Below are 55,991 nucleotides of genomic sequence, written 5' to 3'. Positions count from 1 at the left end.
AACCAGATCAGCAACTTCACATTTATCTCGCAAATGCAGCCATCGTTGATGTTTGTTTCGAAAGCATTCGAAAAAAAGAAAATACACGCCCGATTTTCGGCGGCATTGTGCACACTTGGTGATATGGTGGGCGCATGCTTTTTGACCTTCCAGATCACGACACACTCTATCAGGCTTTATTAGACCGGAATGCGGCCTATGACGGGCAGGCTTATGTGGGCGTGTCGACAACAGGTGTGTTTTGCCGACTGACCTGCCCTGCACGAAAACCAAAATCGGAAAATTGCACGTTCTATGCTTCCGTGGGCGAATGTATTGAAGCGGGGTATCGCGCCTGCAAACGATGCCACCCACTAACCCCGATGGCGTCATCTGATCCTGCGATTGCTGCTCTTCTTGCAGCACTTGATGAAAAGCCGGAATATCGGTGGTCGGAGTTGGACATTGAGCGGATGGGCTTCGACCCTTCCACAATTCGTCGAAGCTTTAAGCGTCAGTTCGGAATGACGTTTCTTGAAATGGCGCGGCAGCGAAGATTGCGTGATGGATTTGAAACGATTTCGCAGGGCGGCAAAGTCATTGATGCGCAGATCCAGGCTAATTTTGAATCAGCCAGCGCTTTTCGGGCATCATTTGCAAAACTTTTGGGCCGGGCACCGGGCAGTCTGGATAGCAACCCCACCCTGTTTGCTGATTGGGTCACCACCCCTTTGGGAGATATGATCGCAGTCAGCAGTCAATTGCATCTGCACCTTCTGGAATTTGTCGATCGCAAAGCTTTGAAAACCGAACTTGGCAAGCTCGATAAGCAGGCAAAAGGAAAACTCGGGGTTGGGAAAACAGACGCAGGTGAGCAAATCAGGCTGGAACTGGAGGCGTTTTTCGCAGGAAAATCTGCCAGTTTCTCCACGCCCCTCGCCTTTGCCGGATCGCCTTTCCAGCAGGCCGTTTGGGATGAGTTGTTGCGCATACCTGCGGGCGAAACGCGCAGTTATTCCGACATTGCAAAAGGGATTGGCCGACCATCTGCAACCCGTGCAGTTGCGCGGGCAAATGGTGCCAATCAAATCTCGCTTGTTGTACCATGTCACCGCGTTATTGGCGCTGATGGCTCATTAACCGGATATGGCGGCGGGCTATGGCGCAAGCAGAAACTTCTTGAAATCGAACGGCACTACAAGATGTGCCCCCATGAGAGCAAAGCAATATGAACCAGTCTGACAAAGCCACCCATTTCAAATCTCTTCACAAGAAGAGTGAACCACTCGTCCTCTACAATATCTGGGATGCTGGCAGCGCCAAAGCGCTTGAAGATGCAGGTGCCAAAGCATGCGCAACCGGAAGCTGGTCAGTTGCCGCCGCACAAGGGTTTGGTGATGGCGAAGCTATTCCGCTTGAATTTGTCCTGCAAATCGTGGAGCGCATTGCAAAATCAGTTGATCTGCCGCTCAGTGTAGATTTCGAAGGTGGTTACGCGATTGATGCGGCAGATGTGACCTCCAATGTGCGCAAAATCATCAAGGCTGGTGCTATCGGCATTAATTTTGAAGATCAGGTGGTGGGCGGCGAAGGTCTTCATGCAATCCCTACACAGATCGAGCGGATACAGGCAGCGCGTGAAGCCGCCGAGCAGGAAGATGTTCCGTTGTTTATCAATGCGCGCACTGATTTATTCCTCAAAGCAGAACCGTCTGAACATGCGGCGCTGATTGATCAGGCTCTTGAACGCCAGGTTGCCTATTCAAACGCCGGAGCGGATGGCTTTTTCATTCCCGGCCTTACCCAACACGATCTGATTAAACGGATTACTGATGCTGCAAACCTTCCTGTAAACGTTATGATGAGAGGCGAATTGAACTCTTTTGGTGATATTACCAAAGTTGGAGCATCTCGCGCCAGCTATGGGCCGGCGCCTTATCGCGATGCAATTTCTGACCTGACAGAGCGCTATAATGCTCTCCACTAGGCTCGTCTCTCGGCGTTGCAAAAGTTTTTCAACCAGAAAATCAATAAACACCTAGCCTGTGGCGTGATTTTGTGAGATGCCGCTCCCATAATCACATTTAAAATGGGCGCAACCCGCCCTCCACAGAAGGAGCAGATCGACCATGATTGAACGACAAGAAACTGCAACACGCATGAGCAAAATTGTTAAGCACAACGGCACTGTGTATCTTTGTGGTCAGGTGGGCAATGTCAAAGCGGGCGAAGAAGTGTCTGCGGGCGATCAAACAGCGCAGATGCTAGCAAAGGTTGACGCGCTTTTGGTTCAGGCCGGATCATCAAAAGAGCAAATTCTTCAAGCCATTATCTGGGTTTCTGATATGAAGCATTTTCAGGAAATGAACGCTGTGTGGGATGCGTGGGTGCCAGAAGGTCATGCCCCTGCACGTGCTTGCGGCGAAGCTAAACTTGCCCGACCTGAGCTTTATGTCGAAATCATAGTTACCGCTGCATACGACTAGTCATTTAGGATTAGTGGTACACTCTACTTGATCAAGTTCGTTTATGGTGCGACAATTGCCTGTATACGACGGGAGGTGAAGGAATGTTCAAAGCAGTGCAAACGGACAGCGATATCGACCGTGTTGTCAGCCTAGCCAACCTTATCTGGCATGACCATTATGACCCGATTGTTGGGTCCGATCAGGTTACTTATATGTTGGAGCATTTTCACTCTCCACAGGTGATTAAAAACCAAATTGAAAATGAGGGTTACCGTTATTTTCTCATTGGTCACAATGGCCGCATTGTGGGGTATATGGGTGTGCAGCCAAACGATAATGAACTATTCCTCAGTAAACTCTACATCCTGTCAACAGAGCGCTCAAAAGGCTTGGGCCGCACATCGATGAGCCATATTGTTGACCTTGCATTTGAACTCAAATTGGACAAAGTTCGCCTGACCGTGAACAAAAACAATATCGGCTCAATCAAAGCTTATGAGAAAATGGGCTTCAAAAAAACAGACACCGTCGTTGAGGATATTGGCGGCGGTTATGTCATGGATGACTATGAGATGGAGCTTACGCTAACGTGAGCCCTTCCTCTTTGCAATCAGGTTAACAAACACGATTGTCAGATGAACAGATCGCCATTTTTGCCAAAATTGATCTTACTAAAATCGAGTTAGTTAAAATCGGGATATTCGAACTCGATATAGGAAAAGAAGTGATCTGAACCCTGTTTTTTAGGTGAGTTCAAAACATCAACCTTATCAGTTCTTAACTTCCACAATGCTTTAGAACACAGAATATAGTCGATTTGCGCCCACTCATCTTCTCTTGTTCCATCCGCCTTTGGTCGCTGCCAAACATGGGTATCGCGAGGGCGTCGAACGGGAGAATTTTCTGCCGTATCAGCCTGCTCGATGACAGAAACGGCATTGGTAACGCCAAGCGCGTTATCATCTGCCAATAGCGGCGCTAAGGCCTCGCTGGCAGGCGTATCATTTAGATCACCCAGGACAACAAACCGATCATTTTCGATATCCATCGCAGACGATACAATATCAACGACCTTTCGTGCCTCTGCCTCACGCTTGAGCGTATTGTTGCGTTGTGCTTTTGCGTATTTTCCCGGGTCCTTAAATGGATCAACGCCCGTATATTTGGACTTAAAGTGACATATAAAGGCCGTTAGCACGAGGTTCTCGCGATCTTTATCGACGATCTCAACCTGCAAACAATCGCGGCCAAACTGGTAAAGCTTGCCATCAGAGCGGCGGAATTTATCAAACCGATGACTAACGATGCGGCCAATGCGAAAGAGCTTTGTGCAGATCAGGCCTAAATCGATACCGCGCGGATCATTGGAGGGAAGGCTGACCACACCAGTTTTTGGTCCATAATCAGGGCCGACACTGGCCTGCACGAAATCCAGCAAAGCGCCAAAGTTTTCGAGTTCCTGCAGGGCAACGATATCAACTGAATTTTTGCCAATGCCGTTGTCACGAATGCGCTGCGCTACATCAAAAGCATGGGACCGCGATTTGGGCTGCGTATTAAAACGCCCATAAGTATCATCACCGACTGAATAAGGATCATCAAAACGATCAAACAAATTTTCTACATTGTAGGTACCAATTCTAAAATTACGAGGCATAAGATTTTCCACCTATGAGTTATTTATGAAATCATACATACCATAAAGTTGTTTATTCACCAATTCTAGGCGGGCCAGATGTCGTTTTTATGAAAGGGAGGTTTGTACTATTTCCCCCTTACCCCCGCACCAATTCCTCGGCCAGAAAATCGAACACGGTGCGCACGCGGGTGCTTAGATGTACTTCTCTATGTGTCGTCAGCCATATGGGATAGGTCAGATTTGTTTGCTCGGGCAAAATGCGGACTACTTTTGGCTCCAGATCACCTAAACGGGCGGGCATGGCGCCAATGCCGACACCCAGCTTGGTCAATTCCCAGTGCACATGGTGCGTGCCGGCAAGTACGGGGAAATTTTTCTCCGTCACGGGTATGCCGACGCTATTGAGATATCGGATCATCTCATGGGAATGGTCAAAACCGATAAATTCAGCCTGCGCAAGATCTTCGAACTTTGTAATTGGCGGCAAACTATCAAGGTAATCTGGTGTGGCATAAAAATACCCGCGCTCATCATGGATTTTTTTGGCAATCAGGTCATTATCCTCTGGGCGGAAATTTCGGATCGCAATATCCGCCTCACGCTTGCGCAGATTTTTTGGCTCATTGGATGGCAATATCTCAATTTCGACTTTCGGGTGGATGCGGCGCAGTTTGGCAATGATCGGCGGCAGAACGCTAACCGATGTCATTTCGCTGGCGGTGATACAAACCGACCCTTCCAGCGTTGTGGTATGACCCAAGGCTGATAGTGAGAGCGAACCAGCCGCTTCGCCCATTTTGCGCACATGCTCCAAAAGCTGCTCGCCAACAGGGGTCAGCAATAATCCACGCCCTACCCGCTCGAACAGAACAACGCCCAGCTCTTCTTCAAGCGCATCCACCTGACGCCCAAGGGTTGGCTGGGTCATATGGAGTGCACGAGCTGCGGCTGAGAGCGAACCTTCTTCTGCGGTAGCTAAAAAGGCCCGTGCCCGGTTCCAATCAAAATTGGTGTTTTTCCAATCCATAATGCCCTTTCATCCAACCAATCCATGCAAATATGCATATTAAACTAACATATTTAAGCAATTTACTTTCATATTCGTATTGATAGGATCACGGCACAGCTTAGAAAGCAACCCCAATGCATTGCACTCAACACCCTATGTTTTGCACTCAAATCGTAAGTAGAACCGACCATGTCAGAATTAACCGAACAGATGCCCAAAAATATGAATGTCAGCGCGCCAAAAACCAATCCGAAATTCTGGGATAAAGCATCGGCAAAATATTCCAAAAGCCCGGTTAGTGATCCCGCCGCCTATGCGCATACGCTCGACCGCACACGTTTTTATCTTAAGCCAGATGACCATATGCTGGAGCTTGGTTGCGGCACTGGCACAACAGCGCTGACACTATCTGACCAGGTGCGCCACATCACGGCGACAGACATTTCGCAGAATATGCTGGACATTGCCGATCGCAAAAAGCATGAACAGGGCATAAATAACGTCGATTTTGTACAAAAAAGTGTTGAAGACCTGCCCTTTGGCGAGACATATGATGTGCTGTTTGCCTCATCGCTTTTGCACCTTTTGACCGACCTTGAAGATGGTCTTGCCCGTATTCGCCAATCAATTGAACCGGATGGATTGTTTATATCCAAGACGGTTTGCCTTAAAAAGCAAAATCCGATTTTCCCCATTCTTATTCCCATTATGCGCTTCTTTGGTCTGGCACCTTACGTCAATTTCATAACCGGAGATGAATTGGAAATTGCGGTTAAACAAGCCGGATTTGAGATTATTGAATCCGGTGATCACAACACCAAACCCGCCTGCCGGTTTATTGTTGCCAGAGCAATCTAGCGAACCACAAAACCAAGATTAAATAACAATCAAAATTCAGGTCAACGATAAGCCCACCTGCCAGAACCATCTGGCGGGAATGGTTTTCTTGTCCTGCGATTAAACATGAGAGTCAGAACCATGCAAGCAATCACATACTCAAAATATGGCGGACCGGACGTTGTGCAAATCAGCGAAGTGCCAACCCCGATAATCAAGGATGATCAGGTACTTATAAAGGTGCACGCAGCAAGTGTTTCGTCCGGTGACTGGCGCGCGCGAAGCCTTATCCTACCCAAAGGCTTTGGCCTGTTGGGGCGGCTGATGTTTGGCATATTTGGCCCACGAAAACCTATATTGGGCACTGAATTATCCGGAACAATAGAGGCCATCGGCGCATCCGTTAAAAAATTTAAAATTGGCGATGCCGTCGTCGCATTTCCCGACATTTCAATGGGTGCCCATGCGCAATATTGTGCGATGAAAGAAGATGGTCTGATTGTGAAGAAACCTCACAATCTCAACTTTGCGGAAGCTGCGTCCCTATGCTTTGGCGGCACAACTGCACTTAGCTTTTTGCGCGATAAATGCGGCATACAGCCAAATGAGAAAGTGTTGATCATTGGCGCCTCCGGTTCAACGGGATCTGCTGCGGTCCAAATTGCCAAAAGCTTTGATGCCGAAGTAACGGGCATATGCGGGCCAAACAACGTCGCGCTTGTTCAATCCATTGGTGCAGATCATGTGATTGACTACACGAAAGAAGATTTTACCAAAAACGGTGAAACGTACGACATTATTCTAAATTGCAATGGCGAGATAGGTTTCTCAGATGTGGAACACTCACTCGCACCAAGAGGCCGCCTAGGCCTTATTCTTGGGAATTTTAAACAACTATTGGGGCTTGAACGTGCGCCCAAAAAATCGGGCAAGAAAGTAATCCCCGGCGTGGCGATGACAAAGCTTGAAGACTTAGAATTATTGGCTAAACTTGCCGAGAACGGTAAGTATAAACCGTTAATCGGCCATACATTTGATTTCGAAGCGGCACAAGAAGCACATGCAATGGTCGATACAGGCCATAAGCGCGGCAATGTTGTTCTGATTATGCAAGAACAACCCTCAGATAATCTAAATATGGCTGCAAATAACGCAGGAGCCAATTGGCACCCGTTTACATAAAACACTTTACAGGTCAATCCTTAAATTTAGGGGGTTCCACTGAGTATAGTTTTCGAAATACTGTTGTAAAAACAATTAGCTAGCTGCAATACTAAATACGATCTTGGGTATAAATCACTATAATAGGTGAGTAATTTTGACCATTTTCGAACATATAATTTTGTGTATCTTTTTGGACTTTGGCAAGTTTGGACTGATTGAAAGGCAGTATCACGCAAAGACCGTATCACAGAAAGGCAAGTTTCAAACATCGTGATCAAAGATATTCAAAATTTGAACATCAACATAACGTATAAAATTGGGAGAACGATTATGACAGTGAAACAACTTACAACATTTGCCACAGCTGCTTCTATTATTGCAATTTCGACTGTGTCTGCAATATCTGGGAATGCGTCACACAGCGCATCAGATGAAGTGATTGCCAAACAACGAGCAAACCTTGCAAGAAACACTGAAGGCCTTGGCTTTGGCCCACAATCACCTCGTGATCTTGATACAGCGACAGGTAAAAATACACGTTCGTTTGCAGCCGCGCCGACTTACGCGGAGATGAACTTGTGCAACATTCACTTCCACGAAAATGCTGAACATAAGGGTGGCGAGTTCACCACATATGCCGGCAATGGTGATGGCAAAGGCTATGGCACAGGTTTTAAGTATGATGGCGTGCTAACAGAGGCTGAACTTATGCCTGCCAAAATGGAGTATGGAGATAAAGGTCATGGCGGCCTTATTCCCGGCGATACAATTGAAACACATTTTGTGCACACAACCGCACTGGTAAAGCCTGGACCTACACTTGGCTCCTGTTTGAGCCCTTCCATTGGCAATCCGCAATTGCGTGTTGAAACTGTTGTTATGGTGCTTGTGAACGATGAAAGTGCTGCGAACTTCATAGAAATTGCCGAAGTTGGCAATATCGACGGGTACGCGCAGGCCGTAAATCTTCCAAATTATCTCGGAGATGCTATTCAATATGATGGTTCAACAACAGGCCCCGGCTACAATGAAAAAGGCTCGCCATTCCAAGTATCATGGAGTGTTCGTCCAAAGGTTTTAAAAGTGAATATCGAAACAGTTGGCGCTTGGTTGGAAGACAATATCTTTGATGAAGATCACGCCCATGGCGTTCGCAATCTTATTGTGAACCCCGACTTGATCTCTACAATTGGAAAATAGCTAGCGCCCGAAAGCTTGCCTGTTACATTCTTGTAGGTGACCCCCCCGACAAATACTCAGTCGGGGGGTATTTATTTGGAAACAACAACCCATTGCTTGAGCGCAGGATCAAGATCATCACAATCATTAAGCTGCAAGTCACGTGACATAAATGGCCCTGCGCTGCGGCTGGTTTGGCCTGCTGCCAAACAGAGCGCATAATCATCTGTCAGGTGCAACTCGGAACTCTCCGTATCAAAGGTGAAGTTCTGCAATGGTTTATTTTCGCAGGCGCTGAGGTGAAATTCGACTTCGACATCACTTGTGGGCACAATTTCCAGACATAGATTATCATAGGCTGCTGACATGATGTGGCCCGTTTCCGGATCATAAATAAATTGCACATCGCTGCGCTCTGTAGAGCCATTTAAAGGCTTGCAAGAATGTACATGTGCCCTGTCTGACGGCCCTCGCCCTACAGTATCAATGCAAAAGCCAAGATTATCCTTCTCATCCAGATTATCTTTCAGATGGATGATAGGCGCAGGCGTTTGTATATTGGGAGGATTGGAATTTGCGGCAACCAAATTTGCGCTGACGCCGATAGATGCGATTGCTATGCAGCCCGCCAATAAAACTTTTATCCAGCTCACGTCCGCCACAGCTTTGCCTCCCAACAATGCTATTCTTCAATAGGCTATTTTCTACAATATCTTATTGCAAGGCAAATTAGGGCGGATTATAAAATTTGGCAAGTCTCAGCAGATTTGATGCTTTCACCGCGATAAACAACAGCCACGAACAAAAAGTTTCCAAACATGAACCGGATATTTGCCAAGCAAAAAAATGATGACCCAGAACATCCGGGCCTTATTTTGCAGCGTGCGATGAAAGATCACAACATGACCCCGCTTGCGTTTGCCAAGGCAATTGGTATTTCTAAAATGGAGTTGGAGAAGTTGTTTGATGGCAAAACCAGCATTACCCGTGCCACGGCAGGAAAATTTGGACGCTACTTTGGAAATGGTTCTGGTGCATGGATAAATATGCAGGCACTGTGGGATGAGCGCAAAACATAAGTGCCACTCCAAACACCCTAAACCGCTTTCAAAAAAAAATGGGTTTATCGAGTTCCAGTTTTAAAGATCATTGCAATTGGCCCCCACACCTTTTGCAAAACCCTTTAGCGGTAAAGCTAAAATAAACCAAACATCAGATAAACCCAAAGTTACCCATAATTTAACATGTATAACTTAACTATCAATACTAATGAAACAGGGTTAACGAGGCGTTAAGTTTTGACTACAACTTTAGGCATCTGCTGGGTAGCGCAGTGAATGCCACCGCCGACTTCACCCAATGCATCAACATTCAGCGTGATGATCTCACGGTTCGGATAATGCCGCGCAAGCGCATCAGCGGCGATCTTATCTGTTTCATCATCGCCAAATTGGGCGGCAATGACGGCACCATTGCAGGCATAATAATTGGCATAAGATGCCACAAAATCCACACTATCAACGCGGCGAACTTCTGGCTCGGGGATCACCTCAACATCAAGATTAGCCGCTTCTAATGCCTCATATGTCTCCAACGCGGCCATATGGAACGGATCATCTTCATCCAGCTCATCCGGCAAATTGATCAACACACGACCAGCGCCTGTAAACCGTGCCAAGCTATCGATATGATAATCGGTAATATCCTCACCTTTAACGCCCTGCGCCCAAATCATACGCGTCGCACCATAGGCGGCGAGCAATCTCGCCTCAACCTCATCGCGGGAGAGACCCCTATTACGGTTATCATTCACCCACGAGCTTTCATGTGCCATTAAAAGCCCATGCCCGTCATGCTCCACACCGCCCACCTCGCCTTGCAGACCGCTGGAAACAAGCGGCACGCCAAGGCGGTGCGCTATCTGAGCTGCAATCTCGCCATCGCGCATATGCACCTGATTGTTGCCCCAACCATTGAACTGAATGTGACTGATAACAAGCTCATCATTTTGTATGGCGAATAAAGGCCCAGAATCCCGCGCCCACAAATCCTCCGTCGGAATATCCCAAAGCTCAACATTGGATGACAACAGAGTTTTGGCGCGGCGCTGATCCTCTTTGGCTGCGCACAGAATTACAGGCTCAAACTCCGATATAGAATTGGCAGTATCAGCAATTGTGCCTTGCAGAATATCGAGAAACTCCTGATCTGGATGCACTTGGCGATTCACCGGCCATTGCATGAAAGTAAGTTCATGCGGAGCCTCTTCGGGCGGAACATGAAGGTGCGAAGCCGCACTGGCTTTATTGATCATATTGCCTCTCACCCAGTCACCACCCAAGGAAGCAAACGCTGCCAATGCCGCAGAAGATCTAACAAATTCCCGTCTTTTCATGTGAGTACCATGCCCCCTAAGGTCGAAAATTTCCACCAATAAATTGCGACAGAAAATAAATAATCTCCTGCCAGAAATCGGTGACAATCGAACAACATGATCGGTGAAACCCAGACAGGTTCGCCAAACGCATCTCTAATTAACCTTCGGTCCGGAAAACTGAAACAGATGCGCTTAATCCTGCGTCGATAGATGGAACTGAATTTTTGTTTTTTGAATGTCTATCGACGAATGACTACTGTGGAGACTAATGCACCATTACTGCAACTGTCAAAATACATTCGAAAGCGGACATGCGAAAGAAATTAATTACATTCTAATTTGGCCTAAAGAGACAAAACACCTGCGAATATTGGTTTTACGGAATTTAACTCTAATCTTCTCGAAAAAGAGCACTGTATCGTGGTGCGAAGAACTTGATGAATGCTTTGACCTCGTTTCGACGATAAGCTGACGGACCGGCTAGCAGCCATCCCGTGTTTATTGTCTCCGGCGGAAGCTCAAAACAGGAAATAACTTTGTCGCTCGAATACACATAGCGTGATGGTACGGGACCTATTCCCGCGCCCATCTCCAAAGCTGATTCAAGAGTTTCTATATCTTCGCAGGTCATCGCGATTTGTTCGGTAGCGATCCGATCAAGCAGCCAGTTGTTGATAAGTTGAGGTATGTTTTTACCCTTGTAGACCACAAATTTGTGACCACCAAGTTCATCCTCAGAAGTTGGAACACCATGCTTTGCCGCGTAATTTTTTGATGCTGCTAATACACCTTTGATATCGGTGATTTTGCGGCAAATCAGCGATTGATCCTCGATAACATTGCAGAAGCGAAGAGCAACATCTGCTTCCCCCGCTGCCAGATCAATCACATGGTAGGACTTTATGAACTCAAACTGGACATCACCATAGCTGTTGATGAAATCTTCTAGGATTGCAGAAAATTGGCTTGTAAATACTGAATCTGGAGCTGTAATGCGAATGATGCGTGATGAGGCGGCATTCTGTTTTCTAGCAGTTTCAGAGAGATTATGAGCAACAGTCTCCAACGCTTCAGCAGCATCAACAAGCGCACGTGCATCTTCTGTTGGCTGGAAGCCACGCGTGTCTCGCTCAAATAACGTTAGCTCAAGAGAGTGTTCAAGTGCATCGATCCGTCGAGCGACTGTCGGCTGAGCCATACCTAATTCCTTTGAGGCCGCAAGGGTTGAACCAGAGCGCAACACAGCAAGAAAAACTCGTATGTCAGACCAATTGTGAAAATGGTTATTCATTTTTGTAGAGCATCACAATGTTAAAGCGGATACAAGTGAAAACTTTTGTGCTGTAAGTTTATGAGGAGGACACAGCAGCGGGGCTTTTATATGATTTACACATTTTCAATCTTTGATCTTTTAATCATCAAACTTCCAAAGTTAGCAAAAATCACTGAGCCAGCGGAGAAATCAAAAGAGCAATCTCAATCGTCAACTGCTGAAGAAGCTACTAGGCAGATGCTCTTGGAAGATATTGTGCTCAGCAATCCGGTGTCATTACAAAGCGATTATGATTTGATGTCCATGATGCCATCGCACCGTCCGACGCACCACAGAGGATTTAAATCTTAGGCAGAGCAAATTTAATAATGAGCTTTCAACTTTCCAGCCAAAAAATTGACGAACAGATGCGTAATGCCGCCCTCAGGCACATTTTGCGGCCAAACCGCATAGTTCGGGATCGGTATAGTTTTCCAGCTAGGTGGAAGGAGGTTGATCAACTCACCATTTTTCAGATCATCTTCTACCATAAGATCGGGCAATATACCCACTCCCACACCATTCTTCACCATTTCAATCATGGCAAATAAATTATCCAACTCCATCACAATGTTGGGATTAATCCTACAGTGATTTCCCTGAGCAAAACTAAGATGGTTGTTGATCGAAGACTGAGCGGGTTCGATCCAGTCAAGCGATTCCAAATCCTCAATTTTTTTGATCGAAGGACGGCCCTTCATATAATCTGGCGAAGCAATAATAGCATGACCCATTTCACTAATTTTCTTCGCTTTATACTGACTGTCTTCCAATCCTCCAGAGCGGATAGCGACATCAAATTTCGAACCGGGCAGCCCAACACGTTGATCTGTGAAATTGATCTGTAACTTAATTTTGGGATATGTTTTTGCAAACTCTGCCAGATAATTCACATAGGGTGGTCTTTCAAACATAGAGCTGCCCAATGTCACGCGCAATTGCCCGGCAGGTTGGTCGTTCTTGCTCTGCAGTGCATTGAAACCGGTTCTCGCTGCCTCTACCATGTTCTGGCTGGACCGATAAAGTATAGCACCGTCATTGGTCAGTGAAATCTTGCGCGTTGATCGATAGAGCAATGCTGTGCCAAGATGTTGTTCAAGCCGCATGACGTGATGGCTCACGACAGAGGGTGATAGTTTCAGTTCTTTTGAAGCAGCGCGAAACGAGCCATGAGTTACCACCTCATTAAACATGGCAAGCGCTCTTAGATAGTCAATCATTATCTCATCAGCCCGAATAAAGAGTTTGGATTAACCTAGCTTATCAAGTTATCACTTTTCATGCACCCTGTTTTCATCGGATCGCAATCAAGCGGATTTGGAAGGTGAAATGGAGAGAGCTATGCCGAAAATGGTGTTTACGCATAAAGTTGAAGACGTCGCAAAATGGATGTCATTTGAAAAGGAACGGGAAGAAATTTTTGCACCGTTTGCAAAAAATTTAAAATCCCACATTGATATTGAAGGTTCCAACATGGTTGCGATGACAATGGACATGCATGGTGAGAAGGAATTTTTTGCATCACACAATGCAGACTATCATGATTCAAATATGAAACGGCAGGGGGTAATTCGTCCCGTCACCATTTTTTCAGCAGGTGAATGATGATCAGTACTACTCCTACCGGTTCGAAAGTGTCCGGTAGGGGATGACAAGGGTTCTGGAAACAAGGGGTATTGAAGATGGCGCAACATATAGCTGTGAACTCTCAAACGAATCTAGAAAGCTCACCTATTTCAAGTAAAAGCACTTTTTCAAACTGGTTTGAGAAGTTGAATCAAAAGTTATGTGACAAGACGCACTCCGAAGCGACAAATCGCGATATATTATCTCAGCAAAAGGGCCTGATCGCAGCTCAGTGTTATTTTATTGGGATTTGGTAGAAATCAGAAGTGACATTTATTCTTATATCTGCAGGACATGACCGGGATATTCTGCATGTCTCCTAATGGCACATCTTGTTGAAAACCAGTTGAGGTGAAACGTTTCCGCTCCACCTCTGTGTTCAGACTTCAATCTTTTCTGCTATTTCCAGTGCATCATCGACCTCAACACCAAGATACCTGACGGTACTCTCGATTTTAGTGTGTCCCAGTAAAAGCTGGACTGCTCTCAGGTTTCCTGTCTTTTTGTAAATCAACGCGGCTTTGGTCCTTCTGAGTGAATGGGTACCAAATCTTTTCCGATCCAAACCAACCAATTCCACCCAATCGCCAACGAGGCGAGCATATTGCCTTGTTGTTAGGTGATCGTGTCTTCCTTTGAAGAGATATCGTTCTTCTTTGAGGCTAAATTTGGAAATATAGACATCAAGTGCAGTTCTTGTTTGTTCGGTTATTTCAAATTTGACAGGTCGCCCTGTTTTTTGCTGCCCAACAGCCGCACGATCAATTGCATATCCATGCGGTGCTACATCTTCGACCAGTATCGATACCACATCACAACCTCGAAGCTTGCTTCTATCGCGAGATTAAATAGGGCAAGATCCCGAACTTTTCCAGTAAGCTGTAATTGTGTCCGTATAGACCAAATATGCTTTGGTTGAAGTGGTGGCTTCTGGCCAAGTAGTTTTCCTTTATTCCATGGAATATGCCGAGACAGATTTAGGTTCATTTGGATATTTTCCATCATTTTTCCTCCTGGTTTTAAATGAAGGAAATATAATAATGGAATCAAATGGCCGTTTTTCAGGTTTATGAAAGCAATAGCAGACATAAGTAATCAAATCAGGGTGATCAAAAGCTGGCCCAAAGCTGAAATTCAGAGCGGCTATAGCCATAGCTTTAATTTAGTTAACCAAACTTGCAAATTCGCCAGTTCCATATGACGCAATACCATCTGAATACCGTTCGTATATCAACGCATCAATATCCAGTTGGTTTGCCAATATGACGGCGTCTGCTCGTTCCATTGCAAGAAAGGCCGTGGCCCAAGCATCAGTTGATAAACAGTGCTCTGATGCGATGGTCACAGAAGTGGTCTTGTTGTTGACAGGCATGCCATTCTTCATGTCCATTGTATGTGAAACCTGCTCGTCGCCAATATTACGAAAATGGCGATAGTCACCTGATGTGGCAATTGCGATATCGGAAACTTCCAAATTTAGAACTGTTTCACGCTGTGTTTGATCAGGTTTTTCTATCCCGATAGACCACGGCATTTCATCGGGCTTTGTTCCTCCAATTCTAACTTCGCCATCGATTGATACCATAAAGTCTGCAATCTCAAACCTGAGAAGAACGCGCGCCAGTTCGTCCACCCCAAACCCCTTTGCGATACCACAAAGGTCAAGCGCGACTGGGGTATGCCGTTTTAGTCTACACTGATCTATGTCCAACTCGAAAGCATCATGCGCAGCTGGAATCAGTTCAGATGTTGGTACAGCGCTATCTTTGTCACGTGAGCTAGGCCCAAATCCCCAATTATCGACAAGTCTGCCAACACCAATGTTAAAAGCACCTCCACTTAGCTTACTCACGTGTAATGCTTCGTTGATAACGACCGCTATCTCAAGCGGAATACCAAACCAATCACCTACGGGGGCTTTGTTGAAGCGAACCAAATCGGATTGTTTTTTCCACGGTGACATTTGATTATCCACAGTATCGACAGCTTGCTGAAGAGCTTGATGAACTTTCGCAAGATTTATAGATGACGGAGCGTAAAAAATTGCCGAATAGCGTGTCCCCATTGTTTGCCCATGGATATTATGCTGTTTAAACGTAGAGTGAATTGAGGGAAAAACCACTTTATTTAACTCAGTTTTAGTAGACATCTTCGAGATACCTCTTTTGTTGTTGCAATGACGTCGCGCTTTCACCTATTTGCGAAATAATTCCATCTATCGTGGTGCGCACACCCAAGGCCATTTCGGGGCCACCGCAAACCAAGATTTGTGCACCTTCACTTATGAGTTCCTTCAGGAGTTCAGCTTCAGATTTTAACTTATCCTGCACATATTGACGGTCTGTAATTCTAGAAAAAGCAAGGTATGTGTCGCTAAGCTTTTGGTGTTTAGTGAGGTCCACCAAAGTGTCCTTATAGAGAAAATCTGTGTTTGGATTTCTGCCGCCCCAAAAAAGATATGCAGGTCGATTTTTCACATTCCCTCGCGCAAATCCTGCCAAGGGAGCAATTCCTGTCCCAGCACCAATCATCACCAAAGGTGTGTCACTTGCGACAGGTTTAAAACTGTTATTCTCTTTAATAAAATAATCGATCTTGTCACCTTCATTCAAATTCAAAAGATAATTTGAACACAGACCAAGCTTATGGCGTTTGACACATATTTCGATAAAGCCATCATAGGAGCTTGAAGCGATGGAATAGTAACGTGGTACGTCACTTTTTGGTGGGATAATTCCAATTAAATCACCTGCTTCAAATTTGGACATCCGTTTGTCAAAACCAAAATGATTTTGTAACAAGTTAAATCTCAAAATGGCTGTTTGCTCATCGAGCTCTTGAGAACGAACCACAACTTTTTGAAGGGCAATCTTGTTTGTTTTAGGACGTGCCGGAACATGCTCGAGAACCAGATCACAATTTACGATTTGGCCAATTTGTTGGCCCCAATCCCTAAATGTCTGTGGGCTTTGTTGGTTGATCTTGGCGAGCGGATGAAAGAATTCAGCATTTTTATGCCGAAGTTGTTTCTCCACCGTCTCGGCAAAACCGCAGAAATTCGAAAACTGCTTATCTCCAAACCCAAGAATGGCAAATTTCCCACAATGCGCAATTTCCATATTTTCCAATTTCTTGAGGAATTTGTTGGCGGAAGCCGGTGCAATACCGTCGCCATAAGTCGATGTTAGAATAAAGATATTTTTTGCTTCAAGATGCTCTTGCATGAGCTCATTCATGGCAGATGTGTGAACTTTCTTACCCTGCGCAGCCAATGCTTTATGAAGAGTGGATGCAAAGCCCCATGTTGTGCTGCCTTCGCTACCAACTAATAGTATGGTGTCTGCGATAGGTAGGTGCGCATTTGGTTGCGTGCGAGGTGTATGTTTACGGCGCCTCCACCAGATGACAATTCCTGTTAGGGATAGAAACGGAATAGCGAGAGCAGAGGCGCCCAAGATAAACGAAAGTATTGCTGCCACAACTCCACCTCTACCTGTGTGCAATAAATATACAGTCTCATAGATCTTTGAAGTTAAGCTGCTAGGTTGAAATGCAATGATCTCGCCTGTGACCTGATCGATAAAGCCTTCGCCCTGATCAGAATTTAGCGTGAAGACATCTGTCGGGTCATCTGGATAGGGAAATGTTAGTTCCCGTAAATCTGAAATGGGTACAGCTGCTAGAGATTTCATCTCAGCAACAGGCATGGTCTCTCCGATCGCTACGTCCTCAGGAAAAGGGAGAACGACATCAGACGGTTCAGCAATAATACCAAAAGTAGCGAGTGACATATAAAGCCCAGTTAGTGCTGAAATTGAAAACCCAACCATTGTTAGACGCGCTATGTCGATATGTTGCCGTTGAGATTTGCTTCCCCTTGCTGCTCCAAATATTTTAGACCAACCACCCATTCGTTTTGCCAGCATCACGAGGCCTGAATATGTGATCAAAATAAGTAGGAATGCGCTTAATCCAGTTAGACCGCGACCGAGATCACCCAAAAACAACGAACGGTGTAACTCAGTGACGAACCCAGTGAATTTAGAATGAGTCGCTTGTGTCATAAGTTCATTTGTTCGAGGATCTAAAATCGATGTAATCGCGCCATCTTGCGTGAATGCATGTACAAGGATTTCACCGCTCGCCTTGCGCTCTATTCGTTCGACACCGTGTATCTTTTTATTTGCTATGCCTGCAATATCCGCGACACTAAGATCAGTTGTTGACGCAACAGAAAACTGATCGATAACGGGGCCAACAGAGAGATAAGCGCCCATCATAGCAATAACGCTGATAAAAATGGCTGCCACAATTCCGGAAAGTGAATGAATAAAACGCATAGTGAGTTCTTCCTAGTTAATTTGAACCTTGAGTGTTTTAACAAAGCCCTTACCTTTGCTTATGGTGCTTGGGCTGGCTGAACTAACATCGACGGCAGCATCGCTCCTGAATTCGCCACGATCTTCAATCGCCGTATCTACGTGAACTTGGTAGCCAGCTTTAAGGAGCGAATCTTTAACGTTTGCACTGACGGTTAAAGTGCGTCCAGAACCAACGCTTGCCCCTGACAATCCATCCAGACGCTGGTTTGAGCGTGAAGCACCCCTGATCCAACCACGCAGATGCTTTCTGTACTTATTTTTGTGCCCATTGACTGACAGTGTAGAATGGAATTGCCCATTTGGTTTCGTCAGATAGACCGCCACATATGCCGGCGGGCCTCTAAAGCCCTTCATAGTCACTGTTGCTGATATGTTTTTAGCTTGAACCATACTTGGGGCTATCAGTGCTGTGGTGATTGCAAGTGCAGCTAAAATGTTTCTCATTATATGTCCTTTCCAGTTTTGCTCAATATTTTGACGTGTGTTAGAGCTAGACAAAAAAGCTGACAGCATGCTTACAGGGTTTGAGATAGTTGTTCAGCTTCCTGTAAGGTTTGTGTCGCAAATGCGGTCACGAAAGGAATTTCAGTTGCGTGTTTTGTTTGTAGAAGATGACCATATTCTGGGGGCTGCCATTCGTGACCACATAATTGCCAGTGGTCATAGTGTTGATTGGATGAAGAGAGTTGATGAGACAATGCTTGCTTTGGAGACAATGTCTTACGAACTCGTTTTGCTTGATTTAAGTCTGCCTGATGGAAGGGGAATGGATATTCTCAACCATTTGAGGTCTAATTCAAATGATGTTCCAGTTATTATCTCCACGGCTCAAGATCAAATTGATATGAGGATTGAGGGCTTGAATTCCGGCGCGGATGATTACCTCGTCAAACCATATGACCTTAATGAACTCACAGCAAGATTAACGGCAGTCGCTCGCCGTTATTCGTCGCACTCACTCCCAACTATCGATATTGGCAATTTATCAATTGATTTGGGGCGCAAGACTGTTTCCTACGATGATAAACAACTCACGTTGACTGCAAGGGAATGGTCCGTTCTTGAGAGGCTTATTCGAAACCGCGGCGGAATTGTCCCAAAGAGAGATATTGAGGATTCGCTTTATGAGTTTGGCGCTGAAATCGAGAGCAACGCTGTGGAAGTATATATCAGCCGTTTACGCAAGAAAATTGGCAAGGAGATTATCCATACCGTGCGCGGCATCGGTTATCAGGTGAACAAATGAAATCACCATTTTCAATAGCTAAAAGGCTTTCCATTGGCCTTGTACTCGGTGTTGTTTGCTTTTGGCTAGGAGCTGCATTGATCGCCGGTCTTGTTGTTCAGCACGAATTGAATGAAGCTTTTGATCAATCGCTTGAGCAGGCTGCTATCCGTCTGCTTCCGCTCGCTATTCATGATTTAGAAGAATTAGCGGAAGGAGAGCAACCGGAAAATGAATATCGGATTGCATCGCTTGAGAGTTACAGCAGCAATTTTGCCTACTATATTCGTGATGCAGAGGGGCGGCGAATTGCGCTTTCGGATGATTTGCGGGCCAATATAGTATCAAATGGTGTGCCCGATGGGTTCTCAAACATCAATAATATTAGATATTTTGCAATCACGGATCCAGAATCCGGCTTTGGCATTGTGATAGCGGAACGATCTAATCACCGCGATCAAGCATTATGGGAAAGCATTTCGGCGCTTTTGTTGCCTTTGGCCGCGTTAATTCCGCTTATGGTTTTTGGTATATGGTATGCGATAAAACGTGCGATGAAGCCGGTTGAGAAGCTCCAGAGAGATGTTTCTGAACGGGATGGGTCAAATCTGTCTCCCCTAACGACAAATATTTATCCGCTTGAATTGGCTCCAATTGCAGAGGAGATTGCCAATCTTCTAGATCGCTTGAGTAGCGCTTTGAATTCGGAAAGGGCCTTTGCTGCGAAAAGCGCGCATGAACTGCGCACACCATTAGCTGGCGCACTAGCGCAAGCGCAACGGCTTTCTATTGAATTGACTGATGGCAAAGGTCAGCAGCGAGCAACCGATATTGAAAAATCACTCAGACATTTATCTGACTTGTCGGAGAAATTATTACAATTCTCTCGACTTGAAGCGGGGTTTGCAAAAACGGATCAAGATATCGATTTGATGCCTGTTCTCTCGCTGATTTTAAATGACTTCCGTGCTGACACAAACATCGGTGACCGCGTGAAGTTACTTAACCCGAAAGACCATCAGTTCAAGGCTGGCCTCACTAAAGATGCTTTCGCAATTTTGCTGCGAAACCTCGTTGAGAATGGGCTCATCCATGGGGCTGGGGGTGGTTTAGTTCAAATTGAAGTGCAGAGCTCCACCTCATTGTCGATCTCAAATGACGGTGCTATCATTTCGCAGGAAATGCTAGAGCGGCTAGGGTTACCATTTGAGCGCGGCGATACGGATGCCAAAGGCACAGGCCTTGGATTATCTATTACCAGATCAATTGTTGAACAGTGTGATGGCGAATTCAAAATATTCTCACCACGCAGAAACGAAAGTAGTGGCTTCGAAGTGTTTATACGATTTTGAGAAAATTCGTATATTCTTCTTGGCTATTGGATTTATAAATGTCGTAAAAACATGATCTATATCTATTCTGTTTGAGCCAATTATGTCTGCGATTGGCACCTTACAGACCAAATTATTCTGTGTTGCTGGGGCTGGTTCATGTTTAAGAACAGACGTTGGTCAGTCGTAGCGAATGTCTCAGAAGGGCTCAGGGCAGATATTGGTGAGTGGTTGCTAGATAATTTTTTACATCAAGCAAATCACCTAAGTGTTGTTAGGAAGGTGCATATCTGCGGTGCAAGTAGAAAGACATGCCTATTTGGCCCACAAATAGAAATTGTACCAATTGTCCGTTTTAAACTTACAACGACCTTGCAGAGGCCAATGTAGGCTTGACACTAATTGATGGCAACGCCACTCACCTCTCAAAGCCCCATAATTTTGCCAGAACACACAATGGCAAAATCCGCCATTACAAAGACAGCGGGTTGCATAAAAACACAAATGATTTTTTGGAATACGAGCCTAGAACCCGTAGATCGCGCCAATACGGACTGAATTGATCTTTGGGTTGGCTTTATAAGCCACTGCGCTGATGGTTCCCGCGGGAATGGAGCGCGTACCGTAATCGGTATAAAGATATTCTGCCTTCACGCGCACGTTAGACGTCACTGCATATTCTGCACCTAGGCCTGCAGTCCAGCCGTTCAAGCTGATATTAGCAGTACCTGTTGTGCCGCCTGTTGGAGGAGTGGTCGTCGAAGTTGCTTCGGCAAATGCAAAACCACCGGTGCCATAAACCATCCATTTATTATGGGTTACACCAATGCGGCCACGCAAAGATGCTGTCCATTTAAACCGCTCAGAGCAAATCTGCGTTGGAGAACACGAGAAAGAGTTACTTTTACCGCCGCTCAGCACATCTGCTTCGACACCAACAATATAGCCGTTGTAAAGAACATTGAGACCAGCAAGTGCCCCAAAATATGGACTTTCAATATCACGGCTAATAAGTGGGCCCGTTGCCGGGCCGCTTCTGAGCTTGCCAAAATCATAATCTGCTAAGATACCAACATAGGCACCCTCAAAATTATGCCCTTCATCCGCAATCACCGGAGGTTCAATAATCGTAATTGGATCAATGACGTCCGCAGCCAATACTGATAGTGATAAAAATGGCAAAACAGCAATTGATGACGGTAACAACTTATACATGAATGGGACTCCGATAATATGGCCTATTTTGTAAACCTCTATAGTTAATTGTTTGTTACAACCGACCCAATCTGCTTGTAGTTAATTCTCACCTCTCAAAGCCCCATATTTTTGCCAAAACGCTTAAATCTTCCCTCAAAAACCCTAGCTGTTTGCTGATGGATTTGTTGCTGGTTAGGCCTCTGACATTCTTGCAATATTGGGTGACGTTCAGGCTTTCGCCAGCGATTTTTTGGATGCGGAGTATGGCTTCCATCGGGCTTTTTTCGTTTATGCCATCTGCTTTGAGTTCGCGGTTTGCATTGCGGATCAAATCACTGGCATGCATTTGTTTTTCGCTCAGCGTCATGGGCGCTTTTGAACAGTCCACCCGCTGGCGTGAATAGTCGATGGCTTGTCCTGTTTGGCCTGTGCAAACCAGATGTGCGGCCAGATATTTATGCCCTGCCAAAAACTGCGCTTGTGAGATTTTGCCGCGAGAGTGCAATTGCAAAAGCGGGTTATCCGACACACGGCGTGTCACCCGCTCTGTGTACTTTTTGCCATTATGTGTTTTAGCATTTTCATTATAGGGGCAATCGACCTCTGTTTTGATAAACTGGCTTTTTAAGTTCCCTGTCGGGGTGTACCCCCTCCGCGCCTCTTGATTTAAAGCCTGTTCTGTCGTTGCATTTTTCTTTTCTTTTTGCGCTTTTCCACCACCTAATGATGCCTGATTTTGAACTCTCATACATAACTCCTACGCTTTACTTTTACGCTTTTATCTGCCCGGACTTTTGACTAAATGACCTGTTGGCAACTTGTTAGAACGCGATATTTGGATACGGTTTTGACCATCTCCACCAGCTTTTCGCACTCGCCTTTTTTGGCAAATAAAAACTGCTCTTTCACAGGTTGGTGCGGGGATAGAAAAACCAAAATAACCAATACAAACATGATGTTACTTTCTTTGTTTTAGACTTTGAATCTCCTGCTTAAAACTTTGAATCAAATGGCCTATTTGCCGGGCATCAGTGACAATTGATAGTGGTAGTGACAATGGGTTGAGCGTCGGTCGCCCTCGCGCTTTTTAGCATCGACCACAGGTGCTGCGCAGCACATCATGGTGGCGCTGGCGTCCTCATCCCCATCACGGCACCATGAGCACTGGCCACGTTCGAGCGTCATAAAGGGTGCCGGATCATTTTTGGGCGTATATTTTAGCCCATTCACAGATGCAAGATTTGTGGCTTTCTTTGCATTGTTGCGGGCTTGGCGTTCAAACGTTTTTTGACCAGCAGATGCTATATTTAGCGTTTTTGCCATTGGTCCCGTTCTGCGCCGAGAGCGATGTTTATGGATAAATTGAACCCTCTTTTCCGGCACATCATCGGGGCGCAATTTGCGCAAGCGATAGAGCCTGCCGGAAACCATGGCCTTGCTAACACCCAATGAGGTGGCAATTTGCGTATAAGTCTGATCGGCCTTCAATCCATCCAAAATCATCTGATCCTGCGTGTCGGTCCATGTGGATACGCCCATGCTATGAATTCTCCTCTTTTTGATGATCGAAGTCTTGCGCGATGGTTGCGCCAGCACGTGCGACATTCGATGGGGTTTTATGATGATCGAAGTCTTGCGAAATGGCTGTGCCAGCACGTGCGACATTCGATGGGATTTTATGATGATCGAAGTCTTGCGAAATGGCTGCGCCAGCACGTGCGACATTCGATGGGATTTTATGATGATCGAAGCCTTGCGAAATGGCTGCGCCAGCACGTGCGACATTCGATGGGGTTTTATGATGATCGAAGCCTTGCGAAATGGCTGCGCCAGCACGTGCGACATTCGATGGGGTTTGATATCGGTTTAAAAAATGGGTTTTCGGCAGAAGGTATCTGTTTGTTTTCGGCTCGCCGATTGTCCCCAGTTCTGCACGCTCATTCTGCAAGCGGATAAATGCATGACGATTGCGCATATGGATCATGATCTCGGCTAAAGCAGGCGGAAAAGACGGCGCTTGGCGCTTGACCTTGCCCAGCCGAAACCTGTCAACAACGTGCGCTACGATCTGAATATCGAAATCAGAAAAAGCTTCGCAATAATCTTGCAGCGTATGCTCATCCACATTCTTACCAGCAGGAAAAGCACGAAAAAGCCGCGCAACCTGGCTTAGGATAGCCATCTCGTGGTTTTGCGGTTCAGTCATCATGTTGACCACCCAGATTTTGCCCCGCGGCAATATTACGAGACACGCGCTGAAGCGGCGTTTCTGCTTTTACATAGCCATTGGAACTCTTTTTATAAGTCTTCTGATTCTGGTTCTGGTAATTGGCATCGCTCGCGCTATGCGAAGGATAAGTCGGAGCAGGAATATTGCTTTGATTTTGCTCGCTATTTCTCCGCGCTTTGGCCCATTTTTGCTGCGCGGCATCGCTTGCTTTTTGAACACGATTCATGCGTTCATTCAGCTCTTTTTGAACGCGCCTATTGCTCAATGCTCCGTTGTGATCGGTTAGTTTTTTCTCAACAATCAGATTGTTGATGATCTTTTTAAATGCAGCGAAGGTGCAACCACAACGCCGGGCAAGCCGCGCATCCTGCTTGGCACCACCGCGCATAAGCTGACCATCATTTTCATACATCATACATACAAGCGTGATGTAAACGCCCGTTTCTGCTGGTGTCAGGCCACGCGTACCAGACAGCCAGTCAGAGGGATAAAACTTAAACCAAGGATCACTCATGGATGGAAAACCTTACTCAAAAACACGCAACAATCGAAGACAACCCGCGCGAAGCTTGAAGACAGGAGACAAAACTCCAAACAACGCGCGGGAGTTTGGCGAAGGCACCCCCCGCCTCGCTTCATCTGATCTTGCTTGGTTTCTGGGGAGGAGGTATGCAAAAGATGAAGCGAATTGAGAACTGGTGCGCATAATCTTGGCTTGCAGATTAACAGCAAACTTACCTAGATATATTTTCCTATCAATGGGTGATGTATATAAATTATGCGCCATACGTTAACGTATATACGTATAAAATACGTTTGACAAGTATGAATATTCGTATATGTATTTTATATACGTTTAAGCTATAATGAAAGATTGGCCATTCAAATGGACTATATCCAGCTACTTCGCATCATGCTTGATGACACAACACAAGAGGATTTGGCGCGAGACCTTGGCACCACGCAAGCCACTATTTCGCGCTGGCTGTCCGGGCAAGAGCCGCGTGGATCTGCTATCGAACGCATCCGCGCGCTGGCCCGCTCACGCCGCCTGGCCAATAGTTCAATAACGAGCGAAACAATGGCTGATGAGCATTTAGGGACAGATGATATTGCTGAAAGAGCTAAGCCAAGCGGCTTTTCCGATAGTGGTTTTTTTGATGGTGATCTGACCAGACCTTTACATGCGCCCAAGCGCGGACAAAATAAACCTCGTCATACTGCATCTAAATCAGGCTCAACCCGCAACACCGTTCATGAAGGCGGCGATATAGCAAATTTCACCATTCACGCCGGTATGGGCAATGGCGGAACCTTATCAGTGCAAGTTGATGAAGATGGCATGGCGATAGACCCGTCTGATAGCGATGGTTTTTGGTCTTTTCCCGAGCAGGTAAAAGCTGGATGGCGGGAAATGACCAAAACATATGCCATGCCTGTGACGGGCGATTCTATGGAGCCTACGCTGACCAATGGCTCATATGTCTTTGTTGATACATCCCACAACTACCCCTCCCCGCCAGACCTATATGCGGTGAACTACGGTCATGGCTTAATGATCAAGCGGTTGGAGCTTTTACCAGAAGACCGCGTCAACGTTATCTCCGACAACGAACGCTATTCGGATTTTGAGTTTCACGCCTCGGAAGTGGAAGTCTATGGCCGCGTTGTCGCCAGCTTCCAATGGAGGGGATAGTTCAAAGCGCACGTGCTGGCGCAAGCCATCTCGTGAAGGTTTGCCAAATGCAAAACAACTTGGCCTATTGCGCTTTGCCAGCGCGGATATCAGCCAACAATCGTTCTGAAATCGCAAGATTTTCTTTCGTCTGCTGATGTTGATAGAGCGCATTGTCTTCACGGCGTTCTTCCAGCGCCAGCTTAAATGCCCCAATTGATTTTTCAGCAAGAGCTTCGTCATTGCTCATTCGCGCAAGAACTCCATAGGCACTGCCAAGGTTATATTGCGTCGCGGCCCAATCCAGCGGCACTTTATCTCGCGTCTGCTCCGTCAATGCAGCACAAAAAGCCTTAATTGCCTCCTGCAACAGATCATTATTAGAGGAAATCGCGCCAAGTGTTCGAAATACATTGCCGATATTATTTTGTGTTCCAGCCCACTGGAGTGAGACCTTGTCTTGCGTCCATTCCGTCAAAACCAAGCGATAGGCGTCAATCGCCTCATGAAGCATGCTCTTGTCTAACAAACGTCCACCAAGCATCTGAAGTGCAGCACCAAGATTGTTTTGTGCCATCGCCCATTGGAGCGGCACTTTGTCTTGCGTCCACTTTGTCAGCGCTGCACGATAGGCCACAATCGCCTCACGCAACAGTTTATCATCAGAGGAGCGCTCTGCGAGCACATAAAGCGAATTGCCAAGATTGTTTAGGGTTCCGGCCCAATCCTGTGGCGCTTTATCTTGCCTTTGCTCTGTTAACGCTGAACGAAAAGCAGAAATTGATTCATAAAGTATTGCATTATCTGGGAAACGCCGCCCAAACTCTTGAAGAGTTACGCCCAGATTAACTTGCACTCTAGCCCAATAGTCTGGATCGTCATCATGTGGTAAGACATTCAAAAGCACCTCCCAACCGTCGATCGAATTCTTCAACCATTTTGGATCGCTCGCATATTGCCCAAACTGGTAAAGCATATCAGCTTTTTCAAAGAGATAATAACGTCTGAGCGGCAGATTATGCGCTACCTTTTCAATCGCTTCATCATAAAGCGCTGCTGCCTCATCCACATTCGATTGTGCTTGGGCCATTTGCGCTTCCAGCACAATCATCTGCGCTGAATTTTCTTTCTCCTCATTAAAACGTTTCTCGGTGCGAGCATCATATTCGCGCCGTGCGGCTCTCAACTCGGTTTGCGCTTGCTTGAGATCAATGGCTTGATGATTTTCCAGCGCGGCTCGGGCTTTATCCAAAAACGGTCCGATTTCCGGCACGTCGTTGGAAAGGCGCGACAGGCGCTGATAATCGGTTTTAACCTTCTCCAGTGCCGCCTTGGCCACATCCAGCATTTGGCCAAAATTCTGCGGCGCAACGTGCTGATCCAGCACACCTGCAATGAGGCCCAGCAACTCGTTTAAGGGGAGTTGAAACTGGTCAACAAGCGTCTGGAACTCCTGCTCTGGCGTGAGATCACTTGATTTTAAAACACCAATGCGCTCAAGCTCATCACGTATCGCCTTCACATCTTGCCCAATCTCATGGATCACGAGGTGAATATTTGCCAAAGTTGATGCCATGTCGGTTAAAATCTCAGGCGCGATGTCTTTGAAATTATCAGGATCAAGAACAGCGGCCTTAAACCCTGATTCAAGCGAGGACTGAATGAAAAGATAAGGCAATGCTTGGTTTTGTTGTTCGCTGAATTCTTCGTCAACACCTGCCAGTCCGGCAAGTACTTTACCTGCCATCGTGGCAGCAAAACCATCAGGGTTTTTAACAGCATCAGCAATATGCGGAATTTCAAATTCGCAGAGTTGTAGTTTTTCTCGGAAATTATTCTCAATCCGCGTCAATTCTTCCTCAATGTCAGAATTTTCGCGATAACGCTGTGCAAAGCCTTGGCGATTTTCAGCAAGGGCTTTTTCGACCGCTTTTTGCAGGGTGGCACTATTTTTGCCAAATCTGGCTTTGTTGGCATTGTAGTAATCGTAGAGTTTTGCCGCACCCAACAGCACCGCCGCCCCTGTTGCAAATGCTGGCGCAGTTGCAAATATGCACGAGGCACACACAAGCGCAGTTGTCGCCTCGGTTCCTGTTTTAAAGATTTTGCTCTTCATCCTCGCCTTCCGCACCCCGCATCTTACCCCGGCAGCTTAACGTAAAGTTGTGGGATTTCAACTGTGAAGATCAAAGCGCGAGGCCGCGCATGGTAAGCTATTTCTGCTGATGCTTTTGACCTCGGTCAATGACAATTGCCGCGTAAATTGTATATTATTGGCAATCAGCGCAAGGAGCCACGTCGATATGCCGGATTATATCACACTAACGCCTGACACATTGCCGGATGCGCATATATGTTGCGCGATTTCTGACAAGAAATGCGCAAAAGGCTATGGCGCGAAAAAGGGCTGGTTATCGGCGCAATATGCCCACGGATACAGATTTCGGCGGCTGGATGAACGCGGCAAAGTGTTCATTGAATATGGTCCGGGCGATGCCGCATGGATGCCCGTTGTCGCCCCGCAATGGATGGTAATGGGCTGCTTTTGGGTGTCCGGCAAGTTCAAAGGCAGTGGGCATGGCAAAGCATTGCTGCAAGACGCATTAGATGCTGCCAAGGCAAAAGGTTATGCCGGGCTTGTCTCGATTGCTGGCAAAAAGAAAATGCACTTTCAAAGCGATGGAAAATGGCTGTTACGACAGGGTTTTAAGGAAGTTGATACGCTTAACACGGGCTTTAGCCTGCTTGCACTTTCAACAGAACCGGGGGCAGAAGCCGCACTACCGGCCTTTGCACAAAGTGCACGTGACGGATTACCACCAGATACCAAGGGCGTGAGTGCGTATTACTCTAACCGTTGCCCATTTACTGATTATCACATCAAAACATCACTCAAAGAAACCTGCGAGAAGCGTGGATTAGATTGGACTGCCCACAAATTAGATACGTTGAAAGCTGCCCAAAATGCCCCCACACCGGCAACAATCTTCTCGCTATTTATCGATGGAAAATTCATCACCACCGATGTGAGCGTGTGCATGGACAAGCGGTTTGACAAGGTTGTCGAGAAGGCACTCAAGTAAGTTCATCGTACATTAAAGCGTGAAAAACCGCGTAGATTCGCCAACTTAAGCAAAACCCGCTAAAATGATGAAAAACAATGTGGGGATTGATGGCAAGTCCAAGCCTTGATGATCTGACAGACATCGCTATCAGCTTTAATGAGGCTGTTCTTAATCAGGATATGTGGGAACCTTCGCTGCAGAAGATGGCGAACCTATTTGGTGGTTCTTTCGCTACATTTGAGTTGATCGATAAACGACACGGCCACTCCATACAACATTTTGATAGCTCTGAGATCGAAATCAAAGACAGCTATATCCAACATTATATGCCGATTAACCCGCGAATTGCTTTTGGGAACAGAGCCGGTGCGCCGCAGATCATGCATGATAATATCTTTATGGCTGAAAAGGAGATGGATCATCATGAGTTCTATGCAGATTTTTTGCGCCCCTTTGATCTCCGGTATTTTATAGCGTTGAAAGCCTTTGAAACCAAAGGCAAAGTGGGCATTATTTCAGTTCAAAAAAGTGCACGTAACGGTGTTGCAACAAAAGACGAACTTCGGGCATTTGAGTATATCGCCCCCTCTCTCAAAAGCACTGTTAAACTGCATGTTCAACATGGCAAAATGCTCACTCGAATGCAAGGTTTTGAAAACGCATTCGAGATTTCTGACAAGGGTATTTTACTACTAAATGAAGATGGCCAAATCAATGAAATGAATGCAACCGCTATCTCTATCTTTAGAAAAAATGATGGTCTTACCTACGCCAAAGGCAGATTACACTGTTCAAGTGCACAAATTGGCAAAAAGTTGGATAACGCCCTGCGACAAGATGATTCCGATGATTTTCATAAGCACCGCGCTCAAAACTTCCTCATACCGCGACCATCTGGTGATGCCCCCTACCAGATCAGCATTCAACCAATTACCGCTCATCAAGAAAACCGCCGCCAATCTGGCAATGGGTTCATGATTTTAATCACCGATCCCACGCATAGCCACACGCTTGAAATCAACGAACTTATGGATGGTTTTGGCCTTACCACCGCAGAAGCAAATGTGGCGTTGATGATTGCCAATGGCAAAACCGCGCAAGAAACTGCTGCCGAATTATGCGTAGCACTACCGACAATTCGTACACATATTCAACGTGTTATGCAGAAAATGTCAATTAACAGGCAGATTGATATAGCGCGAATTTTAACCCGCTACATGTAAGGCCTCATTAATATTGATGACTACTTAGGCCGAGAAATCAGGAATAGTCCCTCTCGAACGACTATTTATTGAGGAGGGAATTTATGAAAATTCATCGCGCCGCACCAATTTTTCTTTTCAGTTTTGCGCTTGCTGCGTGCACAACATATGGCTCGCATAAAAAAATCGGAACATACTCCTATAGCGGCAAAAAGTACGATATTTATGAGGCAAAAATTGATACAGAAAGCCGAGATGACGATGAAAAGACAGTTCGGTTTATTGTCGACAAAGGTGTTGCGCCACCTGATCGCCCGGGTGGGAAGATAATTTCATCATGTACCTTTGAAGAAAAAACTGCTGACGCAGATACCATAGCACGCTGCAACAAGAGATTTACCGCTGCTATTGAAAAGAGAGAAAACCCGGAGGAGTCCAGCAGCGATGATGGCGGTGGCATGTACTAATATTTCGCTCGACAGCTAAAGCTTTTAGCCAGCGTTTACAGCCATCAAGCTTTAACCGTTGGCTGAAACATTTTCTTCTCTACACTATTTAAAGGCTAAAATTTATAATGGCTAAAATCTGTTTGAGCCGCGTTTGGGTTTAAATTCCTGCTTTTTATTTATTGCGATTAAGGTAATATTGCGAAAGATATTTGATTTTGCAGGGTTTGGCGATGGCTGAAATGAGGGATTTAAGCTTGAAATCCTTAGAGGTGTTTCAGGCATGTGCGCGTTGCGGTTCTTTAAGTGCAGCAGCAAATGCAATGGCCATTTCCACAAGTACAATTACCCACCATATCAAAAAAATCGAAAACCACCTCGGCATTGAACTCTTTGATCATGGCAAAAAGCCTTTGAGTTTAACATCAACGGGAGAGAGCTTTCTTGCCGAAATTGAACCCGCGCTGCAAATATTGCGACAAGCGCAAGCCAATGCGAATGCCGAAGTCATGCAGTCTGGCCGCCAATTTCGCTTTGGTGCTATTGAAGATTTTGAAACAGAAATCGTGCCTGATCTGGCGGTTTTTTTAAATGAAAAACTGCCGAAAATGGATTTTTCCTACCAGATTGAAACCAGCCTGACCTTGCTGGATATGATGCGTGATCGCGCCTTGGATATTGGCATTATGGCAAGACCATCTGCACCCATTGCCGCCATGACATATCAACCGATCCTGCGTGATCCATTTGTTATAGTTGTGCCCGAAAGCTGTGATTTTGATGCAGAGCAATTTTTGTCTGGCAAAACAGATATCCCCTATCTGCAGTTTCATCATTCACAAATGATTTCTCAACAGATTGAAGCGCAATTGCAGCGTATGCAGATCAAGCTGCCAAAGCGCATGCGGCTGGGAAATAACGCCACCCTGATGGCGCTTGTTGCTGCGGGTTCCGGCTGGGCTATCACCACGCCGCTACTATATGCGCACAGCAAACGCAGCCATGAAAATGTACGTCTTATTAACATACCAAAGCAGCAATTTGCGCGAGAAATTGGCATATTTTCCAGCGATGACTGCCCGAACCAGATGTTAGAGATGGTGCGTGCCAGATTATATGAACTTTTGCATCTTCACGCCATTGAACCAGTGCATACAACTTACCCCTGGCTGAAGGATCATTTTACCATCATAAATTAGAAAATCATTTTCGAATTTATTGCGCATGGGAAACATTGCTTGAATTGGTCTATCTTCACTTTTAACTGGCGTCATAGATTTATGATTTTCTGGAGGTCAGGTTCATGAAAACACAGGTGGAAGTCCTTGTCATTGGCGGCGGGATTGGTGGATGTTCTGCGCTTTATCACCTTACGCAGGAAGGTATAACTGATTGCGTGTTGTTAGAGCGTGATGAGCTGACTTCAGGCACCACATGGCATTCGGCGGCACAGGTGACAAATCTTGGTCCGAACCAGACAATGGTGGGGCTAAAAACGCACTCCATCAACCTGTATAAGGAGTTAGCTGATGATCCTGAATATCCTATCAATTATCACCATGGGACGGGCGGCTTGCGCCTTGCATCCGAGCAATGGCATATGGATGGATATCTGCATTTTCAGTCTATGGCCAAGGGTATGGGCGTGGAACTCGACATTCTTGATGCCGAAGAATGCAAGCGTCGCCACCCTCTTATTACAACTGATAACCTTTTGGGTGCACTGTGGGACCCACTGGATGGGGATATCGACCCTGCGCAGCTTTGCCAGGCTCTGGCCAGACGCGCGCGACTGGCAGGCGCAGAAATCTATCGCCATACCAGCGTGATAGGTCTGACCCAGAGGCCCGACCACACATGGATTGTGCGCACCAACAAGGGCGACATTCATGCCGAGAAAATCGTCAATGCGGGCGGGTATCGCTGCAATGAAATTGGCGCGATGATGGGGGTAGAACATCCCGTTGCCTCTATGGAACATCAATATATGCTCACCGAGGCCATTCCAGAAATTGAGGCTTTGGGTGATGATTTCCGCGTGCCACTTATTCGTTGCCCGACCGATGATTTTTATCAGCGCGCCGAGAAAAAAGGCCTCCTGATTGGCTTTTACGAGCAGGATTGCAAAACATGGGGGCTGGATGGCATTGATCCTGATTTTACCAATGCGCTTTGCCCGGATGATCTGGATCGTGTGGTGGATGTGATGGAAGGCGCCATTGCTCGCCTGCCATGCCTGGAAACAGCGGGCATTCACTCCATTATCAATGGGCCGATCACCTATACGCCCGATGGCCTGCCACTGGTGGGTCAAATTCCGGGCAAACGCAATGCCTACTGCATCACGGGCCTTCGCGCGGGCCTTGGCGAAGGTGGCGGACATGGCTGGCTTCTGGCGCAAATCATTGCCCACGGTGAGGCGTGCTATGATACTTGGTGCATCGATCCGCGCCGCTTTACCCGCTATGCAGATGTGCCGCACACAGCGCTGAAAGCCATTGAAGATTATCAAAATGAATTCCGCTTTCACCGGCCACACGAACACCGCCCTGCGGGGCGCATGGCCAAAACCACCGCGCTCTATGATGTGCTGAAAGCTGCGGGCGGCTCGTTCGCCCCCGTCAATGGCTGGGAGCGGCTGGATTACATCAAACCTGATCCTGACTTTACCGAAGAGTTGTCATTCCATTTCAACAATGTGCATCCGCTTATCGCCCGCGAGGTTGCCATGGTGCAAAATGGCGTTGGCCTTTGCGAAGTCAACGGGTTCAACCGTTTTGAGATTACGGGCGCCACGGGCACAGAGGATCAGAATGTGCATGATTGGCTCGATACAATCGTCTGTTCCCGCGTGCCACGCAAGGTTGGCAAAGTTGGCCTCACCTATCTGCTTAATCATCATGGCATGGTCAAAGGCGAAGCAACGCTGGCAAACTTGCACGAGAACAAAGTCTGGTATGGCTCAGCTGCGGCATCGGAGGCGCACGATATGGATTGGCTGACCGAGCATCTGCCCGATGATGGCTCTATCCAAATCAAAAGCCTGACGAATGATTACACAATATTGGTCCTGGCTGGCCCAAAATCGCGCAATGTTCTACAAGCTGTTATGCCAGATCATGACATTTCAGCAAAAGCCTTCAAGCCGCTTTGCGCAATAAAGGCCAATATCGCGGGCGTTGAGATCATTCTCATGTCTGTCAGCTTTTCGGGCGAGCTGGCCTATGAGGTCCACATTCCCAATGATGATCTCGTGACCGTGCATGATGCGCTGATGGCAGCAGGCAAAGTTCATAATATCGGCTATTTCGGCATGCGGGCGGTTGAAAGCATGCGGCTGGAAATGGGCTACCTCCACTGGAAAGCCGATATTATCACCGAATATAATCCCTATGAGACAGGCGTTGGCTTTTTCACCAAGATAGATAAGGAAAGTGACTTCATCGGCAAATCCGCGCTTGAAAAAATGGTCGCCAAAGGCGTTGGAAAAACCACAGGCCGTAAGCTCGTGACACTGGAACTTAACAGCAAAACCACGCCAGCCCGCCCGGGCGATTCCATCATGCAAAACGGCATAGTTGTCGGCACCATCACCTCCGCCGGATGGGGCCATCGCGCAAATGACGGAGCGGGTAAAAACCTCGCCTATGCATTTGTAGATGTGGATGCGAAAGACGAGCTAACGGCGCTGGTGCTGGGGGGTGAGGTTGAGGCAACAATAATAAATTCAGCAATATATTCAGTTAGTTAAAGTGAAATCCCCGCCCCGAAAAACTTTTCATAGTACTGCTTATGGCCCCGCAATTTTAAGGTCTTTAAGATGTGACAGTACGGATGTATCCGAAACCCGTGTACCAGACAGGTCAAGAAGTCGCAACGCCTTAAGATTTGACAGAGGTGCAATATCTGAAACATTAGTGCCCATCAAATCGAGATGTTGCAACACTGCGAGATTTGAGAGCGGTGCGATATCAAAAACCCCTGTGACACCCAGATAGAGACTTTGTAACGCTGTGAGATTTGAAAGTGCTGCGACATCTGCAACATCAGTGCCCATCAAATCGAGATGTTGCAACACTGCGAGATTTGAGAGCGGCGCGATATCTGAAACCTGGGTGTCGGCCAGATAGAGATCTTGTAACTCTGTGAAATTTGAAAGTGGTGCAATATCAGAAATCTGACTGCTACCTAGACCAAGATATTGCAACGCCGTAAGAATTGATAAAGGTGCGATATCCGAAACTTTCGTGCCATTCAAAAAGAGATATTGCAACGTTGTAAGATTTGAGAGTGGGGAGATATCTGAAACCTGAGTGTTACTCAAATTAAGACTTTGCAATGTTGTAAAATTTGATAGGGGCGCGACATCTGAAATCTGCGTGTCAGCCAGATAAAGAATATGCAAATGAGTAAGGTTGGAAAGTAATGCAGCATTGGTAAACTCTTCCGCAGAGCCTGTGATATTTTCCATTCCTATATTAGCCAGATGGTGACTGGCTTCAAATTCAAAATCTAATGTTGTTACAAAAGGTGCCCAACTATCGGGCACCATCTCGCCTCTCAACAAGCGATTGTAGACTTCCACATAATCAAAATCGTGGGGCTGTTCTCCTACCCCATCAACTTTAAAAATCACAACGATATTAGTGAGCCTCTTGTTCACAACGTTAAGTGATTTCACCAGTTTTGGAAAATTGATTTCTAACAGCTCACCTACGCCGCTGCGAACTTCCTGCCCTGCTTGTGCAAGTTTTTCGCCATGCTTTGCGAGTTGGTTTTCCATAGCAGAAGCTGTGTTTTCAACACCATTGGATAGCCAGTCTATCACCGTTGGGCGCGGGCGTTCGGTTTTGAGCGAAGCTTCGGCGGACTGGGCCTGAACGCCTGCATCACTCGCAAGCATAGCTTCGGCTTCAAACTCATTGCGGGTTTCATCATCAGCTTCTGCCAACATGGCATCGACATTTGCCACATCTTGAGAGGTTTGCGTGGTTGCTTGAATGGCAGCCTCTATCGCCTCGTCTGCCTTATCCGTCTCGGGCAAGTCTGGCGTTACATCCGTGTCGAGTTCCTCGCCAGATTCAAGCTTATATTGCTCAATAGCGGCTCGCACAGCAGCCATAAGCCCAACGAGCCGCAGGTCAAAATCACCATTACGCGGCACAAGCGGCTCTTCATCGCCTTCATCTTCATCATGGGCAGGAATGAACCGCTGGCGAACACGATTTAGCTCGCTATCTGCTGCGCGTAATGGAGCGATGGAGCCTTCTGCCGTGCCGGATGGCAAACGCGTAAGGGCCTTGCAAAACCCTTCGACCTGTTCGATCGGAAAACCATCTGGCAGCAAATTCACCTTACCAAGATGGTCAACCAAATCCGCCGCTGCGCGCGCAACTTCCTTTAGTTCGCGCATATATTCTTGGCTGGGGCGTTCGTGGGATAGCGGCATTAAGAAAAACTCCTCAATGCGAACTTAATCACACCGCCCATAAGCTGCAAGCGCTATCCGCACACATATTACGAGTATTATCAGGTTATCAGCTCAAATTCTTCACAGCACATTCAAGTGTGGGATAAGGGCGATGGTTTTAGGAAGCCAAATCAGGATGAGTACTAAAAAGCAAAACATCGCCTATATCGTTGCTTTTAAGGATGCGGTCTTGCTTCATGCCTAGCTTTTTTATTAGGGCAACAGAGCGTTTATTCGTACTATATGCGCGTGCAACGACCTTTTCGAGTGCATGTTTATCGAAGGCTGCATTCAAGACATGTTCAGCAGCTTCACGCGCATAGCCCCGCCCCCAAAATTCCGGCTTTAGCCACCAGCTTATTTCCGTCGCCTCTACAGCTTGAAGCGGCGACAGACCGCAAAATCCCATGAGTTCATCACTATCACGATGAGTAAGCTTCCAGTTGCAATAGCCAAGTCCTGTTTGGAAACCCTTTTGAAGGCCCATGAACCAGCCAATTCGCGAGTCTGACCACGGCACCCCTTCTGCGATGTAGCGCATGACATCAGGGTTGCGTGCAATGTCCGCAAAGGCATCGAAATCGTCAAGTTCCCATGTTTCTAGCAGGAGTCGCTCGGTTTCATGTATGATCAATTTACTCACCTTCTCTGAGGAACGAATAGATTTAAAAATCAGCGTTTTTGCCAGTTCCAGCTTTGGTCGGGCACATCGGAGATTATGGTTTCGCCCAGCTGTTTTTTGAGTTCATAATTTGCCGAATTGGGCGCCATGGCTAACTCGTCTACAAATGAGCCAGCGTGGGAAACCACAATAATTTGCGTTGTTTGCGCAACGGATTTTATCAGCCTTGCAAGGGCTGGCAGCAAGCTTGGGTGAAGGCTTGTTTCCGGCTCATTCAGCACCAAAAGCGGCGGCGGGCGCGGCGTCATTAAAGCGGCAACAAGCAGCAGATACCGCAATGTGCCATCTGATAATTCCGATGTGCGCAGCGGGCGCAACAGGCCCTTTTGCTGCATCACCACCTCAAACATGTTGTCCTTTACATCCACCTTTATGGATGAACCGGGGAATGCATCTTCAATTGCATCATCAAACGCCTCTGGGTCGCCTATCTCCTTGATGGTTTGAACTGCGGCTGCAAGATCAGATCCATCGGAGGCGAGCGAGACAGTTCTCGTTCCCACTTGCGGCATGCGCGCTTTAGATGCCTGATCGGTTCTAAAATGATCATAAAACCGCCAGTTGCGCATTCTCTCTCGCAGCAACAAAATTTCGCTGGCCTGCTTGGGGTCACCCGCATGGGTCATCATGCTATCAAAGCTCGGCAGCGCCGTGAGCACATGTTGCCTTGCCCCATCTTCCTGCATGACTTGAACACCGGGACCGGCGCGCGATGCAATCACATTATGGCGCTTGAGAACCTCACCAATCCACATCGCTTCAGACTTTATTTCCGGATCAAGGTTGAACATTGATCGGCCATCAGATTTTGGCAACCCAAGGTCTATCGCGTAGCCATAATCTTCAGATGCAAAGCCAAGTTTCAAGCTCACAGGTTCGCGCCGTACCGTGCCCTCAATCGGGTGCTGGCCGGATTTCATAGATCGGGAAAATTTCTCAGGCCCTGCCCATAACGTGGAGGGTATCCCCCCTTCCAGCGCTAATGATCGGACCACATTCCCCTGCGCCACATCGGCCAGAAGACGAATGGATTTATAGATACTCGATTTTCCCGTTCCGTTTGCTCCGGTTATAATCGTGAGCTTATCGAGCGGGATAATGATCTTTCGTAAAGACCGGTATCCAGATACGGCTAATGTCAGAATCATCTTGGTCGTGCAACTTTGGTTTCCTGCAAATATACTACATGATAGTTCGTCGATTTGACCAGATTATCCCGGTATAGTTTTTTAAATTTTCTTATGAAAAAGGCTCTAAATACGTATGATTTTAATGTCACAGGCAGCATCATTTTCAAACGTTACACGAAACCCTTCGCAATAGGCAAAAACGTTGCCCAAATTCTTTGCTTGCAACTCCGGCTTTGGTTCATCCAAAATAAGCCCAAGTAGCATCAGCTCCATGATGCCGCCATGAGAGATAACTAGCGCTGATTGACCATCCTCTATGTCATCGGCGATCTCGTGCAAAATCATGGTTTGCGCACGCGCATATCGGTCAACATCTGTGTGCTTGTGGCAAGCCTTTAACATTGCCTTGACTGGTTTTGGCCAACGGCTTTTTATAAAGATATCTTCAGGAAAACAGGCCAGCCGTTTGTCAAGCACATCCACTTCAAACCCCATGCAAAGCGAGGTTTCGATGGCACGAGATTTTTGGCTGGTCCAAACACCTTTAAAGGGAGCGGTTTTGGTTAGTTTTTCGTCATCAGGATGTGTGAAGCCGGCGCCAACCTTTCTCGCCAGTTCAATTCCCTCTTTTGAGAGGTGTTTGCTTATTTTTCCTTGGAGATGTTTATGCCGCATCGCATGGCGGCGAACTTCAACATATTTTACCATTGCTCATCCAACTTATCGAACTAGCCGAACAATAGTTCAAAGCCTGCGAGCGTGCAATCAAGGCAAAACCAAGCACCTAAGGCACTTGGTTTCGCATTTTTGATGGGCGTCTTAACCGACGAGGCCACCATCTTCGCGCGTGACTGCAATAACTGCTGAACGTGGCACTGCATCACCGCCTTCAGGCCAATGACTGTTGCCTTTTTCGCCCGGATGCTGAATGCCAACAAACATTGTACGACGATCCGGAGACCATGTTAGGCCCGTTACTTCGCACTCTTTTGGACCGACAAGAAAGCGGCGGATTTCACCAGTGACCGGATCGCCAGCAAGCATCTGGTTATTGCCTTGTCCTGCAAAGTTCTCTTCATTTTTGTAGTTCCCATCTGTTTGGATCCACAAAAGACCATTTGAATCAAACTTCAAACCATCTGGCGAGTTGAACATATTGTCTGCATTGATGTTTGATGAACCACCAAATGCATCATTATGCACAGTCGGATTACCAGCAAGGCAATATAGATCCCAAGCAAACGTATCTGCGGTATGGTCAGCGCCCGCTGGTTTCCAACGAACGATCTGGCCATAAGGGTTGCCTTCGCGCGGGTTTGGACCTTCAACATGGGTCAGATCGCCCCCAGCATTAGGTTTGATACCACGGTTCTTATTGTTTGTTAAAGCGCAATAAACCTCAGATGCGTTGGGGTTAGACGTCACCCACTCCGGACGGTCCATTGTCGTTGCGCCAACCTTGGACGCAGCAATACGTGTATGAACACAGATTTCAGCTTTTGTCATGCCCGTTGCATCTTCTGACAGTTCCAGCCATTTGCCTGAACCTGCCGGATCAAACTTTGCTGCGTAAAGCGTTCCATTTTCCATAAGGTCGTCAGTGTCTGCACCTGGCGCATAAACGCCATCAGATACATAACGATAGAGGAATTCACCACGCTCATCATCACCCATATAGATGACGATACGACCGTCATTATTAACAACAGCCTCAGCATTTTCATGCTTGAAACGGCCCAGTGCAGTCCGCTTTTTCGGTACCGAATTTGGATCGCGTGGATCAATTTCAACAACATAGCCAGCGCGATTTGGCTCATTCGGGTTCATCTCAACATTGAAACGATCATCGATCTTTGCCCAGCCGTAACCCCAATCTTTAGCAGATATGCCATAACGTTTCAGCTCAGCAGAGACTTTATGCTCTTCATCTGTTGCAGAAAAATAGCCGTTAAAGTTTTCTTCGCAGGCAAGGTAAGTCCCCCAAGGTGTGGAACCATTACCACAATTGTTCCAAGTGCCAAGAGATAGGGTTCCAGTCGGGTCGGCCTTTGTTTTCAAAAGATCATGACCGGCGGCAGGACCTGTTAGCGCCATTTCACTATCGGGTGTAATGCGGCGATTGTAAGGACTGTCTTTTACAATATTCCAGCCATTTTCGCCTTGAGCGATTTCAACAACAGTCAAACCGTGCGCCATCTTACCCTTAGCAATGTCGTCATCGGAGACAGCTTTACCATCAGGATTGTTGCCCCAGATGATAGAGCGGTTTGTATATTCATTATTGGCAACATAAATCAGCTTATCACCGTGGGCATAAACTTCCATACCATCAATATTATCGCCAAATGAACGTGCCTGACTTTCAGCTGTGCCACGTGTTGCGTGATCAAATTCAGGAACACCTGAAAAAAGTGGATCACCCCAGCGCACAACAACTTCGGACTTGTAACCTGGTGCGAGTTTAATTGTGTCATCAACACTTGTTGTGATTTGCTCAAAGGCAAACCGGTCTTCAGCAGCCGCAGCTTCACCTACAAAACTGCTGTTCATGACGGCGAAGCTACCAAAAGCTAAAACACCACCCAAGAAACCGCGACGGCTGATAGATTCTTCTACTACACGATCAAAGTCTGTGACTTCAGCTGAAGGATTAATCATTTCGTCGAAATCATCAAATGTGACTTCATTTTCGATTTCCAAATTCTCTATTTTCTCGCTCACGGGAAAATTCTCCTTAAGGTTTAGTGATTTTTGCATGTCATGCGTTGCGATTAATTCTTCGGGAATTTCCTCCAATTGGCGGCAGTTTCCACAGTTTAAACATTGATCACATTTGGGCATAAAGACATCTCTCTTTCGTCTTTTTAGACGCGGAGATAGAAGCTGTTTTTTACTGCATCATGATGTCAAGCTTGTGACAAATTGACGAAACTTTGCATAATCGATGAGAAGGCAATGAGTTAACAATCTCAGAATACATAAAAGGCGTTGCGGGTTTCAATACCAATGCGGGTCAAATATTGTTTCACTCCTGCCCTTCTATGAAGATAACTTTACCGTAATTAAGACCTAAAAGAATATTTTCCTATTTTTGATTGACAAATATACGTATACGTATGATTATTTTCCTATGGATGGAGCGGTTCGCAAAAAAGGTTATGCGTCTTTGTGCATCGCTCTATCCGTGTCGTTTCGAGTTTATATACGGGATTTGTTATGAGTTTATCGCGCCGACCTTTACCGCCCCTTTCTGGATCACCTTTGTTGCCCATCATAAAACCTCGCCCCTTTTGCGGTGCGGATGAGTTTTTATTGTTTGTTGACCAGTTTGATTGCCAGTTCACCCATGAGGCCGAGCTAAGACCCATGTCGCTGGATGAAGCTGTGTGCGAGTGTGAGGACACGACAATCAGCATTATCCGAATGGACCAAAGCAACTGGCGTGGAGAGGATGTGAGTGACGATGTGGCCACAGAGTGGCTCAATATCCACGAACCCGATGCAGAGGCGGAAAACACCCTGCCCGACTTTGTGCGCAACAGCGAGGCCTGGCTTGATTATCTGGACGATTATGATGCACAAAATGGTGTTAAGGCCATCGATGAACAGTTGGATGATTTTGACTTGGGAATTGGCCGCTATGCCTCTTGATCTTAATGTCCCGCCTATCATCTCAAAAAAAACAAAACGGCGAAAATATGTAACGCGCCTGATAGAAGCTGTTTTGATGTTGGGCATTACGTTTCTTGGCACTCTTGCAATGGCGTTACTCTTGATGCGCCACGCTTAAATGTCGTCATAAGCTGCTTTTGCCAAAGCCTCTTTTGTAAATTTAAGTGTTTCAAGGAACAGCTGAGATTGTTCGATCTTGGCTTCCACATCCTCGATTTTTTGCTGCAAAAACGCATCACCATCAAAATCCACATCACCCGATGCTTGTAATTGTGACGTAAAGATAATCAGTTCCGCAAGCGTGAACCCTGCCGCCTTTGCTTGGGCAATAAGCTCCAATGTCAGCAGGGCATTTTCTGAATATTCTCGATAATTGTTGCTGGCTTCATCGCCTTGTTCAGACGAAATCAACCCGTTTTTCTCATAAAACCGGATTGTATCTCGGCTGATATTTGCACGTTTTGCCAATTCACCTATTCGCAAATTCAAACACTCCTCTTGAAAATCAACTTAAAACCATTGACTAAACTCCATAGTTATGGCTCAATGGATTTTAACAAGAAAAATTTACAAATGCGAGTTCTAATTCAGGAGATGATAATGGCAAATTGTCAAAGCTGTGGCATGCCACTTAACAAAGACCCCAAGGGCGGCGGCACAGAAACTGACGGTACAAAAAGCACCACCTATTGTTCACTTTGCTATGCAGATGGTGCATTTATCTATCAGGATGTAACCGTGGAAGAATTTCAGGCATATTGTGTGGAAGCGCTGAAACAAAAGGGTGTGCCATCCATCATGGCATGGCTGTTTACTAGGGGTATTCCCAAGCTCGAACGTTGGAAATCATAAGGAAGCACTTAGAAATCTAGGCACTCTTCTCATTCAGATTATCACGTAACTCGATAATGCCTGCAACAAGCTCTTCCAATGTATGACGATCTAACTCGGTATCTGCGGTAATACAGTTCACGATATCAATCTGATTTTTTTTGATGCTCTTTCCCTCGGGGGTCAATTCAACGATCACCTGCCGCTCGTCTTTTTCCCCCCGCACGCGCGTAACCAGTGCCCGCCCCTCCAAACGTTGCAAAATCGGTGTCAGAGTATTGGTTTCCATTTGCAGTGAACGGCAAAGGCTTCCAACGGTAACCCTGTCTTTCTGCCAAAGTGCAGATAATGTAATATATTGAGGGTATGTCAGTCCAAGTTTAGAAAGATACGGTTGATAGGTACGGTTCATCGCCGTTGAAGCAGAATAAATCGCAAAACAAATCAGGTTACTAATTTTGATCTCAGAATCAGGTTCTGACTCATAGATGTTGCTTGGCATATCTCTTTCTCGCAGTTTTAAATCTGGCTATTCTATTAAGCATAAGAGTGCAAGTGCAAGAATTAGTAGTATACAATGCTTAGCATTATATCGTACACGATTTAAATTGTCATTAATACAGAGGTATGATTTATGTCTTGGTTACCAACACTTATGACTACTACACCCGAAGAGGGTTATGAGCTTGCAATTAAACTATCGCGGGTAGCGATTAAAAAAACACAACCAAACAATGACGTCCGTGAAAAGTTGCGTCCGGTCTATGAAAACGACTCAGATGCATTGATTTCAGTGTCGCATGTCGTGGCGGTTAACTTTCAAACCATTTCTGCGGCAAACAATTACTGGCGCGAGTAATTCCGCTGGCAAACCGAACCTGGCTCAACCCAATTGACTTGCCAGCCAGATAGCTGTTAAAAGCCGCCGCCCCACAGAAAAGCGGTTATGATATGGCATCTACTCCAGAACGCGGCATGGCAAACGTGCCAAAGCGCATCATGATTATTGGCCAGCCAGGTTCTGGCAAGTCCACGCTTGCCGCCAAATTGGGCGCTGTCACCAGCTTACCTGTTTATCACATAGATAGGGAAGTTCACTGGCTGCCCAATTGGGTTGAGCGCGACCGCGCAGATAAAACCCGCCTATGCTGTGAAATCAGCGCGAAAGACGAATGGATTTTTGAGGGCGGACATTCTTCCACATGGGAGGAGCGATTGGCGCGCGCGGACATGCTCATATGGCTAGATGCGCCGCTTTGGCTGCGCTACTGGCGTGTTATCAAACGCACAATCAAGCATCATGGAAAACCACGTCCAGACCTACCAAGCGGCTGCCCGGAACGTTTTGAATGGGAATTCATGCACTTTATCTGGCGCACGCGGCACAAAGCGCGCGCGCGAATACAACAGACTTATGAACATGCACCAGATAACAAGCGCACATATAAGCTTACAAATCTGCGCGAAACCGACCTGTTTATTGAACAAATAAGGCATGAATTTGCAGGGCAAGATAGTTAATCTGAGACTGACCGAGAATCTAGCCCAGCAAATTGATACCCACATGCTTATAAATGCTCTGACGCACAAAACAGTTTCACTAACGCCATAGTTTTTCGATAATATTGTGCAGTTTGAGATCATTAGCAGCAGCAGAAACTGCCACAATCATCGAAATAAGCACAGTAAAAGAGGCTGTTTTGATGTGTAAATACACACGCTTGGCACCTCTTTTTCACCGTCTACATTCAGAAAAAATAATATCTTACACGATACAAAACACCTACTATACGCGGTAAATTTCCTAACCTGCCTCAAAATGTCTCACAGTCCAATAATCGGACAAATAGTGTCGTGACGATCACTTTGGGTTATGCAGCTTACAAAGCATTACAAATATCAAGGAGATAGTGAGGCGTTGGCGAACGAAACACGACTATTCGACCTTGGAAACAAACGAACCTGCCGGCAAACCCATAATACCCGTTGATCAATACATGAAATCTAGTGAATTGATCATCATCCGGTCTTGGCGTAGTTGTGAGCCTCATCCAAATTTTAGGTGATTCTATCATGCTTACGACGATTTCCATTTGTTGGAATGACAAGCTTTGGCGACTGTCATTTTGCTGCATATTATTTATGGGGGTCGTGGTGGCCTCTCTCATGCCATATCTATCGATCATCGGCATCGAACGGCTTGGTTTTTCTGATACCACCTATGCCATAGTCACCACTGGTGGCGCCCTGATGAGCCTGTTAGCATCTGTGTTTGTGGGGGTTTATACTGACCAAACAGGCAGATATCGGGAAGTGCTTATCACCTCCATCGCGCTAGGAATTATCGGCAGCTTGGCCATGTATCTCATGCCAGCAAAAGGTACATTCATCCTCGCTCATGTTCTCATGATACCGTTGGCATCTACGGCATTTACGCAATATTTTGCGCTTGGCCAGCTGGCAGCAAATCGTAATCCTAAAATCGACCGTGATTTTTCGTCCTCTGCCATTCGTGCAGGGTTTTCGCTGTCATTTGCGCTCACACCGCCTGTTTGGGCTTTTTTCATTGCCCAGGGCATGGATCTTTTTATCATTTATGCTGTCATGGCGGTTTTGAATATATTCATACTCACACTTGTGTTCACAAGCTGGCCCAAAGACCAGACATCAGACAATAACGAGAAATCAGGCATCACATTTTTTCAAGGCTTGCGCGAGCTAACAGCCCTGCCCGTCATGATCCGCGTATTCGCAATTTCTGCAATTTTGGGTGCGGTTAACCTCTATAACATTGTACTTGGCTTAATCATCATCAACAATTTGGATGGTATTGAAGCGCAGGCTGGTCTGTTCGCAGGTGGCGTGGCGTTGATAGAGGTGCCCGTGATGCTGATCAGTCCAGCCATCCTTCGTTATGTTTCAAAATCAGCATTCATTGGCGTTGGTGCGCTCATCTATATCATCTATCTCATCCCTTTTGGCACCATGAGTTCGATGACATCTGCATGGTGGCTCATGTTGCCTGCGGGTATTGGTGCGGGCATTTTGCTGTCCGTAAGTGTTGGCTATATGCAGGATATGATGACCCACCGCCCCGGTGCTGGCGGTGCTTTGGTGTCGGTTTCCCATTTTAGTGCTGCAATTTTTGCCTCGGGCGTATTTGCGTTCGGCACCAGCGTTTCCGACTATGTGGGCACCTCGTGGATTGGCGCAGGATGTGCAATCTTTGGCGCCATCCTGCTGATGGGCTTTGACAAGTGGCGACTGCGCAGTAAAGCTTATTTATTGAAACAGGGAATTGAGGTTTAATCATCATTCACCTTTTTGGTTGACTCATAAAATACATCATGGTAATTCATCCTTATGGTTGAACGAGAGAATAACGAACGCCTGAATAAAATTCTAAACGCTGTGCGCGATGCAACACGGCGAGAATTGCTCACGCTTCTGGTCCAGCATGGCCCTACCCGCGTGACGGATCTTGCTACGCATTTTGATATGAGCCTCAACTCAGTATCAAAGCACATTAAAATTTTGGAAGGTGCCGAACTCGTCAGCCGAAAAACCGCTTGGCGTGAACACTTGATCGAAGCGAATTTGGAACCGGTACAGGAGATTGACCGCTGGTTCTCTCAACTTCGCTCGATCTGGGACATGCGTCTTGAGGCCTTAGATGAGATGATAACAAAGGACAAAGATGATGAGTGAACTATCAACAAGTGTTTCGCGCAATATTGCAGCGCCCCGCACAAAAGTTTTTGATGCATGGCTAAACCCTGAAATGCTGGCAAAATTTATGACGCCAATGCCTGGCACAACGGTGCCGGTAGCTAAGAGTGATGCCTCAGAAGGCGGCCGTTTTGAAATTGTGATGGCGATCGGTGATGATGAAATCCCACACTCGGGAACATATAAAGAAATCTCGCCGCACGAGCGTTTGGTCTTTACATGGGAAAGCCCGTTTTCTGTGCCAGATTCAACCGTGACTTTAGATTTTGCAGATGCTGATGGCGGAACGGATATCACGCTTACACATATAAAATTCCCGTCCGAGGAAGCACGCGATAACCATACCGGTGGCTGGACGGGAATTTTAGAAGCACTGGCTGCAAATATATAAGCATCGCATTCCAGGCCATATTTAGCTGAGAGAGGGGAAAAACTCAGCTAAATTTGGGGGACCTTTAGCTAACTGTTATATTGGCTAAGGATATGAAGTTCGCTTCGGTTAAGCTTTTTATCATTATTGAGATCAACAGCGTTAAACTCAAATTCTGTCAGGTTTGGAATGAGGGAAAATGCCTCTACAATTCCAATATTACCGTCATTGAGATCTTGCGTGATGAGCGTACCAAACTGGTTCACATCATGATGCTCATTAATGCTGAAAGCGTGAGACGTTGACATCATAGCCAGCGTTAAGCTAGAAATAAGAAGTACGTATTTCATAATATATGTTCCTTTTGTTGGTGTTGTGGCATCGGCAATTGATTTTCTAAATAGATATTTGTGGTATCTTAGAAAATGACGCGGGAACCGTTATGAACTATTCATTTGCACGTAATGGCTTAGTTGCTGTTACGTGCTTTTTTATGGGTTCTCGCAAACGCGGGAATTACGCAACTCAATTACTATTTGGTGGAAACGCCCCGATTTAGAGGGAGGTAAATCGGAGCGTTTGGTTTTAAGTCGTTATGACTTAAACGTTTTTAAATTCTGTTGGAGACAATTTACCGTCGTTGTTTGCATCAGCAGCCTGGAACTGGATAGCAGAGATGCCTGCACGGGTTGCTTCGTGGATGCTCACAAGACCATCACCAGCTTGAGATGCATATACACCGTTTGCATCGCCACGTGTATCATCAACAGATGTGAAGTTAAGTGCAGACGCACCAGTTAGAGCCATTGCAGATAGTGCGATTGTTGTAAGTACGATTTTCATAAGTTTATTCCTTAAATTACGTCGGCATTTCCAATATTTGGGTGTGGTGCCGTTTTAAATGATTGTTTGTTTAGGTTTAGTGTGGTCTTCAAGGCACCCCATTTTAGCCCTTGGGAGGGAAAGCTAAATGTGGGGCCCTATCAGATCGTGTTCGTTCAAAAAGTCTAGCGATTAGCCAAGATTTCTGAACTCAGTTGGAGACAATTTACCGTCGTTGTTTGCATCAGCAGCCTGGAACTGGACGGCAGAGATGCCTGCACGGTTTGCTTCATGGATGCTCACAAGACCATCACCAGCTTGAGATGCATATACACCGTTTGCATCGCCACGTGTATCATCAACAGATGTGAAGTTAAGTGCAGATGCGCCAGTTAGAGCCATTGCAGATAGTGCGATTGTTGTAAGTACGATTTTCATAATATTTTCCATTCATTTGTTTGTGGAACGTTGTGGCGTTCCTGTTGGTTTAAATGTGAGACATTGTGGTGTCTCGGGTTTAAGTTTGAGATGTTGTGGCATCTCGGTGGTTTACATTTAAGACATTGTGGCGTCTCAGTTAGTAACTTGTTTGAAGCGCCCCAATTAATCCGTTTGGTTAATCTATTTGCCTAACCCGTTTGGATGTTGTTGGCTGCGTTTCGATGAGTTGAATATAGGCCTCAAAAATGCGTTTTCAAACTAAACTCATCACACATAAATGTGAGTGCGGGTGCGCGTGTTTGTCACTTGAATCTGCAAAGGTGACTGAAAGAGGTCAGTTTTATTAATAAATGCAAGCAACTAGCTTTTTGTGCATTGTTAATATTTCTTCACAAAGCGGTCACAAATGCCCTGAAAAAAATGTAATTTTCATGTTTTTTGGGGTGTTTTTTCTCAAAATGAATCTTGTTTTGTGAACGGCTGAGAGTAACCGAGAGCGATAAGGCGATTTGTTTTTTAAAAATCCGCACTTTTATTACAAATCAATCTAAGTCTGAAGCATGATCTTTCTCACTCAGATAAGATGATTTGAGATTTCACAGATGCAATTCGAACATCATTTAGAAGAAAGTCACTAAACTCAGACAATTTCCTGGTGTCGGGTAATGCCACCTCAATCAAACAATCCAGCTCACCAGATAACGAGACAACCCGTTTGACCCCATCCAACGTGCCAAGCCAGTTCAAAATGGGTTCACACGGGCGTTGTGAGAAGCAGATAAAAACAATGGCTTTGATTTTTCCATTATGTTCCTGGTCTATTTCAACCGTATAACCTTTAATTATACCGCGCTCTTCCATACGTCGAATGCGATCTTGCACCGCTGTGCGCGACAGAGCAATTTCTTTGCCAATTGTGGTTGCAGGCATTCGCGCATTGATGGTCAATTGCCTCAGAATTTTTCTATCTGTTTGATCCAAAGCAGCTCCATTCAAATACGGCATTTCGCAGCCAACATACGTCACGTCGCAAGATGATCTTCTTGCGGGTGTCAGCTACTTTATAGATGCAAGTCAAAGGAGCAAGCATGCATATTATTAATCCGAGGTCATTTACAGGAAACTCAGCATGGGATGCGCTGGATATTGAGCAATTCGAGAATGCAACCGTTCGTCTTCACTGGACGGATCAACCATACAAATGGCATATCAATGACGGACCAGAAGTTTTTGCTGTTATGGATGGCACCGTGGATATGCATGTCAAGCAAGATGGCAAAGAGAATGTTTTTCGTTTATATATTGGCGACATCTTTCACGCCCAAAGCGGTGATGAACACGTCGCCCATCCTGTCGGCCCTGCCCGTGTGCTGGTAATCGAGAAAGCTGGCAGCATCTGAAAATATGTTGAGATTTTTCAAACAAAAAAGCCGCATGTCGTATCTGACATGCGGCCCAAACCAATTGGTTTAATTCATATTCAAAATGTTAGCGATTAGCCAAGATTTCTGAACTCAGTTGGAGACAATTTACCGTCGTTGTTTGCATCAGCAGCATGGAACTGGATAGCAGAGATGCCTGCACGGTTTGCTTCGTGGATGCTCACAAGACCATCACCAGCTTGAGATGCATATACACCGTTTGCATCGCCACGTGTATCATCAACAGATGTGAAGTTAAGGGCAGATGCGCCAGTTAGAGCCATTGCAGATAGTGCGATTGTTGTAAGTACGATTTTCATAATATTTTCCATTCATTTGTTTGTGGAACGTTGTGGCGTTCCTGTTGGTTTAAATGTGAGACATTGTGGTGTCTCGGGTTAATATCTTGTTTGAAGCGCCCCGTTTAATCCGTTTGGATGTTGTTGGCTGCGTTTCGATGAGTTGAATATAGGATTGGAAAATGAGAAAATAAATTAAACTCGGCGCACATAAATGTGAGAGCCAGTGTGTGGCTCAAGCTCTTGAATATCAGACCTCGCAAAACAAACAGATAATTTCATAATAAATTCAAATGAATAGCATTTCGTCAAACCAATCAAGTAAACACGAGCCTCGTGAGAAACCACACAAAACCTGTTCAAACTTTTTGTTTTTCCTGCAAAAATCTCAATAAATCCACCCTCCAAAAACCAACCTTTGTGAGCGGATGAGAGCAACCGTGACGGAAATGGGGAGAGTTGCAGTGAGGAAAAATTGGAATAATTCCTCCTAAATATAACTAATCTTGCGAATTAAAACTCGCATCGAAGAAATCACGCTCGCATTTTACGGCTCTGGCAAACATCTGAGTTGCATCTGCCTTTTGCTGATCAGTTAAACCATCCCAAACTTGATCAAGTTGGCTCCGCAAATATTCAACAACACCCTCAAAGCCATCACCACAATGAAGGTCAATCCATTCAGAAAACCAAAATGGTAAGTCGGGCGAGTAGGCAACATATCTATTGGCCCAAGTAAGGTAAGACCACTCAGCAACAACAAGAACTGCAAGCATCTGCTCATAGCGACCTGATACCTGCGCCTCGCGCATTAAATTCTGAAACGCAAGTGTCGATTTGGCCGCCGGCGCATTTTGTTCTTCTTGCGTCATATTCAAAGCTTCAAAACTGCGGAGAAAATATGTATTTTCTGGCCCGGTAATAACAGCTAAAAATTGCGCAGCAGGAATACTATCTGCCAGTGTCGGCGCATGAGTAATTGCGGTTGCCAGTAACCGCACAAACCGATCGATAAATTTATAATCCTGTGCCAGATACCACTTCATTTTCTCGATAGGCAGCGTTCCCTCGGCCAACTCTTTACAGAAAGCATGATTGGTCGCAGCCTCCCAGGTTTCAGAGCAATCATTCATAAGTTGATCTGTCGCGCGCATAAAAGTCCTCCAAATTTCTTATCTATGGCAGATAGAAGAGCTTCAAACAGAGATCAATTGAAATATCGCCTAAGCAACTTGCATTTTCGTCTCAACAAGGGACGATCACAACATTGTTTCAATTCTCATCATTCAGTTTAAAAATACTATGTAAAATTCATTTTTTATGTAAATGATTAGCTTAGAAATTGATTTCAGCTAAATGGAGAACCAATGTCTGAATTCCAGTTAATTGATCAAAATGTCCTGCGGGCTGCTTTCTCCTCCGCGATGTCAAAAATGTATCGAGATGAAGTACCTGCTTACGGTACTTTGATGGACCTTGTTGCCGAGGTAAATGTCAAAAGGCTTGCTAAAGATACGTCTCTTGCAAATTCACTACTAGCAACAGATGGACTGAACAGGATTTCGGATGAACGGCATGGAGCTATCCGAGTTGGAACTGAAGCAGAATTAAAGATGATCCGCCGCGTTTTCGCGCTTTTGGGTATGTACCCCGTGGGCTATTATGATCTTAGCGTAGCGGGTATTCCGGTACATTCGACAGCCTTTAGACCGCTTGGCCAGGAAGCTTTATCACACAATCCATTTCGGGTTTTCACATCGCTCCTGCGGCTTGACCTTATCAATGATAATAATTTGCAAATACAAGCCGAGAATGTGTTGGCAAAGAGACATATATTTTCCGGTGCAGCGGTCAAGCTTATTGAAAAGGCTGAAAATGAAGGCGGTGTCTCGATACCAGATTCAGAGCACTTCATTCGGGAAATTTTGAAAACATTCAAATGGCATACGCAAGCCAATGTTACACATGAACTTTATAATAAACTCCATGATGCCCATCGACTCATTGCAGATATAGTCTCGTTTAAAGGCCCACATATTAATCACCTAACACCGCGCACTCTTGATATTGATCAAGTGCAAGATCTAATGCCCTCCAGATCAATCAATCCCAAAGCCGTGATCGAGGGACCTCCCAAACGCAAGTGCCCCATTCTTCTGCGGCAAACCTCATTTAAAGCCATAGAAGAAGATGTCGATTTTACTGATGTAAAAAATGGCAAACATACGGCTCGTTTTGGGGAGATTGAACAGCGAGGTGCGGCACTAACGCCTAAAGGCCGCGCGCTATATGATAGGTTACTCAATAAGACGCGCGATAAATGTACACCCGCAGCGGATGGATCTAATGCGCAAGATTACATCAACACTTTAAATCAAGTCTTCGTAGAGTTCCCCGACGATTGGAAGACCTTGCACACTGAGAAACTTGCCTATTTCTCATATCAAGCAACCAAGAAAGATCTTGCAAAAGCCGATACCAATTTATCCTTTGATGAACTAATCGAAGCCGGCGTCATTCGTTTTGACCCAATCATTTATGAGGATTTCTTGCCCGTTAGTGCCGCTGGAATCTTTCAATCGAATTTAGGTGATAAAGAAGCCGCAAATATTGCACAAAACAGCAACCAAGACTTATTTGAGAACCAACTCGGCGCAAAGGTATTGGATGAATTTGAGCACTATGCGAAGATTGAAGCGGCTTCGAAAAAAGCGTGCTTAGAACAACTCCAATTTTGAAATGAGCAGTAATAAGGCCGGCATGCTTCTACTTATCCACGGATGGATACTGCCTTAAATTAAGGTTTATCAGCAACTAAATTTAACTATTAGAGACCAGTCAGTCTCTAATTCACAAACTTGTGAACATGAGTTTATTAGACTGATCGGTTCCTAATTGATATTCACCTTTCAACGGCAGCACAGCACTTCCGCTAAACCCCTTCAACTGCCGCGAAAAGGATTTCAAATGTTTCACAAAGCTACAAAAACACCGCGACTATTTTCATCCGCCATCTTCTCCGCAATAGCCTTATCATTCGTCATCGCGACATCCGCACCTTCGAACATAGCTCACGCAGGTGAACTTCTCGCAAGTGGCACATTCTCAGGTCAAAGTGATCATATAACCACCGGTAAAATCACTATCGAAAAAGAAGGCGATAAAACCTTTGTTGTCCTTCACGATGATTTCTCACTTGATGGTGCGCCTTCTCCTACACTTGGGTTTTCAAAAGCTGGAGCATTCGACGAAAAAACCGAGTTCGCAGAACTTAAATCATTAAAAGGGCAACAACGTTATGAAGTTCCTTCGAGTATTCTTGTAAGCGCGTATGATGCATTCACTGTTTGGTGCGGTAAATTCTCAGTACCACTGGGTTCTGCAAAATTGAAATAACGCAAGCATTAAATCACACTGAGGGCGATGATTAAGCCTAGATATTGATCTATCGCCCTCATTGGCAAAGCCGTGTGATGATGCCATATATATCACTACAATCTAAGATGAGAGACTTGCATGGCACGACCAAGAGAATTTGAAATGGATACAGCTCTTGCCAATGCCATGGATGTTTTCTGGACCTTTGGCTATGAAGAAACATCTCTTACTCAATTATTAGATGGAATGTCTTTGTCTCGGGGCAGCCTGTATAAAGCTTTCTCCGACAAACGATCACTGTTCTTTGCAGTCCTTAATAAGTATGACGAAGAAGCTGTGTCACCTGCAGTCAAATTATTATCTGACACAAAAATTTCCGATGGTACAAAACGCATTGAAATTCTATTTGGAAGAATACTAAACGGGGTTAAACAGGGCGATCGTCGAGGCTGCCTTTTGTGCACGGCTGCCGCAGGTTCCGCGCCCCATGACGCAGAAATTGCTACACAGGTGCATCGCCTATTTGATAAAATGAGATATGGGTTTGAAACTGCAATTGGACAATCAATTGAGTTCTCAAACCAGCCGACCAAAGTGAAATCCAATATTGTCAACTTATTGATGGCGCAATATGTCGGCTTACGGGTATTGGCCCGATCCGGTGCGCCAATTGAAACACTGGAGCAGGTCGCCACATCCATCAATTATATTCTGATCGGTCAATTAAGCTCCGACAGCAGATAATACCGACCGCGCTAAAAGCGGCTTTACGAAATAATTTATTCCCATTGTGACCCCATTGTAACATTGTCACTGACTGCCGATTTTATTTACGTGATTATCCATAACGATATCCGCGATTGTGCGGGCTAAGTTAAAAGGAATATTACCATGAACGTGCAGTCCCAAAGCACCGCAGAGGCGCATTACAGCCCTCTTTATTTTCTCGCCGCGCTTGGTGCCGGCGGGCTAGTTGTAACCTTCTTTATGTACCTGATGTTCTGGGTGCCCCACAAAGGTCAACCCGTACCGGTGTTTGAAGACATCTGGGCATATACACAGACCGCCAACCTTAGTGGACAAATAGCTGTTGCAGTCGCTTTATTTGGCGTTGCAATATTTGCAATATTGCATTTTTATCTCATCATCTGGAATTTGCGCCAAAGCGCAGATTTTCGTAAATCTGCCGCCTATGAGAAACTGTTGAAATCCAATGCAGAAACACAAACTATGGCAGCACCGCTAGCACTTGCCATGTCTGTTAATGTTGGTTTCATCGTTGGATTGGTATTTGTTCCGCAACTTTGGTCGGTTGTTGAATACCTGTTCCCCGCCGCGATTATCGCATTTGTTGCAATTGGCTATTACGCGTTTCAGCTGCTTGCTCGTTTCTTCGGTGGAGTCATGGTTGAAGGCGGATTTAATTCATCTGCAAACAATTCATTCGCGCAACTTCTGCCGGCATTTGCCTTATCAATGGTCGCCGTTGGCCTTGCAGCACCATCTGCCATGTCTCAAACAAAATGGATTGTCGGAGCGTCAGAAATATTATCCACGTTCTTTATCGTCACTTCGGTTATCATGACCATGATTGCCATTGTCATGGCTGTTCAATCCATCGTTAAAAACGGTACTGCGCCTGAAGCAGCACCGACACTGATGGTTGTCATACCTTTCATCACCGTTTTAACTATTGCATTATTGCGTCAGAACCACGGTTTACATACAGCCTTTGAGGTACATACATCTGCTGGTGAGACATTTAGTTTCCTTACACAAATGCTTTCCATTCAGGTTCTCTTTGCCTTGCTGGGATTATTGGTTTTAAAACGCCAGAACTACAAAGAAATGTTCCTAAGCAATACAGGAAAGCGCTCTGCGGGTTCCTATGCGCTTGTCTGCCCCGGCGTAGCCCTATCAGTCATGATACATTTTTGGGTAAACAAAGGATTGGTTGCCACAGGCCTCATTGCCAAATTTGGCGTCGCGTATTGGGCATTCACAGCTCCGGCCCTGATCCTTCAACTCGCAATGATCATTCTGCTTTTCAAGTTACATGATCTGCATTTTGCTCGTCCAAAAATTGCATCCGGTGCCATGCCAGCAGAATAAATAGATACGGGCAGGATGGTGAACCGTCCTGCCTCAACATATACCCCTCATATATAAAACCATAACAACTATCACATAGAAATGCTTACCTTCTCTCACCAGTTTTGATTGGTGTATTTGCAGGGTGAGCATTTCCTTGTTTGCATCGGCAATATGTGCGACTTAAGTCCCGCATGCCATTGAAACTTTATCTTCACAGATTGGATGGCTATTATTTAGAGACGTTGCAGCGACGTAACTAGTTGCGGGAGATCACAGGATGACAGATTCAAATCAGTGGATTGATCGCTTTCCCGGACTGTCACGCTTAGAACCTTCTACAAAAGAAGCACTCCTGACCCGCAGCAACATTGTTAACTACCCAAAAGACACGCTGCTATTTGGACCCGGGAAATCGCCAGAATACATGTTGTTTCTGATTGAAGGAACGGTTCGCGTCCAGCAAGTTTCCGAAACCGGGCATGAGATTGTGCTATATCGCATAAATGCCGGCGAAAGCTGCGTTTTAACCACCGCTTGTCTTTTAACATATGAAGACTATTCCGCCGAAGGCATATCAGAAACAAAGGTGCAGGCTGTTGCGGTGCCCAAAAATATTTTCGATGATCTCGTTGCACAGTCAAAATCATTTCGAGATTTCGTCTTTGCCGCATTTTCAAAACGCATCACCGATCTGTTCCTGATGATTGATGAAGTAGCTTTTCAGCGAGTAGATGTCCGCTTAGCCGACAGACTTGACAAACTTGCTGATGATCAAGGTGTTGTTAAAACAACCCACCAGAAACTTTCCATTGAGCTGGGAACCGCAAGAGAAGTGATTTCAAGGCAACTTCAGGAATTTCAACGACGCGGCTGGGTCGAACAGAACCGAGGCAGCGTAACATTACTTAACCGAGCGCAGATCAGGCAACTTGCAGATCACAATACCTAGTTTATTCACCCCAATTAGGACGCCTTTACATACACCCCAAATACTTGTGCTCGCTGAATATTGCGAAATTTTCTGCACTTGATAAACTAAGCCACCAAAAGTTTTAGAAAGGTCACGCCATGAATTTCATAACTAACATGTTTCGTAACGCTGGTTGGATTATCGCACTCATGGCTGCGACCGGACAGGCCCATGCAACATCTAATATCGAATGCACTGGTGTAAATTCAGATGCTGGAGTCAGTATCTTAATTGGTGCCGGACCTGTGTTAAATGCATTGGAAGCATCCGTATCTTTGAACGAGCGCTATATTACGACCTATAAACATCAAGAAGGCGAGCATGCTAATATTGTACAGT

The 55,991-nt window shown here is 45.9% G+C and carries 61 protein-coding genes and 1 pseudogene (1 of these 62 only partly in view); 33 read left to right on the top strand and 29 right to left on the bottom strand.

Annotation, left to right across the window (positions count from 1 at the left end):
- The first annotated feature begins 134 nt into the window (after window positions 1-134).
- The 4 genes from AB2J24_RS18385 (at window position 135) to AB2J24_RS18370 (ending at window position 3,040) form a co-directional block, all read left to right on the top strand.
- Window positions 135-1,211, top strand: coding sequence for a bifunctional transcriptional activator/DNA repair enzyme AdaA (locus AB2J24_RS18385; protein ID WP_367386564.1), 1,077 nt, complete (start codon window positions 135-137; stop codon window positions 1,209-1,211).
- Window positions 1,208-1,966: an isocitrate lyase/PEP mutase family protein gene (locus tag AB2J24_RS18380; RefSeq protein WP_367386563.1), complete on the top strand. Its 759-nt coding sequence runs from the start codon at window positions 1,208-1,210 to the stop codon at window positions 1,964-1,966. The genes AB2J24_RS18385 and AB2J24_RS18380 overlap by 4 nt, the downstream gene beginning before the upstream one ends.
- A gap of 142 nt (window positions 1,967-2,108) precedes the next feature.
- Window positions 2,109-2,465 carry a RidA family protein gene (locus AB2J24_RS18375; protein ID WP_367386562.1) on the top strand — a complete coding sequence of 119 codons (357 nt, stop codon included), beginning with the start codon at window positions 2,109-2,111 and terminating at the stop codon, window positions 2,463-2,465.
- An 83-nt stretch (window positions 2,466-2,548) separates the two neighbouring features.
- Window positions 2,549-3,040: a GNAT family N-acetyltransferase gene (locus tag AB2J24_RS18370; protein WP_162651363.1), complete on the top strand. Its 492-nt coding sequence runs from the start codon at window positions 2,549-2,551 to the stop codon at window positions 3,038-3,040.
- Between the two features lie 89 nt (window positions 3,041-3,129).
- On the opposite strand, the gene AB2J24_RS18365 is transcribed toward AB2J24_RS18370, so the two are convergent.
- Together AB2J24_RS18365 and AB2J24_RS18360 are read right to left on the bottom strand one after the other, a co-directional pair.
- Window positions 3,130-4,104: an endonuclease/exonuclease/phosphatase family protein gene (locus AB2J24_RS18365; RefSeq protein WP_367386561.1), complete on the bottom strand. Its 975-nt coding sequence runs from the start codon at window positions 4,102-4,104 to the stop codon at window positions 3,130-3,132.
- A 118-nt stretch (window positions 4,105-4,222) separates the two neighbouring features.
- A complete protein-coding gene (locus AB2J24_RS18360) occupies window positions 4,223-5,113 on the bottom strand; it encodes a LysR family transcriptional regulator (RefSeq protein WP_162651365.1) in 891 nt (296 codons plus the stop codon).
- A 171-nt stretch (window positions 5,114-5,284) separates the two neighbouring features.
- Between AB2J24_RS18360 and AB2J24_RS18355 the strand changes: the two genes are divergently transcribed.
- From AB2J24_RS18355 to AB2J24_RS18345, 3 genes are all read left to right on the top strand, one after another.
- The gene (locus AB2J24_RS18355; protein WP_162651366.1) at window positions 5,285-5,953 is read left to right on the top strand and encodes a class I SAM-dependent methyltransferase; all 669 of its coding nucleotides are present in this window, start codon (window positions 5,285-5,287) and stop codon (window positions 5,951-5,953) included.
- A gap of 120 nt (window positions 5,954-6,073) precedes the next feature.
- The gene (locus AB2J24_RS18350; RefSeq protein WP_367386560.1) at window positions 6,074-7,114 is read left to right on the top strand and encodes an NAD(P)-dependent alcohol dehydrogenase; all 1,041 of its coding nucleotides are present in this window, start codon (window positions 6,074-6,076) and stop codon (window positions 7,112-7,114) included.
- Between the two features lie 312 nt (window positions 7,115-7,426).
- Complete coding sequence (locus AB2J24_RS18345) at window positions 7,427-8,296, top strand: delta-class carbonic anhydrase (RefSeq protein ID WP_367386559.1); 870 nt, start codon at window positions 7,427-7,429, stop codon at window positions 8,294-8,296.
- Window positions 8,297-8,367: 71 nt separating this feature from the next.
- On the opposite strand, the gene AB2J24_RS18340 is transcribed toward AB2J24_RS18345, so the two are convergent.
- Window positions 8,368-8,937, bottom strand: coding sequence for a ricin-type beta-trefoil lectin domain protein (locus AB2J24_RS18340; protein WP_367386558.1), 570 nt, complete (start codon window positions 8,935-8,937; stop codon window positions 8,368-8,370).
- A 156-nt stretch (window positions 8,938-9,093) separates the two neighbouring features.
- Here AB2J24_RS18340 and AB2J24_RS18335 point away from each other — a divergent pair, with 156 nt between their 5' ends.
- Window positions 9,094-9,354 carry a HigA family addiction module antitoxin gene (locus AB2J24_RS18335; RefSeq protein WP_162651370.1) on the top strand — a complete coding sequence of 87 codons (261 nt, stop codon included), beginning with the start codon at window positions 9,094-9,096 and terminating at the stop codon, window positions 9,352-9,354.
- A 212-nt stretch (window positions 9,355-9,566) separates the two neighbouring features.
- Here the strand turns inward: AB2J24_RS18335 and AB2J24_RS18330 are convergent, their stop codons facing one another.
- Both AB2J24_RS18330 and AB2J24_RS18325 read right to left on the bottom strand, forming a co-directional pair.
- The gene (locus tag AB2J24_RS18330; protein ID WP_367386557.1) at window positions 9,567-10,670 is read right to left on the bottom strand and encodes an agmatine deiminase family protein; all 1,104 of its coding nucleotides are present in this window, start codon (window positions 10,668-10,670) and stop codon (window positions 9,567-9,569) included.
- 373 nt (window positions 10,671-11,043) lie between these two features.
- Window positions 11,044-11,943 (bottom strand): LysR family transcriptional regulator, encoded by a 900-nt coding sequence (locus tag AB2J24_RS18325; RefSeq protein WP_367386556.1) that lies wholly within the window; start codon window positions 11,941-11,943, stop codon window positions 11,044-11,046.
- A 90-nt stretch (window positions 11,944-12,033) separates the two neighbouring features.
- On the opposite strand from AB2J24_RS18325, the gene AB2J24_RS18320 reads away from it, so the two are divergent.
- Window positions 12,034-12,276: a hypothetical protein gene (locus AB2J24_RS18320; RefSeq protein WP_367386555.1), complete on the top strand. Its 243-nt coding sequence runs from the start codon at window positions 12,034-12,036 to the stop codon at window positions 12,274-12,276.
- 11 nt (window positions 12,277-12,287) lie between these two features.
- On the opposite strand, the gene AB2J24_RS18315 is transcribed toward AB2J24_RS18320, so the two are convergent.
- Entirely contained in the window at window positions 12,288-13,184 is an 897-nt protein-coding gene (locus AB2J24_RS18315; RefSeq protein ID WP_367386554.1) for a LysR family transcriptional regulator, read from the bottom strand.
- Window positions 13,185-13,305: 121 nt separating this feature from the next.
- Between AB2J24_RS18315 and AB2J24_RS18310 the strand changes: the two genes are divergently transcribed.
- Window positions 13,306-13,569 (top strand): hypothetical protein, encoded by a 264-nt coding sequence (locus AB2J24_RS18310; protein ID WP_367386553.1) that lies wholly within the window; start codon window positions 13,306-13,308, stop codon window positions 13,567-13,569.
- Window positions 13,570-13,969: 400 nt separating this feature from the next.
- Here AB2J24_RS18310 and AB2J24_RS18305 read toward each other — a convergent pair.
- From AB2J24_RS18305 to AB2J24_RS18290, 4 genes and pseudogenes are all read right to left on the bottom strand, one after another.
- Window positions 13,970-14,595: pseudogene (locus AB2J24_RS18305) on the bottom strand (tyrosine-type recombinase/integrase).
- A gap of 157 nt (window positions 14,596-14,752) precedes the next feature.
- The gene (locus AB2J24_RS18300) at window positions 14,753-15,739 is read right to left on the bottom strand and encodes an FAD:protein FMN transferase (RefSeq protein ID WP_367386552.1); all 987 of its coding nucleotides are present in this window, start codon (window positions 15,737-15,739) and stop codon (window positions 14,753-14,755) included.
- Window positions 15,729-17,930, bottom strand: coding sequence for a PepSY domain-containing protein (locus AB2J24_RS18295; protein ID WP_367386551.1), 2,202 nt, complete (start codon window positions 17,928-17,930; stop codon window positions 15,729-15,731). The genes AB2J24_RS18300 and AB2J24_RS18295 overlap by 11 nt, the downstream gene beginning before the upstream one ends.
- 12 nt (window positions 17,931-17,942) lie before the next feature.
- Window positions 17,943-18,416: a DUF2271 domain-containing protein gene (locus tag AB2J24_RS18290; protein ID WP_367386550.1), complete on the bottom strand. Its 474-nt coding sequence runs from the start codon at window positions 18,414-18,416 to the stop codon at window positions 17,943-17,945.
- 145 nt (window positions 18,417-18,561) lie between these two features.
- Between AB2J24_RS18290 and AB2J24_RS18285 the strand changes: the two genes are divergently transcribed.
- Window positions 18,562-19,218, top strand: a complete 657-nt coding sequence (locus AB2J24_RS18285; RefSeq protein WP_367386575.1) for a response regulator — start codon at window positions 18,562-18,564, stop codon at window positions 19,216-19,218.
- A complete protein-coding gene (locus AB2J24_RS18280) occupies window positions 19,215-20,549 on the top strand; it encodes an ATP-binding protein (RefSeq protein ID WP_367386549.1) in 1,335 nt (444 codons plus the stop codon). Before AB2J24_RS18285 ends, AB2J24_RS18280 begins: the two co-directional genes overlap by 4 nt.
- A 504-nt stretch (window positions 20,550-21,053) precedes the next feature.
- On the opposite strand, the gene AB2J24_RS18275 is transcribed toward AB2J24_RS18280, so the two are convergent.
- The 5 genes from AB2J24_RS18275 to AB2J24_RS18255 form a co-directional block, all read right to left on the bottom strand.
- On the bottom strand, window positions 21,054-21,743 hold the full coding sequence (locus AB2J24_RS18275; protein WP_367386548.1) for an outer membrane protein: 690 nt from the start codon (window positions 21,741-21,743) through the stop codon (window positions 21,054-21,056).
- An 88-nt stretch (window positions 21,744-21,831) separates the two neighbouring features.
- Window positions 21,832-22,473 (bottom strand): hypothetical protein, encoded by a 642-nt coding sequence (locus AB2J24_RS18270; protein WP_367386547.1) that lies wholly within the window; start codon window positions 22,471-22,473, stop codon window positions 21,832-21,834.
- Window positions 22,474-22,739: 266 nt separating this feature from the next.
- Window positions 22,740-23,264: a hypothetical protein gene (locus AB2J24_RS18265; protein WP_367386546.1), complete on the bottom strand. Its 525-nt coding sequence runs from the start codon at window positions 23,262-23,264 to the stop codon at window positions 22,740-22,742.
- Window position 23,265: 1 nt separating this feature from the next.
- Window positions 23,266-23,934 carry a hypothetical protein gene (locus AB2J24_RS18260; RefSeq protein ID WP_367386545.1) on the bottom strand — a complete coding sequence of 223 codons (669 nt, stop codon included), beginning with the start codon at window positions 23,932-23,934 and terminating at the stop codon, window positions 23,266-23,268.
- A complete protein-coding gene (locus AB2J24_RS18255; protein ID WP_162651375.1) occupies window positions 23,924-24,469 on the bottom strand; it encodes a DUF1376 domain-containing protein in 546 nt (181 codons plus the stop codon). Before AB2J24_RS18255 ends, AB2J24_RS18260 begins: the two co-directional genes overlap by 11 nt.
- Window positions 24,470-24,841: 372 nt before the next feature.
- Here AB2J24_RS18255 and AB2J24_RS18250 point away from each other — a divergent pair, with 372 nt between their 5' ends.
- Window positions 24,842-25,651 carry a S24 family peptidase gene (locus AB2J24_RS18250; protein WP_367386544.1) on the top strand — a complete coding sequence of 270 codons (810 nt, stop codon included), beginning with the start codon at window positions 24,842-24,844 and terminating at the stop codon, window positions 25,649-25,651.
- Between the two features lie 64 nt (window positions 25,652-25,715).
- Here AB2J24_RS18250 and AB2J24_RS18245 read toward each other — a convergent pair whose 3' ends face one another.
- On the bottom strand, window positions 25,716-27,746 hold the full coding sequence (locus AB2J24_RS18245; RefSeq protein WP_367386543.1) for a tetratricopeptide repeat protein: 2,031 nt from the start codon (window positions 27,744-27,746) through the stop codon (window positions 25,716-25,718).
- A gap of 187 nt (window positions 27,747-27,933) precedes the next feature.
- Between AB2J24_RS18245 and AB2J24_RS18240 the strand changes: the two genes are divergently transcribed.
- From AB2J24_RS18240 to AB2J24_RS18220, 5 genes are all read left to right on the top strand, one after another.
- Window positions 27,934-28,713 (top strand): N-acetyltransferase, encoded by a 780-nt coding sequence (locus AB2J24_RS18240; RefSeq protein ID WP_367386542.1) that lies wholly within the window; start codon window positions 27,934-27,936, stop codon window positions 28,711-28,713.
- A gap of 89 nt (window positions 28,714-28,802) precedes the next feature.
- On the top strand, window positions 28,803-29,918 hold the full coding sequence (locus tag AB2J24_RS18235) for a helix-turn-helix transcriptional regulator (protein ID WP_367386541.1): 1,116 nt from the start codon (window positions 28,803-28,805) through the stop codon (window positions 29,916-29,918).
- An 83-nt stretch (window positions 29,919-30,001) separates the two neighbouring features.
- Window positions 30,002-30,364 (top strand): hypothetical protein, encoded by a 363-nt coding sequence (locus AB2J24_RS18230; protein WP_367386540.1) that lies wholly within the window; start codon window positions 30,002-30,004, stop codon window positions 30,362-30,364.
- 212 nt (window positions 30,365-30,576) lie between these two features.
- Window positions 30,577-31,542 (top strand): LysR family transcriptional regulator, encoded by a 966-nt coding sequence (locus AB2J24_RS18225; protein ID WP_367386539.1) that lies wholly within the window; start codon window positions 30,577-30,579, stop codon window positions 31,540-31,542.
- A gap of 104 nt (window positions 31,543-31,646) precedes the next feature.
- Window positions 31,647-34,094, top strand: a complete 2,448-nt coding sequence (locus tag AB2J24_RS18220) for an FAD-dependent oxidoreductase (protein ID WP_367386538.1) — start codon at window positions 31,647-31,649, stop codon at window positions 34,092-34,094.
- A 39-nt stretch (window positions 34,095-34,133) separates the two neighbouring features.
- Here the strand turns inward: AB2J24_RS18220 and AB2J24_RS18215 are convergent, their stop codons facing one another.
- From AB2J24_RS18215 to AB2J24_RS18195, 5 genes are all read right to left on the bottom strand, one after another.
- Window positions 34,134-35,792 (bottom strand): leucine-rich repeat domain-containing protein, encoded by a 1,659-nt coding sequence (locus AB2J24_RS18215; RefSeq protein WP_367386537.1) that lies wholly within the window; start codon window positions 35,790-35,792, stop codon window positions 34,134-34,136.
- A gap of 139 nt (window positions 35,793-35,931) precedes the next feature.
- Window positions 35,932-36,447 carry a GNAT family N-acetyltransferase gene (locus AB2J24_RS18210; protein WP_367386536.1) on the bottom strand — a complete coding sequence of 172 codons (516 nt, stop codon included), beginning with the start codon at window positions 36,445-36,447 and terminating at the stop codon, window positions 35,932-35,934.
- 38 nt (window positions 36,448-36,485) lie between these two features.
- Window positions 36,486-37,643 (bottom strand): AAA family ATPase, encoded by a 1,158-nt coding sequence (locus tag AB2J24_RS18205; RefSeq protein WP_367386535.1) that lies wholly within the window; start codon window positions 37,641-37,643, stop codon window positions 36,486-36,488.
- A 105-nt stretch (window positions 37,644-37,748) separates the two neighbouring features.
- Window positions 37,749-38,333, bottom strand: a complete 585-nt coding sequence (locus tag AB2J24_RS18200; RefSeq protein WP_367386534.1) for a hypothetical protein — start codon at window positions 38,331-38,333, stop codon at window positions 37,749-37,751.
- A gap of 111 nt (window positions 38,334-38,444) precedes the next feature.
- Window positions 38,445-40,283 (bottom strand): PhoX family protein, encoded by a 1,839-nt coding sequence (locus tag AB2J24_RS18195; protein WP_367386574.1) that lies wholly within the window; start codon window positions 40,281-40,283, stop codon window positions 38,445-38,447.
- Window positions 40,284-40,841: 558 nt separating this feature from the next.
- Between AB2J24_RS18195 and AB2J24_RS18190 the strand changes: the two genes are divergently transcribed.
- Window positions 40,842-41,276: a hypothetical protein gene (locus AB2J24_RS18190; protein WP_367386533.1), complete on the top strand. Its 435-nt coding sequence runs from the start codon at window positions 40,842-40,844 to the stop codon at window positions 41,274-41,276.
- Window positions 41,266-41,415: a hypothetical protein gene (locus tag AB2J24_RS18185; protein ID WP_367386532.1), complete on the top strand. Its 150-nt coding sequence runs from the start codon at window positions 41,266-41,268 to the stop codon at window positions 41,413-41,415. Before AB2J24_RS18190 ends, AB2J24_RS18185 begins: the two co-directional genes overlap by 11 nt.
- Here the strand turns inward: AB2J24_RS18185 and AB2J24_RS18180 are convergent.
- Window positions 41,412-41,786, bottom strand: a complete 375-nt coding sequence (locus AB2J24_RS18180; RefSeq protein ID WP_367386531.1) for a MerR family transcriptional regulator — start codon at window positions 41,784-41,786, stop codon at window positions 41,412-41,414. The two genes, AB2J24_RS18185 and AB2J24_RS18180, sit on opposite strands and share 4 nt — an antisense overlap.
- 111 nt (window positions 41,787-41,897) lie before the next feature.
- Between AB2J24_RS18180 and AB2J24_RS18175 the strand changes: the two genes are divergently transcribed.
- Complete coding sequence (locus AB2J24_RS18175; protein WP_367386530.1) at window positions 41,898-42,149, top strand: zinc ribbon domain-containing protein; 252 nt, start codon at window positions 41,898-41,900, stop codon at window positions 42,147-42,149.
- A 16-nt stretch (window positions 42,150-42,165) separates the two neighbouring features.
- Here the strand turns inward: AB2J24_RS18175 and AB2J24_RS18170 are convergent, their stop codons facing one another.
- Complete coding sequence (locus tag AB2J24_RS18170; RefSeq protein WP_162651387.1) at window positions 42,166-42,630, bottom strand: MarR family winged helix-turn-helix transcriptional regulator; 465 nt, start codon at window positions 42,628-42,630, stop codon at window positions 42,166-42,168.
- 132 nt (window positions 42,631-42,762) lie between these two features.
- On the opposite strand from AB2J24_RS18170, the gene AB2J24_RS18165 reads away from it, so the two are divergent.
- The 5 genes from AB2J24_RS18165 (at window position 42,763) to AB2J24_RS18145 (ending at window position 46,248) form a co-directional block, all read left to right on the top strand.
- A complete protein-coding gene (locus tag AB2J24_RS18165) occupies window positions 42,763-42,987 on the top strand; it encodes a hexameric tyrosine-coordinated heme protein (protein WP_162651388.1) in 225 nt (74 codons plus the stop codon).
- Window positions 42,988-43,079: 92 nt separating this feature from the next.
- Window positions 43,080-43,649 carry a DNA topology modulation protein FlaR gene (locus AB2J24_RS18160; RefSeq protein WP_367386529.1) on the top strand — a complete coding sequence of 190 codons (570 nt, stop codon included), beginning with the start codon at window positions 43,080-43,082 and terminating at the stop codon, window positions 43,647-43,649.
- A gap of 552 nt (window positions 43,650-44,201) precedes the next feature.
- On the top strand, window positions 44,202-45,437 hold the full coding sequence (locus tag AB2J24_RS18155; RefSeq protein ID WP_367386528.1) for an MFS transporter: 1,236 nt from the start codon (window positions 44,202-44,204) through the stop codon (window positions 45,435-45,437).
- A 54-nt stretch (window positions 45,438-45,491) separates the two neighbouring features.
- Window positions 45,492-45,836 (top strand): ArsR/SmtB family transcription factor, encoded by a 345-nt coding sequence (locus AB2J24_RS18150; protein ID WP_162651390.1) that lies wholly within the window; start codon window positions 45,492-45,494, stop codon window positions 45,834-45,836.
- Complete coding sequence (locus tag AB2J24_RS18145; protein WP_367386527.1) at window positions 45,829-46,248, top strand: SRPBCC family protein; 420 nt, start codon at window positions 45,829-45,831, stop codon at window positions 46,246-46,248. The genes AB2J24_RS18150 and AB2J24_RS18145 overlap by 8 nt, the downstream gene beginning before the upstream one ends.
- A gap of 68 nt (window positions 46,249-46,316) precedes the next feature.
- Here AB2J24_RS18145 and AB2J24_RS18140 read toward each other — a convergent pair whose 3' ends face one another.
- The 4 genes from AB2J24_RS18140 to AB2J24_RS18125 form a co-directional block, all read right to left on the bottom strand.
- The gene (locus AB2J24_RS18140) at window positions 46,317-46,577 is read right to left on the bottom strand and encodes a hypothetical protein (protein WP_162651392.1); all 261 of its coding nucleotides are present in this window, start codon (window positions 46,575-46,577) and stop codon (window positions 46,317-46,319) included.
- 250 nt (window positions 46,578-46,827) lie between these two features.
- Window positions 46,828-47,070, bottom strand: a complete 243-nt coding sequence (locus AB2J24_RS18135; RefSeq protein ID WP_162651393.1) for an EF-hand domain-containing protein — start codon at window positions 47,068-47,070, stop codon at window positions 46,828-46,830.
- A gap of 171 nt (window positions 47,071-47,241) precedes the next feature.
- A complete protein-coding gene (locus AB2J24_RS18130) occupies window positions 47,242-47,487 on the bottom strand; it encodes an EF-hand domain-containing protein (protein ID WP_367386526.1) in 246 nt (81 codons plus the stop codon).
- Between the two features lie 573 nt (window positions 47,488-48,060).
- On the bottom strand, window positions 48,061-48,495 hold the full coding sequence (locus tag AB2J24_RS18125) for an Lrp/AsnC family transcriptional regulator (RefSeq protein ID WP_367385202.1): 435 nt from the start codon (window positions 48,493-48,495) through the stop codon (window positions 48,061-48,063).
- 83 nt (window positions 48,496-48,578) lie between these two features.
- On the opposite strand from AB2J24_RS18125, the gene AB2J24_RS18120 reads away from it, so the two are divergent.
- Complete coding sequence (locus AB2J24_RS18120; RefSeq protein ID WP_367385201.1) at window positions 48,579-48,890, top strand: cupin; 312 nt, start codon at window positions 48,579-48,581, stop codon at window positions 48,888-48,890.
- A gap of 95 nt (window positions 48,891-48,985) precedes the next feature.
- Here the strand turns inward: AB2J24_RS18120 and AB2J24_RS18115 are convergent, their stop codons facing one another.
- Both AB2J24_RS18115 and AB2J24_RS18110 read right to left on the bottom strand, forming a co-directional pair.
- Entirely contained in the window at window positions 48,986-49,231 is a 246-nt protein-coding gene (locus tag AB2J24_RS18115) for an EF-hand domain-containing protein (RefSeq protein WP_367386525.1), read from the bottom strand.
- A 479-nt stretch (window positions 49,232-49,710) separates the two neighbouring features.
- The gene (locus AB2J24_RS18110) at window positions 49,711-50,364 is read right to left on the bottom strand and encodes a TenA family protein (protein WP_367386524.1); all 654 of its coding nucleotides are present in this window, start codon (window positions 50,362-50,364) and stop codon (window positions 49,711-49,713) included.
- A 213-nt stretch (window positions 50,365-50,577) separates the two neighbouring features.
- Between AB2J24_RS18110 and AB2J24_RS18105 the strand changes: the two genes are divergently transcribed.
- The 6 genes from AB2J24_RS18105 to AB2J24_RS18080 form a co-directional block, all read left to right on the top strand.
- Window positions 50,578-51,948, top strand: coding sequence for a VOC family protein (locus tag AB2J24_RS18105; RefSeq protein WP_367386523.1), 1,371 nt, complete (start codon window positions 50,578-50,580; stop codon window positions 51,946-51,948).
- Window positions 51,949-52,177: 229 nt separating this feature from the next.
- Window positions 52,178-52,606, top strand: coding sequence for a DM13 domain-containing protein (locus tag AB2J24_RS18100; protein WP_162653244.1), 429 nt, complete (start codon window positions 52,178-52,180; stop codon window positions 52,604-52,606).
- A 120-nt stretch (window positions 52,607-52,726) separates the two neighbouring features.
- Complete coding sequence (locus AB2J24_RS18095; RefSeq protein ID WP_367386522.1) at window positions 52,727-53,332, top strand: TetR/AcrR family transcriptional regulator; 606 nt, start codon at window positions 52,727-52,729, stop codon at window positions 53,330-53,332.
- A 147-nt stretch (window positions 53,333-53,479) separates the two neighbouring features.
- On the top strand, window positions 53,480-54,700 hold the full coding sequence (locus AB2J24_RS18090; protein WP_367386521.1) for a TsoY family (seleno)protein: 1,221 nt from the start codon (window positions 53,480-53,482) through the stop codon (window positions 54,698-54,700).
- 259 nt (window positions 54,701-54,959) lie between these two features.
- Entirely contained in the window at window positions 54,960-55,631 is a 672-nt protein-coding gene (locus AB2J24_RS18085) for a Crp/Fnr family transcriptional regulator (protein WP_367386520.1), read from the top strand.
- A 119-nt stretch (window positions 55,632-55,750) separates the two neighbouring features.
- Window positions 55,751-55,991, top strand: the 5' portion of a protein-coding gene (locus AB2J24_RS18080; RefSeq protein ID WP_367386519.1) for a hypothetical protein. 182 nt of this gene lie beyond the right edge of the window; 241 of the gene's 423 nt are visible here — the first part of the coding sequence; the start codon lies at window positions 55,751-55,753; its stop codon lies off the right edge, out of view.

Origin of the sequence: Lentilitoribacter sp. EG35, from assembly GCF_040784015.1 — a bacterium.
Taxonomy (GTDB): domain Bacteria; phylum Pseudomonadota; class Alphaproteobacteria; order Rhizobiales; family Rhizobiaceae; genus Lentilitoribacter.
Note: the sequence above shows the minus strand (reverse complement) of the source record. Positions and strands in the feature narration are given on the sequence as shown.

Excerpts from the sequence above, each read along its gene's own strand:
- AB2J24_RS18385 (WP_367386564.1), top strand. The coding sequence starts at position 135 with ATGCTTTTTGACCTTCCAGATCACGACACACTCTATCAGGCTTTATTA.
- AB2J24_RS18380 (WP_367386563.1), top strand. The coding sequence starts at position 1,208 with ATGAACCAGTCTGACAAAGCCACCCATTTCAAATCTCTTCACAAGAAG.
- AB2J24_RS18375 (WP_367386562.1), top strand. The coding sequence starts at position 2,109 with ATGATTGAACGACAAGAAACTGCAACACGCATGAGCAAAATTGTTAAG.
- AB2J24_RS18370 (WP_162651363.1), top strand. The coding sequence starts at position 2,549 with ATGTTCAAAGCAGTGCAAACGGACAGCGATATCGACCGTGTTGTCAGC.
- AB2J24_RS18365 (WP_367386561.1), bottom strand. The coding sequence starts at position 4,104 with ATGCCTCGTAATTTTAGAATTGGTACCTACAATGTAGAAAATTTGTTT.
- AB2J24_RS18360 (WP_162651365.1), bottom strand. The coding sequence starts at position 5,113 with ATGGATTGGAAAAACACCAATTTTGATTGGAACCGGGCACGGGCCTTT.
- AB2J24_RS18355 (WP_162651366.1), top strand. The coding sequence starts at position 5,285 with ATGTCAGAATTAACCGAACAGATGCCCAAAAATATGAATGTCAGCGCG.
- AB2J24_RS18350 (WP_367386560.1), top strand. The coding sequence starts at position 6,074 with ATGCAAGCAATCACATACTCAAAATATGGCGGACCGGACGTTGTGCAA.
- AB2J24_RS18345 (WP_367386559.1), top strand. The coding sequence starts at position 7,427 with ATGACAGTGAAACAACTTACAACATTTGCCACAGCTGCTTCTATTATT.
- AB2J24_RS18335 (WP_162651370.1), top strand. The coding sequence starts at position 9,094 with ATGAACCGGATATTTGCCAAGCAAAAAAATGATGACCCAGAACATCCG.
- AB2J24_RS18330 (WP_367386557.1), bottom strand. The coding sequence starts at position 10,670 with ATGAAAAGACGGGAATTTGTTAGATCTTCTGCGGCATTGGCAGCGTTT.
- AB2J24_RS18325 (WP_367386556.1), bottom strand. The coding sequence starts at position 11,943 with ATGAATAACCATTTTCACAATTGGTCTGACATACGAGTTTTTCTTGCT.
- AB2J24_RS18320 (WP_367386555.1), top strand. The coding sequence starts at position 12,034 with ATGATTTACACATTTTCAATCTTTGATCTTTTAATCATCAAACTTCCA.
- AB2J24_RS18315 (WP_367386554.1), bottom strand. The coding sequence starts at position 13,184 with ATGATTGACTATCTAAGAGCGCTTGCCATGTTTAATGAGGTGGTAACT.
- AB2J24_RS18310 (WP_367386553.1), top strand. The coding sequence starts at position 13,306 with ATGCCGAAAATGGTGTTTACGCATAAAGTTGAAGACGTCGCAAAATGG.
- AB2J24_RS18300 (WP_367386552.1), bottom strand. The coding sequence starts at position 15,739 with ATGTCTACTAAAACTGAGTTAAATAAAGTGGTTTTTCCCTCAATTCAC.
- AB2J24_RS18295 (WP_367386551.1), bottom strand. The coding sequence starts at position 17,930 with ATGCGTTTTATTCATTCACTTTCCGGAATTGTGGCAGCCATTTTTATC.
- AB2J24_RS18290 (WP_367386550.1), bottom strand. The coding sequence starts at position 18,416 with ATGAGAAACATTTTAGCTGCACTTGCAATCACCACAGCACTGATAGCC.
- AB2J24_RS18280 (WP_367386549.1), top strand. The coding sequence starts at position 19,215 with ATGAAATCACCATTTTCAATAGCTAAAAGGCTTTCCATTGGCCTTGTA.
- AB2J24_RS18275 (WP_367386548.1), bottom strand. The coding sequence starts at position 21,743 with ATGTATAAGTTGTTACCGTCATCAATTGCTGTTTTGCCATTTTTATCA.
- AB2J24_RS18270 (WP_367386547.1), bottom strand. The coding sequence starts at position 22,473 with ATGAGAGTTCAAAATCAGGCATCATTAGGTGGTGGAAAAGCGCAAAAA.
- AB2J24_RS18265 (WP_367386546.1), bottom strand. The coding sequence starts at position 23,264 with ATGGGCGTATCCACATGGACCGACACGCAGGATCAGATGATTTTGGAT.
- AB2J24_RS18260 (WP_367386545.1), bottom strand. The coding sequence starts at position 23,934 with ATGATGACTGAACCGCAAAACCACGAGATGGCTATCCTAAGCCAGGTT.
- AB2J24_RS18255 (WP_162651375.1), bottom strand. The coding sequence starts at position 24,469 with ATGAGTGATCCTTGGTTTAAGTTTTATCCCTCTGACTGGCTGTCTGGT.
- AB2J24_RS18250 (WP_367386544.1), top strand. The coding sequence starts at position 24,842 with ATGGACTATATCCAGCTACTTCGCATCATGCTTGATGACACAACACAA.
- AB2J24_RS18245 (WP_367386543.1), bottom strand. The coding sequence starts at position 27,746 with ATGAAGAGCAAAATCTTTAAAACAGGAACCGAGGCGACAACTGCGCTT.
- AB2J24_RS18240 (WP_367386542.1), top strand. The coding sequence starts at position 27,934 with ATGCCGGATTATATCACACTAACGCCTGACACATTGCCGGATGCGCAT.
- AB2J24_RS18235 (WP_367386541.1), top strand. The coding sequence starts at position 28,803 with ATGGCAAGTCCAAGCCTTGATGATCTGACAGACATCGCTATCAGCTTT.
- AB2J24_RS18230 (WP_367386540.1), top strand. The coding sequence starts at position 30,002 with ATGAAAATTCATCGCGCCGCACCAATTTTTCTTTTCAGTTTTGCGCTT.
- AB2J24_RS18225 (WP_367386539.1), top strand. The coding sequence starts at position 30,577 with ATGGCTGAAATGAGGGATTTAAGCTTGAAATCCTTAGAGGTGTTTCAG.
- AB2J24_RS18220 (WP_367386538.1), top strand. The coding sequence starts at position 31,647 with ATGAAAACACAGGTGGAAGTCCTTGTCATTGGCGGCGGGATTGGTGGA.
- AB2J24_RS18215 (WP_367386537.1), bottom strand. The coding sequence starts at position 35,792 with ATGCCGCTATCCCACGAACGCCCCAGCCAAGAATATATGCGCGAACTA.
- AB2J24_RS18205 (WP_367386535.1), bottom strand. The coding sequence starts at position 37,643 with ATGATTCTGACATTAGCCGTATCTGGATACCGGTCTTTACGAAAGATC.
- AB2J24_RS18200 (WP_367386534.1), bottom strand. The coding sequence starts at position 38,333 with ATGGTAAAATATGTTGAAGTTCGCCGCCATGCGATGCGGCATAAACAT.
- AB2J24_RS18195 (WP_367386574.1), bottom strand. The coding sequence starts at position 40,283 with ATGATTAATCCTTCAGCTGAAGTCACAGACTTTGATCGTGTAGTAGAA.
- AB2J24_RS18190 (WP_367386533.1), top strand. The coding sequence starts at position 40,842 with ATGAGTTTATCGCGCCGACCTTTACCGCCCCTTTCTGGATCACCTTTG.
- AB2J24_RS18185 (WP_367386532.1), top strand. The coding sequence starts at position 41,266 with ATGCCTCTTGATCTTAATGTCCCGCCTATCATCTCAAAAAAAACAAAA.
- AB2J24_RS18175 (WP_367386530.1), top strand. The coding sequence starts at position 41,898 with ATGGCAAATTGTCAAAGCTGTGGCATGCCACTTAACAAAGACCCCAAG.
- AB2J24_RS18170 (WP_162651387.1), bottom strand. The coding sequence starts at position 42,630 with ATGCCAAGCAACATCTATGAGTCAGAACCTGATTCTGAGATCAAAATT.
- AB2J24_RS18165 (WP_162651388.1), top strand. The coding sequence starts at position 42,763 with ATGTCTTGGTTACCAACACTTATGACTACTACACCCGAAGAGGGTTAT.
- AB2J24_RS18160 (WP_367386529.1), top strand. The coding sequence starts at position 43,080 with ATGGCATCTACTCCAGAACGCGGCATGGCAAACGTGCCAAAGCGCATC.
- AB2J24_RS18155 (WP_367386528.1), top strand. The coding sequence starts at position 44,202 with ATGCTTACGACGATTTCCATTTGTTGGAATGACAAGCTTTGGCGACTG.
- AB2J24_RS18150 (WP_162651390.1), top strand. The coding sequence starts at position 45,492 with ATGGTTGAACGAGAGAATAACGAACGCCTGAATAAAATTCTAAACGCT.
- AB2J24_RS18145 (WP_367386527.1), top strand. The coding sequence starts at position 45,829 with ATGAGTGAACTATCAACAAGTGTTTCGCGCAATATTGCAGCGCCCCGC.
- AB2J24_RS18140 (WP_162651392.1), bottom strand. The coding sequence starts at position 46,577 with ATGAAATACGTACTTCTTATTTCTAGCTTAACGCTGGCTATGATGTCA.
- AB2J24_RS18135 (WP_162651393.1), bottom strand. The coding sequence starts at position 47,070 with ATGAAAATCGTACTTACAACAATCGCACTATCTGCAATGGCTCTAACT.
- AB2J24_RS18130 (WP_367386526.1), bottom strand. The coding sequence starts at position 47,487 with ATGAAAATCGTACTTACAACAATCGCACTATCTGCAATGGCTCTAACT.
- AB2J24_RS18125 (WP_367385202.1), bottom strand. The coding sequence starts at position 48,495 with ATGCCGTATTTGAATGGAGCTGCTTTGGATCAAACAGATAGAAAAATT.
- AB2J24_RS18120 (WP_367385201.1), top strand. The coding sequence starts at position 48,579 with ATGCATATTATTAATCCGAGGTCATTTACAGGAAACTCAGCATGGGAT.
- AB2J24_RS18115 (WP_367386525.1), bottom strand. The coding sequence starts at position 49,231 with ATGAAAATCGTACTTACAACAATCGCACTATCTGCAATGGCTCTAACT.
- AB2J24_RS18110 (WP_367386524.1), bottom strand. The coding sequence starts at position 50,364 with ATGCGCGCGACAGATCAACTTATGAATGATTGCTCTGAAACCTGGGAG.
- AB2J24_RS18105 (WP_367386523.1), top strand. The coding sequence starts at position 50,578 with ATGTCTGAATTCCAGTTAATTGATCAAAATGTCCTGCGGGCTGCTTTC.
- AB2J24_RS18100 (WP_162653244.1), top strand. The coding sequence starts at position 52,178 with ATGTTTCACAAAGCTACAAAAACACCGCGACTATTTTCATCCGCCATC.
- AB2J24_RS18095 (WP_367386522.1), top strand. The coding sequence starts at position 52,727 with ATGGCACGACCAAGAGAATTTGAAATGGATACAGCTCTTGCCAATGCC.
- AB2J24_RS18090 (WP_367386521.1), top strand. The coding sequence starts at position 53,480 with ATGAACGTGCAGTCCCAAAGCACCGCAGAGGCGCATTACAGCCCTCTT.
- AB2J24_RS18085 (WP_367386520.1), top strand. The coding sequence starts at position 54,960 with ATGACAGATTCAAATCAGTGGATTGATCGCTTTCCCGGACTGTCACGC.